At 72.9% G+C, this 52805-nt stretch carries 69 protein-coding genes, 1 other RNA gene and 1 pseudogene (1 of these 71 running past the window's edge); 50 read left to right on the top strand and 21 right to left on the bottom strand.

The features are described from left to right. From IE180_RS09835 to IE180_RS09820, 4 genes are all read right to left on the bottom strand, one after another. Positions 1-281: the 5' portion of a transposase family protein gene (locus IE180_RS09835; protein ID WP_190156834.1), read on the bottom strand. Its footprint begins 634 nt before the window's first position; 281 of the gene's 915 nt are visible here — the first part of the coding sequence; its start codon is at positions 279-281; its stop codon lies beyond the left edge, outside the window. A gap of 68 nt (positions 282-349) precedes the next feature. After that, positions 350-1360 carry an LLM class F420-dependent oxidoreductase gene (locus tag IE180_RS09830; RefSeq protein ID WP_190156441.1) on the bottom strand — a complete coding sequence of 337 codons (1011 nt, stop codon included), beginning with the start codon at positions 1358-1360 and terminating at the stop codon, positions 350-352. 112 nt (positions 1361-1472) lie between these two features. Beyond that, positions 1473-2330: a DUF5336 domain-containing protein gene (locus tag IE180_RS09825; protein ID WP_190156440.1), complete on the bottom strand. Its 858-nt coding sequence runs from the start codon at positions 2328-2330 to the stop codon at positions 1473-1475. A gap of 97 nt (positions 2331-2427) precedes the next feature. After that, positions 2428-3354, bottom strand: coding sequence for an N-acetylmuramoyl-L-alanine amidase (locus tag IE180_RS09820; protein ID WP_190156439.1), 927 nt, complete (start codon positions 3352-3354; stop codon positions 2428-2430). 709 nt (positions 3355-4063) lie between these two features. Here IE180_RS09820 and IE180_RS09815 point away from each other — a divergent pair. Further along, positions 4064-5659, top strand: a complete 1596-nt coding sequence (locus IE180_RS09815; RefSeq protein WP_229860404.1) for a hypothetical protein — start codon at positions 4064-4066, stop codon at positions 5657-5659. A 46-nt stretch (positions 5660-5705) separates the two neighbouring features. Here IE180_RS09815 and IE180_RS09810 read toward each other — a convergent pair whose 3' ends face one another. Beyond that, positions 5706-6338, bottom strand: a complete 633-nt coding sequence (locus IE180_RS09810) for a class I SAM-dependent methyltransferase (protein WP_190156438.1) — start codon at positions 6336-6338, stop codon at positions 5706-5708. Positions 6339-6384: 46 nt separating this feature from the next. Next, on the bottom strand, positions 6385-6546 hold the full coding sequence (locus tag IE180_RS36315) for an ATP-binding protein (RefSeq protein WP_308434395.1): 162 nt from the start codon (positions 6544-6546) through the stop codon (positions 6385-6387). Positions 6547-6640: 94 nt separating this feature from the next. Here IE180_RS36315 and IE180_RS36310 point away from each other — a divergent pair. The 5 genes and pseudogenes from IE180_RS36310 (at position 6641) to IE180_RS09785 (ending at position 8103) form a co-directional block, all read left to right on the top strand. Next, a pseudogene (locus IE180_RS36310) lies at positions 6641-7069 on the top strand (DUF5753 domain-containing protein). Beyond that, on the top strand, positions 7029-7238 hold the full coding sequence (locus tag IE180_RS09800) for a DUF397 domain-containing protein (RefSeq protein ID WP_190156437.1): 210 nt from the start codon (positions 7029-7031) through the stop codon (positions 7236-7238). Before IE180_RS36310 ends, IE180_RS09800 begins: the two are co-directional and overlap by 41 nt. A gap of 20 nt (positions 7239-7258) precedes the next feature. Next, positions 7259-7675, top strand: a complete 417-nt coding sequence (locus IE180_RS09795; RefSeq protein WP_190156436.1) for a hypothetical protein — start codon at positions 7259-7261, stop codon at positions 7673-7675. A 21-nt stretch (positions 7676-7696) separates the two neighbouring features. Beyond that, positions 7697-7840 carry a hypothetical protein gene (locus IE180_RS09790; protein WP_190156435.1) on the top strand — a complete coding sequence of 48 codons (144 nt, stop codon included), beginning with the start codon at positions 7697-7699 and terminating at the stop codon, positions 7838-7840. Between the two features lie 11 nt (positions 7841-7851). Continuing rightward, entirely contained in the window at positions 7852-8103 is a 252-nt protein-coding gene (locus tag IE180_RS09785) for a hypothetical protein (RefSeq protein ID WP_190156434.1), read from the top strand. Positions 8104-8107: 4 nt separating this feature from the next. Here IE180_RS09785 and IE180_RS09780 read toward each other — a convergent pair whose 3' ends face one another. The 3 genes from IE180_RS09780 to IE180_RS09770 all read right to left on the bottom strand — a co-directional run bounded on the left by IE180_RS09780 (position 8108) and on the right by IE180_RS09770 (position 9830). Then, entirely contained in the window at positions 8108-8512 is a 405-nt protein-coding gene (locus IE180_RS09780; RefSeq protein ID WP_190156832.1) for a DUF4259 domain-containing protein, read from the bottom strand. Between the two features lie 26 nt (positions 8513-8538). Continuing rightward, positions 8539-9087: a hypothetical protein gene (locus IE180_RS09775; protein WP_190156433.1), complete on the bottom strand. Its 549-nt coding sequence runs from the start codon at positions 9085-9087 to the stop codon at positions 8539-8541. 158 nt (positions 9088-9245) lie between these two features. Next, on the bottom strand, positions 9246-9830 hold the full coding sequence (locus IE180_RS09770) for a hypothetical protein (protein WP_190156432.1): 585 nt from the start codon (positions 9828-9830) through the stop codon (positions 9246-9248). Positions 9831-10271: 441 nt separating this feature from the next. Between IE180_RS09770 and IE180_RS09765 the strand changes: the two genes are divergently transcribed. The 3 genes from IE180_RS09765 (at position 10272) to IE180_RS09755 (ending at position 15138) form a co-directional block, all read left to right on the top strand. Then, positions 10272-12434, top strand: coding sequence for an acyl-CoA dehydrogenase family protein (locus tag IE180_RS09765; protein WP_190156831.1), 2163 nt, complete (start codon positions 10272-10274; stop codon positions 12432-12434). An 11-nt stretch (positions 12435-12445) separates the two neighbouring features. Further along, on the top strand, positions 12446-13642 hold the full coding sequence (locus tag IE180_RS09760) for a lipid-transfer protein (protein WP_190156431.1): 1197 nt from the start codon (positions 12446-12448) through the stop codon (positions 13640-13642). Between the two features lie 62 nt (positions 13643-13704). Continuing rightward, on the top strand, positions 13705-15138 hold the full coding sequence (locus IE180_RS09755) for an MFS transporter (RefSeq protein WP_190156430.1): 1434 nt from the start codon (positions 13705-13707) through the stop codon (positions 15136-15138). 31 nt (positions 15139-15169) lie between these two features. Here IE180_RS09755 and IE180_RS09750 read toward each other — a convergent pair whose 3' ends face one another. From IE180_RS09750 to IE180_RS09735, 4 genes are read right to left on the bottom strand one after another with little or no spacing between them, the layout of a single operon-like run. Next, on the bottom strand, positions 15170-15775 hold the full coding sequence (locus tag IE180_RS09750) for a response regulator transcription factor (protein WP_093876367.1): 606 nt from the start codon (positions 15773-15775) through the stop codon (positions 15170-15172). Beyond that, positions 15772-16932 (bottom strand): sensor histidine kinase, encoded by a 1161-nt coding sequence (locus IE180_RS09745; RefSeq protein ID WP_190156429.1) that lies wholly within the window; start codon positions 16930-16932, stop codon positions 15772-15774. Before IE180_RS09745 ends, IE180_RS09750 begins: the two co-directional genes overlap by 4 nt. 9 nt (positions 16933-16941) lie before the next feature. Next, complete coding sequence (locus IE180_RS09740; protein ID WP_373302712.1) at positions 16942-17664, bottom strand: ABC transporter permease; 723 nt, start codon at positions 17662-17664, stop codon at positions 16942-16944. Next, positions 17661-18569 (bottom strand): ABC transporter ATP-binding protein, encoded by a 909-nt coding sequence (locus IE180_RS09735; RefSeq protein WP_190156428.1) that lies wholly within the window; start codon positions 18567-18569, stop codon positions 17661-17663. The genes IE180_RS09740 and IE180_RS09735 overlap by 4 nt, the downstream gene beginning before the upstream one ends. 274 nt (positions 18570-18843) lie before the next feature. Between IE180_RS09735 and chsH3 the strand changes: the two genes are divergently transcribed. From chsH3 to IE180_RS09720, 3 genes are read left to right on the top strand one after another with little or no spacing between them, the layout of a single operon-like run. After that, positions 18844-19698: an enoyl-CoA hydratase ChsH3 gene (chsH3, locus tag IE180_RS09730; RefSeq protein WP_190156427.1), complete on the top strand. Its 855-nt coding sequence runs from the start codon at positions 18844-18846 to the stop codon at positions 19696-19698. A 37-nt stretch (positions 19699-19735) separates the two neighbouring features. Beyond that, the gene (locus IE180_RS09725) at positions 19736-20812 is read left to right on the top strand and encodes a Zn-dependent alcohol dehydrogenase (protein ID WP_190156426.1); all 1077 of its coding nucleotides are present in this window, start codon (positions 19736-19738) and stop codon (positions 20810-20812) included. 13 nt (positions 20813-20825) lie between these two features. After that, the gene (locus tag IE180_RS09720; RefSeq protein ID WP_190156425.1) at positions 20826-21770 is read left to right on the top strand and encodes a 3-oxoacyl-ACP reductase; all 945 of its coding nucleotides are present in this window, start codon (positions 20826-20828) and stop codon (positions 21768-21770) included. A 152-nt stretch (positions 21771-21922) separates the two neighbouring features. On the opposite strand, the gene IE180_RS37140 is transcribed toward IE180_RS09720, so the two are convergent. Further along, positions 21923-22057 carry a hypothetical protein gene (locus tag IE180_RS37140; RefSeq protein ID WP_268255444.1) on the bottom strand — a complete coding sequence of 45 codons (135 nt, stop codon included), beginning with the start codon at positions 22055-22057 and terminating at the stop codon, positions 21923-21925. 47 nt (positions 22058-22104) lie between these two features. After that, positions 22105-23250, bottom strand: a complete 1146-nt coding sequence (locus IE180_RS09715) for a hypothetical protein (protein WP_190156424.1) — start codon at positions 23248-23250, stop codon at positions 22105-22107. 230 nt (positions 23251-23480) lie between these two features. On the opposite strand from IE180_RS09715, the gene IE180_RS09710 reads away from it, so the two are divergent. From IE180_RS09710 to IE180_RS09690, 5 genes are all read left to right on the top strand, one after another. Continuing rightward, positions 23481-24515 (top strand): ABC transporter substrate-binding protein, encoded by a 1035-nt coding sequence (locus IE180_RS09710; protein WP_190156423.1) that lies wholly within the window; start codon positions 23481-23483, stop codon positions 24513-24515. Between the two features lie 150 nt (positions 24516-24665). Next, on the top strand, positions 24666-25484 hold the full coding sequence (locus IE180_RS09705) for a Nif3-like dinuclear metal center hexameric protein (protein ID WP_190156422.1): 819 nt from the start codon (positions 24666-24668) through the stop codon (positions 25482-25484). Next, on the top strand, positions 25481-26224 hold the full coding sequence (locus IE180_RS09700; protein ID WP_190156829.1) for a zinc ribbon domain-containing protein: 744 nt from the start codon (positions 25481-25483) through the stop codon (positions 26222-26224). Before IE180_RS09705 ends, IE180_RS09700 begins: the two co-directional genes overlap by 4 nt. Then, positions 26224-27795 (top strand): bifunctional RNase H/acid phosphatase, encoded by a 1572-nt coding sequence (locus IE180_RS09695; RefSeq protein ID WP_190156421.1) that lies wholly within the window; start codon positions 26224-26226, stop codon positions 27793-27795. Before IE180_RS09700 ends, IE180_RS09695 begins: the two co-directional genes overlap by 1 nt. 49 nt (positions 27796-27844) lie before the next feature. Then, positions 27845-28660, top strand: a complete 816-nt coding sequence (locus IE180_RS09690) for a GNAT family N-acetyltransferase (RefSeq protein WP_190156420.1) — start codon at positions 27845-27847, stop codon at positions 28658-28660. On the opposite strand, the gene eda is transcribed toward IE180_RS09690, so the two are convergent. Both eda and yaaA read right to left on the bottom strand, forming a co-directional pair. Next, the gene (gene eda, locus IE180_RS09685) at positions 28650-29297 is read right to left on the bottom strand and encodes a bifunctional 4-hydroxy-2-oxoglutarate aldolase/2-dehydro-3-deoxy-phosphogluconate aldolase (RefSeq protein ID WP_190156419.1); all 648 of its coding nucleotides are present in this window, start codon (positions 29295-29297) and stop codon (positions 28650-28652) included. The two genes, IE180_RS09690 and eda, sit on opposite strands and share 11 nt — an antisense overlap. Before the next feature lie 65 nt (positions 29298-29362). Then, a complete protein-coding gene (gene yaaA, locus IE180_RS09680) occupies positions 29363-30130 on the bottom strand; it encodes a peroxide stress protein YaaA (RefSeq protein WP_190156418.1) in 768 nt (255 codons plus the stop codon). Between the two features lie 159 nt (positions 30131-30289). On the opposite strand from yaaA, the gene IE180_RS09675 reads away from it, so the two are divergent. Continuing rightward, positions 30290-31732, top strand: coding sequence for an RNB domain-containing ribonuclease (locus IE180_RS09675; protein ID WP_190156417.1), 1443 nt, complete (start codon positions 30290-30292; stop codon positions 31730-31732). Here the strand turns inward: IE180_RS09675 and IE180_RS09670 are convergent. Together IE180_RS09670 and IE180_RS09665 are read right to left on the bottom strand one after the other, a co-directional pair. After that, a complete protein-coding gene (locus tag IE180_RS09670) occupies positions 31677-32699 on the bottom strand; it encodes a hypothetical protein (RefSeq protein ID WP_308434391.1) in 1023 nt (340 codons plus the stop codon). The two genes, IE180_RS09675 and IE180_RS09670, sit on opposite strands and share 56 nt — an antisense overlap. Continuing rightward, on the bottom strand, positions 32668-33465 hold the full coding sequence (locus IE180_RS09665; RefSeq protein ID WP_190156416.1) for a MerR family transcriptional regulator: 798 nt from the start codon (positions 33463-33465) through the stop codon (positions 32668-32670). The genes IE180_RS09670 and IE180_RS09665 overlap by 32 nt, the downstream gene beginning before the upstream one ends. A gap of 118 nt (positions 33466-33583) precedes the next feature. Between IE180_RS09665 and rnpB the strand changes: the two genes are divergently transcribed. Then, positions 33584-33982: RNase P RNA component class A (rnpB, locus tag IE180_RS09660), an RNA gene on the top strand. Between the two features lie 24 nt (positions 33983-34006). Here rnpB and IE180_RS09655 read toward each other — a convergent pair. Together IE180_RS09655 and IE180_RS09650 are read right to left on the bottom strand one after the other, a co-directional pair. Then, positions 34007-35353, bottom strand: coding sequence for a tyrosine-type recombinase/integrase (locus tag IE180_RS09655; RefSeq protein WP_190156415.1), 1347 nt, complete (start codon positions 35351-35353; stop codon positions 34007-34009). Between the two features lie 376 nt (positions 35354-35729). Next, positions 35730-36218: a hypothetical protein gene (locus tag IE180_RS09650; protein ID WP_190156414.1), complete on the bottom strand. Its 489-nt coding sequence runs from the start codon at positions 36216-36218 to the stop codon at positions 35730-35732. A gap of 525 nt (positions 36219-36743) precedes the next feature. Here IE180_RS09650 and IE180_RS09645 point away from each other — a divergent pair. The 31 genes from IE180_RS09645 to IE180_RS09495 all read left to right on the top strand — a co-directional run bounded on the left by IE180_RS09645 (position 36744) and on the right by IE180_RS09495 (position 52436). Beyond that, positions 36744-37061 (top strand): hypothetical protein, encoded by a 318-nt coding sequence (locus IE180_RS09645; protein WP_190156413.1) that lies wholly within the window; start codon positions 36744-36746, stop codon positions 37059-37061. Between the two features lie 89 nt (positions 37062-37150). Then, a complete protein-coding gene (locus IE180_RS09640) occupies positions 37151-37408 on the top strand; it encodes a hypothetical protein (RefSeq protein WP_190156412.1) in 258 nt (85 codons plus the stop codon). Then, entirely contained in the window at positions 37405-37656 is a 252-nt protein-coding gene (locus IE180_RS09635) for a hypothetical protein (protein ID WP_190156411.1), read from the top strand. Before IE180_RS09640 ends, IE180_RS09635 begins: the two co-directional genes overlap by 4 nt. Then, on the top strand, positions 37653-37850 hold the full coding sequence (locus IE180_RS09630) for a hypothetical protein (protein WP_190156410.1): 198 nt from the start codon (positions 37653-37655) through the stop codon (positions 37848-37850). Before IE180_RS09635 ends, IE180_RS09630 begins: the two co-directional genes overlap by 4 nt. Further along, positions 37847-38497: a hypothetical protein gene (locus IE180_RS09625; RefSeq protein WP_190156409.1), complete on the top strand. Its 651-nt coding sequence runs from the start codon at positions 37847-37849 to the stop codon at positions 38495-38497. Before IE180_RS09630 ends, IE180_RS09625 begins: the two co-directional genes overlap by 4 nt. Then, positions 38494-38901: a hypothetical protein gene (locus IE180_RS09620; protein WP_190156408.1), complete on the top strand. Its 408-nt coding sequence runs from the start codon at positions 38494-38496 to the stop codon at positions 38899-38901. Before IE180_RS09625 ends, IE180_RS09620 begins: the two co-directional genes overlap by 4 nt. Before the next feature lie 85 nt (positions 38902-38986). Continuing rightward, positions 38987-39265, top strand: a complete 279-nt coding sequence (locus IE180_RS09615) for a hypothetical protein (protein WP_190156407.1) — start codon at positions 38987-38989, stop codon at positions 39263-39265. Beyond that, the gene (locus IE180_RS09610) at positions 39262-39447 is read left to right on the top strand and encodes a hypothetical protein (RefSeq protein WP_190156406.1); all 186 of its coding nucleotides are present in this window, start codon (positions 39262-39264) and stop codon (positions 39445-39447) included. The genes IE180_RS09615 and IE180_RS09610 overlap by 4 nt, the downstream gene beginning before the upstream one ends. A gap of 117 nt (positions 39448-39564) precedes the next feature. Further along, positions 39565-39885 (top strand): hypothetical protein, encoded by a 321-nt coding sequence (locus IE180_RS09605; RefSeq protein WP_190156405.1) that lies wholly within the window; start codon positions 39565-39567, stop codon positions 39883-39885. A gap of 107 nt (positions 39886-39992) precedes the next feature. Beyond that, the gene (locus IE180_RS09600) at positions 39993-40706 is read left to right on the top strand and encodes a 3'-5' exonuclease (protein WP_190156404.1); all 714 of its coding nucleotides are present in this window, start codon (positions 39993-39995) and stop codon (positions 40704-40706) included. After that, a complete protein-coding gene (locus IE180_RS09595) occupies positions 40703-41542 on the top strand; it encodes a PD-(D/E)XK nuclease-like domain-containing protein (protein ID WP_190156403.1) in 840 nt (279 codons plus the stop codon). Before IE180_RS09600 ends, IE180_RS09595 begins: the two co-directional genes overlap by 4 nt. Further along, positions 41539-42312 (top strand): ATP-binding protein, encoded by a 774-nt coding sequence (locus IE180_RS09590; protein WP_190156402.1) that lies wholly within the window; start codon positions 41539-41541, stop codon positions 42310-42312. Before IE180_RS09595 ends, IE180_RS09590 begins: the two co-directional genes overlap by 4 nt. 82 nt (positions 42313-42394) lie before the next feature. Next, positions 42395-42769, top strand: coding sequence for a hypothetical protein (locus IE180_RS09585; RefSeq protein WP_190156401.1), 375 nt, complete (start codon positions 42395-42397; stop codon positions 42767-42769). After that, positions 42766-42939, top strand: coding sequence for a hypothetical protein (locus tag IE180_RS09580; protein ID WP_190156400.1), 174 nt, complete (start codon positions 42766-42768; stop codon positions 42937-42939). Before IE180_RS09585 ends, IE180_RS09580 begins: the two co-directional genes overlap by 4 nt. Then, complete coding sequence (locus tag IE180_RS09575; protein WP_190156399.1) at positions 42936-43733, top strand: hypothetical protein; 798 nt, start codon at positions 42936-42938, stop codon at positions 43731-43733. Before IE180_RS09580 ends, IE180_RS09575 begins: the two co-directional genes overlap by 4 nt. Further along, positions 43733-45430: a DNA cytosine methyltransferase gene (locus IE180_RS09570; RefSeq protein WP_190156398.1), complete on the top strand. Its 1698-nt coding sequence runs from the start codon at positions 43733-43735 to the stop codon at positions 45428-45430. Before IE180_RS09575 ends, IE180_RS09570 begins: the two co-directional genes overlap by 1 nt. 35 nt (positions 45431-45465) lie before the next feature. After that, entirely contained in the window at positions 45466-46326 is an 861-nt protein-coding gene (locus IE180_RS09565) for a hypothetical protein (protein ID WP_190156397.1), read from the top strand. 2 nt (positions 46327-46328) lie between these two features. Further along, positions 46329-47048 carry an ATP-binding protein gene (locus tag IE180_RS09560; RefSeq protein WP_190156396.1) on the top strand — a complete coding sequence of 240 codons (720 nt, stop codon included), beginning with the start codon at positions 46329-46331 and terminating at the stop codon, positions 47046-47048. After that, positions 47045-47368 (top strand): hypothetical protein, encoded by a 324-nt coding sequence (locus tag IE180_RS09555; RefSeq protein ID WP_190156395.1) that lies wholly within the window; start codon positions 47045-47047, stop codon positions 47366-47368. The genes IE180_RS09560 and IE180_RS09555 overlap by 4 nt, the downstream gene beginning before the upstream one ends. Before the next feature lie 11 nt (positions 47369-47379). Then, on the top strand, positions 47380-47688 hold the full coding sequence (locus IE180_RS09550) for a zinc finger domain-containing protein (RefSeq protein ID WP_190156394.1): 309 nt from the start codon (positions 47380-47382) through the stop codon (positions 47686-47688). Next, positions 47685-47933: a helix-turn-helix domain-containing protein gene (locus IE180_RS09545; RefSeq protein WP_190156393.1), complete on the top strand. Its 249-nt coding sequence runs from the start codon at positions 47685-47687 to the stop codon at positions 47931-47933. Before IE180_RS09550 ends, IE180_RS09545 begins: the two co-directional genes overlap by 4 nt. A 48-nt stretch (positions 47934-47981) precedes the next feature. Further along, a complete protein-coding gene (locus tag IE180_RS09540) occupies positions 47982-48278 on the top strand; it encodes a hypothetical protein (protein ID WP_190156392.1) in 297 nt (98 codons plus the stop codon). A gap of 80 nt (positions 48279-48358) precedes the next feature. Then, entirely contained in the window at positions 48359-48640 is a 282-nt protein-coding gene (locus IE180_RS09535) for a hypothetical protein (protein WP_190156391.1), read from the top strand. Between the two features lie 77 nt (positions 48641-48717). Beyond that, positions 48718-49689, top strand: coding sequence for a hypothetical protein (locus IE180_RS09530; RefSeq protein WP_190156390.1), 972 nt, complete (start codon positions 48718-48720; stop codon positions 49687-49689). After that, positions 49686-49940 (top strand): hypothetical protein, encoded by a 255-nt coding sequence (locus IE180_RS09525; protein ID WP_190156389.1) that lies wholly within the window; start codon positions 49686-49688, stop codon positions 49938-49940. The genes IE180_RS09530 and IE180_RS09525 overlap by 4 nt, the downstream gene beginning before the upstream one ends. Further along, the gene (locus IE180_RS09520; protein WP_190156388.1) at positions 49937-50140 is read left to right on the top strand and encodes a hypothetical protein; all 204 of its coding nucleotides are present in this window, start codon (positions 49937-49939) and stop codon (positions 50138-50140) included. Before IE180_RS09525 ends, IE180_RS09520 begins: the two co-directional genes overlap by 4 nt. Positions 50141-50249: 109 nt before the next feature. Beyond that, a complete protein-coding gene (locus IE180_RS09515; RefSeq protein ID WP_190156387.1) occupies positions 50250-50576 on the top strand; it encodes a hypothetical protein in 327 nt (108 codons plus the stop codon). After that, positions 50573-51070 (top strand): hypothetical protein, encoded by a 498-nt coding sequence (locus IE180_RS09510; RefSeq protein ID WP_190156386.1) that lies wholly within the window; start codon positions 50573-50575, stop codon positions 51068-51070. Before IE180_RS09515 ends, IE180_RS09510 begins: the two co-directional genes overlap by 4 nt. Before the next feature lie 72 nt (positions 51071-51142). Further along, positions 51143-51325: a hypothetical protein gene (locus IE180_RS09505; protein WP_190156385.1), complete on the top strand. Its 183-nt coding sequence runs from the start codon at positions 51143-51145 to the stop codon at positions 51323-51325. Beyond that, on the top strand, positions 51325-51657 hold the full coding sequence (locus tag IE180_RS09500; RefSeq protein ID WP_190156384.1) for a helix-turn-helix domain-containing protein: 333 nt from the start codon (positions 51325-51327) through the stop codon (positions 51655-51657). The genes IE180_RS09505 and IE180_RS09500 overlap by 1 nt, the downstream gene beginning before the upstream one ends. Before the next feature lie 161 nt (positions 51658-51818). Then, positions 51819-52436: a hypothetical protein gene (locus tag IE180_RS09495; protein WP_190156383.1), complete on the top strand. Its 618-nt coding sequence runs from the start codon at positions 51819-51821 to the stop codon at positions 52434-52436. Positions 52437-52805: the final 369 nt, after the last annotated feature.

Genomic DNA, 52805 nt, shown 5'->3' with positions numbered 1-52805 from the left:
CGGGTGACGGTGGAGCGGTCGACACCGGACAGCAGGGCGAGGACGGAGTGCGGGAGATCGTGCCGCAGATGGATCGGCGTGACGACCAGCCGGTCGACGAACACCAGCCGATGCCGGGTACCGGTCCCCGCCCCGCGTTTCCTGGCCTCGCCGCGTGCTTTGTGACGGCGACCCTCCACGGCAGCCTGCCACGGGTCGGCCAACTCCTCCATCGGGCAAGCCGGATGCTGCCAGGAGATCCCTGTGAACAGCTGATGCGCGAGGACGTGCCGGTCGACCATGGTCACCACAGGCTGGATCGCCCCGCCCCCGCCCGGCCGCCCCTCCACCGCAATCGCACACCAGCTCGTCAGGCGTTGAGCTCCGCGAGCAGGCGGAGCGTGGCGGGGTCCGGTGAGGTGACCAGCAGGTCCGTCACCGGGCCCCGCCGCCACGTCTCCAGGCGCCCGGCGATCCGCCTCCGGGGCCCGACGAGCGAGATCTCGTCCGCGAAGGCGTCCGGTACGGCGAGCACGGCCTCCTCGCGCCGGCCCGCCGCGAACAGCTCCTGGATGCGGCGCGCCTCCTTCTCGTACCCCATGCGTCCCATCAGGTCGGCGTGGAAGTTGCGGGCCGCGTGCCCCATGCCGCCGATGTAGAAGCCGAGCATGGCCTTGACCGGGAGGAGCCCTTCCGTCACGTCCTCGCAGAGCCGCGCCCGGACCATGGGCGCGACGAGGAAGCCCTCGGGAAGCGTCGCCGGCAGGGCGTACACCTCGGCCCAGCGGTCGGGCGTCCAGTAGAGGGGCAGCCAGCCGTCGGCGATCGCGAGGGTCTGCGCGATGTTCTTGGGGCCCTCCGCGCCGAGCAGGACGGGGACGTCGGCGCGCAGGGGATGGGTGATCGGCTTGAGGGCCTTGCCGAGGCCGGTGCCGTCCGGGCCGTTGTACGGGTGGGAGTGGTGGCGTCCGTCGAGCCGGACGGGGGCCTCGCGGCGCAGCACCTGGCGGACCACGTCCACGTACTCGCGGGTCGCGGTCAGCGGGGAGCGGGGGAAGGGGCGCCCGTACCAGCCCTCGACGACCTGCGGCCCGGACAGGCCGAGCCCGAGCAGCACGCGGCCGCCGGAGAGGTGGTCGAGCGTGAGCGCGTGCATCGCGGTGGTGGTGGGCGCGCGGGCGGCCATCTGCGCGACGGCGGTGCCCAGTCCGATGCGGCTGGTGTGGGCGGCGATCCAGGTCAGCGCGGTGAAGGCGTCGGAGCCCCAGGCCTCGGCGGTCCACACGGAGTCGTAGCCGAGCCGTTCGGCCTCGCGGGCCAGGTCGAGGCGGTCGGGGGAGGGGCCGCGGCCCCAGTAGCCGAGGGCGAGTCCGAGTCGCATGCCCCACATCCCTTCTGACGGAACGTCAGGTGTGGTGCGGGACTGTACGGCAACGGCCCTCCGACCGGAAGGGATTCCGGTCGGAGGGCCGTGTGCGGGCCGTGTGGGGGCGCTAGCCGCGCTGGATGCCGGTCGTGTCCTGGAGGACGCCGCGGCGGCCGTCCTGCGTCTGGGCCACCAGGGCCGGACCGCGCTGCTCGACCGCCAGGTACCAGGTGCCCGGGGCCAGCTCGGCGATCGGCGCCTGCGAGCCGTCCTCCGCGTACAGCGGACGCGCGACCGGGACCGCGAACCAGAACGGCGCGAAGTCCGAGGCCGGCTGCGCGGCCGGAGCGGCCGCCTGCGGCTCGGGCTGCTGCGCGGCCTGCGGCTGCGGGGCGACGGCCTGCGCGCCGAACGGCTGACCCGCACCCTGCGAGGGGTCCTGCGGACCGCCGTACTGCGGCTGCTGCGCACCCGGGTAGCCGTAGCCGCCGGGGACGCCCGGCTGACCCGGCTGGCCGTGCTGCATGCCGTACGGCGAGGGGGTCTGCGGCGCGGGCGCGCTGACGAGCGGGGCCTTGAAGGCGGGGACCAGCGGACCGGCGACGGCGGCGCCTGCCAGGACCAGGGCGGCGATCAGGCCGAGGATCAGGCCCGCGCCGGAGTTCTCCGACTCGAAGATCCACATGAGCAGGGTCCAGGCGGACGCGACGGTGAACGCGGCGCCGACCTGGCCGAGCTCCAGGCCGACCACCTTGCGCGGCTGCGGCAGGGAGCGGGAGACGACGACGAGGGCGGCGCCGGCGATGCCGAGGAAGAAGGAGCCCCAGCCGAGCTGCGAGATCTCCCACGAGTTCGTGGTGGGGACCTTGTCGCAGATGTCGGCGCTGGCGGTGCAGCCGGCGACGTCGAGGAACGAGGCGATGAACAGCAGCACCGCTGCACCGATCAGCACGCCGTCGCCTCGGGTGAGGGAGCGGATATTCACGTAAGAGTCCTTCGTCGGTCGTCGCGTCGGGGGTGGCGCTCAGGTTCATGACAGGGGGCGGCCCCATCGTACGGAGCGAATCTATCGTCTGCCGGTACTACCCCTGGAGGTAGGTGGCGATGCCGTCCGCCAGTCCCTGGGCCGTCTTCTGCCGCCACGTCGCCGACGTGAACAGCTTCGCGTCCTTCGGGTCACGCATATTGCCGCATTCGACGAAGACCTTGGGGACGGTCGAGAGATTCAGGCCGCCCAGGTCGTCCCGTACGTCCAACCCCGTACCGGAACCGATGTAGTTGGCGGGCGAGGTCCCGGTGGCGCGTGCGAAGCGCTCCACGATCCGCTCGCCGAGGGTGCGGGAGGGGGCGACGATCTTCGCGGTGTCGGCGGAGCCCGCCCGCACCTTCGCGGGAAGGATCACGTGGAAGCCGCGGTTGCCCGAGGCCGAGCCGTCGCCGTGGACGGAGACGACGGCGTCGGCGTGGGCGGCGTTGCCGATCCTGGCCCGCTCGTCGATGCAGGGGCCCCAGGGGCGGTCGCCGTCGTGCGTGAGGATCACCTTGGCGCCGCGCGCGGTGAGGAGGTCCCGCAGCCGGTGGGAGACGTCGAGGGTGAAGGAGGCCTCGGTGTAACCGCCGTCGGTGGAGGTGCCGGTGGTGTCGCACTCCTTCCGAACCGTCCCGATGTCCACCTTCTTGTTGATTTCTGCGGAATGGCGGAAATTGCCGGAGTTGTGGCCGGGATCGATGACGACGGTCCTCCCGGCGAGCGAACGGCTCGCCGGGGAGGCGGGAAGCGGCGAGCGGGTGGGCCGGGGGGCGGAGGACGGGGCGAACGGCGGGCGGGACTGCGCCCCGCTCTCGCCCTGGGTCGCCCGGGTCCCTTGAGCTCCCTGGGTTCCCTGGGCCTTCCCGCTCGGCGGCGAGGCCTGGGAGGCGGCGCACCCGGCGAGCGCGGCGCAGCAGCCCGCGGCGGCGAGGGCGAGGGCGAGGGCACGGCGGGCGGTGTTCCGGTGGTCGTACGGCACCCCGCGACTTTAGGCCCTGTGCGGGGCGAAACGCCGCAGGGGTGCGTAGCAGGTTGGTCACCGTCGTCACGGAACGGTGGACGCGTGTGGGCGAACCGTGAAGGGTAGGGGGAACGAGGCGGCGGTGGGGTGCTGCCGCGCACCGGACCCGCGAGGGGGAACCGTGGTGGGGGAAGAACCGAACGACGCACGTCCCGAACCGAACGACAGACCTGCGGGCGGCGACTGGTTGATCAAGGGGAGCGGGAAGGCTCCGGGGGCGGCCTCCGACGGCCCTCCGGGAGCGCCGCCCGGGACGGCTTCCGCCGGCTCTTCGGAGGCGCCTTCCGATGCTCCTTCGAGCGCGCCGGCCGGAGCGCCTTCCGATGCTCCTTCGGGCGCACCTGCCGGGAAGCCTTCCGATGCTCCTTCGGGCGCACCACCCTGGGCCGCTCCGGCCCCGGCGGCCCCGGTGGCCCCGGCCGCCCCGACTCCGGCGGCTCCGGTTCCGGCTTCTGCTCCGGCGCCGGCGGCGTCCGGCGCCCCGGCCTCCCACGATGCTCCGGCATCCCCCGGCGCCGCCCCCGGCACGGGGGCGCCCACGCTCGCCTTCGGGGCGCCGGCCGGTGCCGCGTCCGGGGCCCCGGGGCGGGCCGAGGGCGCGGACGCCGTTCCGCCCGCCTCCCCGCCCGGCCCCGCGACCGCGCCCGGCTGGGCGGGGGCCGGAACCGTGCCGCCGCCCCCCGGCGCCCCGCCCGGCTTCGGACCGCCGTCGGGGTACGGGCCGCCCGGATACGGGCCGCCCCCGGGGCACGGCCCCGCGCAGCCGCCCGGCGACGCGAACCCCGCCCAGGCCGCCATGGTCGGCCTGCTCAACCTCTCCTGCCTCGGCCTCGGTTACGTCCTGCTGCGGAACTGGATCGGTGCCGCGCTCTGCTGGCTCGCCACCGCCGCCCTGCTCGTGGCCGCGCTCCCCGCCGACGTCGACGGCGTGCCCACGGGCCTCCTCGCCGGCTACGGCGCCTTCCTGCTCGCCGTCGCCGCCGACGGCGCCCGGCGCGGGCTGCGCGCCACGCTCCGGATCGGCGCCTCCTTCCGGCGCCTGGCGCTGCCGCTCGCGCTCGTGCTGCTCGCCGTGCCCGCCGGCGGTTCCCTCGCCTACGGCGCGGCCCGCGACGAGGCGAAGGAGCAGGCGCTGCTCGAACGGCTCTCGGCGGCCGACGCCCTGGTGAAGGAGGCCGACGGGCTCCCCTTCGACAAGGCCGAGCCGACACTCCGCAAGGCGCTCGACACCTATGCGGACCTCGGCACGAAGCACGCGGGCTCGCGGGCCGGGAAGCTCGTCCCCGACCGCCTCGACGCGTACTACAAGACGCTCTCCGCCCCGTACGGGAAGAAGCAGTACTGCGCGGCCGTCCCGCCGCTCACGCACCTGCGGGAGCTCCCCTCCACCGTGGACAAGGGGCTGCTCGGCTCCCGGCCCGCCAAGACCGACGAGCCGCTGGCCGAGTCGCTCTACCAGTGCGGCACGGCGGCGCTCGGCGTGCAGACGGCGAACCCGCCGGCGAGCGAGAGCCTCAACGCGCTCCTCGACACCTTCCCGGAGTCCGCCCAGGCGACCCGCGTCGAACCGGCCGTCCGGGAGGCGATCAGGACGCGGACGACCGCCCTCGCCGGCACCGAGCCCTGCGACGCCACCGACCAGCTGCGCGCCCTGGCCTCCTCCCTCGACAACATGCCCGCCCCGTCCCTCAAGGGCGCGTCGAAGGAGGCGGCGGACGCCGTCCAGCAGGGCGACTTCGCCTGCGGGACCGACCACTTCAAGGACAAGGAGTTCAGCGAGGCGGCCACGGCCATGACGGACTACGCCAAGGCGTACCCGGACAGCCCGAAGGCCGCCCACGCCCGCTCGATCGCCATCGCCGCCGAGATCGCCGAGGAGGAGCCGGAGGCCGGCAGGAGCCTGCCGCCGGCCGACGTCCCCGGCGGCGCCCGGATGGTCATGGTGGTCAGCAACGACGGCCCCGGCGAGGTCGAGCTGCTCTACACGGGCCCGATGACCGGCAGGGTCACCCTCAAGGCGTGCGGGACCTGCAAGAAGTACCAGACCCCGCTGTACGTGAACGCCCCGAAGATCAAGGCCTGCACGGGACCGTCCTCGAAGTACCCGAAGGCGACCCTGCTGCTGCCCGCCGGCGACTACCACTTCCTCCAGAAGCGGGCGGCCACCGGCACCTCGACCGCCGGGGACACCAAGTCGAGCAAGACGAAGATCGAAGAGGGCTACAGCTACACGAACTGCCTGTACGTGACCTCGCTGTTCTGAGGTCCGGGACGAGGCGCGGGACGATCCCCGGGACGAGGCCCGGGGATCAAGCCAGGCGCCGCAGCACCCGCAGCGAGTCGGTGACCGAGACCTCCTCGAAGTCACCCGACTCCAGGGCGCGGAGGTAGATCCGGTACGGCGCCTGGCCGCCGTCCTCCGGGTTCGGGAAGACGTCGTGGATGACGAGCAGGCCCCCGGGGGCGACCTTGGGGGCCCAGCCCTCGTAGTCGTTCGTGGCGTGCTCGTCGGTGTGCCCGCCGTCGACGAAGACGAAGCCGAGCTGCCCGCCCCACACCTTCGCGACCTGCGGCGACCGCCCGACGACGGCGATCACGTGCTCTTCGAGCCCCGCCCTGCGCAGGGTCCGGCGGAAGGTCGGCAGGGTGTCCATGACCCCCACCTCCGGGTCGACGACGCTCGCGTCGTGGTACTCCCAGCCCGGCTGCTGCTCCTCGCTGCCCCGGTGGTGGTCCACGGTCACCACGACCGTCCCCGCCTGCCGGGCCACGTCGGCGAGCAGGATCGTGGACCGCCCGCAGTACGTCCCGACCTCCAGGAGCGGCAGCCCGAGCTTCGCGGCCCCGGCGGCGGCCTCGTACAGCGCCAGCCCCTCCCCGACGGGCATGAAGCCCTTCGCGGCCTCGAAGGCGGCAAGGATCTCGGGCGAGGGCTCGGACATGGTCACTCCTACTGGCGGGTACGCGTCTACGGGCGCCCATGGTGCCCTATGCGTCGCACGCGAACCACACCGTCTTCCCGCCGGCCCGCTCCTCGACCCCCCACCGGTCCGTCACGGCCTCCACCAGCACGAGCCCCCGCCCGCCCTCGTCCAGCGGCCCGGCCGCCTTCGCGCGGACCGCGCCCGGCACGCCGTCCGCGACCTCCACCCGCGGCCCGTCCGGCCCCCGCGGCACCGGCACGGAACACCGCCGGCTGAGAGAGGGAGCCGGGAGTGGCCCCGACGGGCTGGTCGCCGCACGCATGGAGCGTCGACGGATCTTGGATCGCGAGAACCCGCCGCTGCTCCGGGTCGTCACGAGCGAGGCGGTGCTGCGCCGGGAAACCGGTGGGTGAGAGGTGGTGCGAGACCAACTGCCCCATCTGCCGGGGATGCGGGAGCGCGAGTGGGTGAAGGCCCAGATCCTCCCGTTCGAGGTCGGCGCGCACGGGGGACAGACGGGCTCCTTCCCTCTCCTCCGCTTCGGGGACGATCCGGATCCCGTCTGCACCGAGGACTTCATCCAGGGGCATGTGACCGTGGATTCAGCCGCGTTCAGGCGGGCGTCGCTCCGTTACGCTCACCTCCGAGCGGCCGCTCTCCCGGTGGAGGACTCGTCCGCGCTGATCATCCGCGTCATGGAGGAACACCATGGAGACGAACCAGAACCTGGCGGGAGCGCGCTGGCGTAAGTCCTCGTACAGCGGCGACAACGGCGGTGAGCGCATCGAGATCGCCGGCCTCACCGCCCACATCGCGATCCGCGACTCCAAGAACCCCGAAGGCCCCGCCTTCCTCGCCGCCCCCGCCGCCTTCACGGCCTTCGTGAGCGCCGCCGTCGAGGGGCGCATCGGCGGCTGACCGTGGCGACCCTCATAGGGATGGTGATCCTCGCCCTCGTCCTGCCGACGTGGGCGGGGATCACGTACGCGGGGCTCGTACGGGCCCGGCGGGAGAACGCCGCACTGCCCCCGCCGCCCCGACCCCGCCGTACCCCTGCGAAGAAAGCCGCGTGGATCGCCGGGCTCGCCTTCCTCGCGGGCGGGGCCCTGCACGTCTACGGGCTCTCGTACCTGCCCGTCCTCCAGCCGGAGGACGCGTGCTGGTTCAACGCGGGGCACATGGCGGTGCCCGACTCCAGCAGCGCGCTGCCCGTGAGCCTGGTGTGCGCGGGCGAGGAGGTCGTCCCGTGGTGGGTCAACCCCGGACTGCTCGTCCTCGCGGTCACCGCCGTCGCCTCGACCGTCACGAGCGTCGTCCTCGCCGTGAGACGCCGGGCGGGCGACACGGCTCACTGACTGGCCCAGGGGGAGAAGCACGTGAACGGTCCGAGGACCGATCTGCCGCCCAAGGCCTCGCGCGAACCCCTCGCGGAGTGGAACGACCTCGCCGACAGGGTCTGCCGCGAGCCGGCCCCGGCCGCCCTCCCGTTCACAGAGGTGAGCTCGACGGTGGCCCGCTGAACAGGTCCGGCGTGGACGTCCACGCCGATCCGACCGACGACGGGGGAGTCGGGGCGCGCGTGGGCGTGGCGCCGATCCTCGAGGGCGTCGTCACGACTGCCGGCCCCGACCCGGGCTTCCGTTCTCTCCTTCGGCTGCTCACCGCGTACGACATCCCCGTGAGCGGCGCTCCACGGACGCCTCACCAGGCGCTCGCCGAACGTCTCGGCCGCAGCCAGGACCACCTGGAGGACCGGCTGCCGGACCCGGGCGAACAGGACTGACGGGTCAGGCCCCCGCGAGCACCGCCCGCAGTCTCCGCACCCCCGCCTTCCACTCCTCCCCGTCCGACTCCTCCCAGAGCTCCAGGAGTTCGGACGGTTCGGTGAGGACCCGGTCCAGGGCCTCGACGGCCGCCGGACGCAGCTCCGCCGGGAGTTCGGGCAGGGGCTTCTTCGGGCCGTACGAGGTGGTGACCGGGTCGCCGCCGGGGCACTGGGCCGCGACCAGGGCCGCCGACGCGACGGCCTCCACCGCCAGGTCCGCGTCGAGGTACTCCCCGCCCGTGCCGGTCACCTCGCGGAAGGCCGCGAGCAGCACCTCGGCCCGCTTCTCCTCCGGGGCCTCGTCCACCCGGTACGAGAAGTCCGCGGCGGTGTCGTTGTCGAAGGGGCCGATGTCCCACGTACCCATGGCGTGTGCTCGCTCTCTGCCGTCGCTCATCTGTCCCGACAGCGTGGCAGGTGCCACTGACAGTGCTCCTCGCCCGGCGGTCCGGGCTCGTCCGGGCCGCCGGAACGGGCGTGGCGGACGCCTCGGTGCACAGGGCGAGGAGTCTCGTGGACGGGGACGGGCTCCGGTTCGGTGAGGGCGCGGGCCCACCAGGCGTGCAGGAACTCCTCCACCGCCGCGGCCTGGGGCGCGGGCCACTCCCGCCGGCGGCCGCGGGCGAAGGAGGCCCCCACCTCGCCCCTGCAGGACACGGGCTCCGCCAGGCCGTCGACCAGCGCCCGGGCGAACTGCGGCAGGATGCGGCGCAGCACCGCGCCGTGATCGCTCCAGTCGGGTGCGGTCCAGGTGCGGTGCAGCAGGTCGGGGTCGAGCTCGACGTCCGGGGCCTTCAGCCGCGCGAGCTCTTCTTCGCCGCCCCGGTGGCAGGCGCACTGGACCTCGTCCTCGCGGGCGGTCATGCCGCGGAGGACGACGGCCAGGTGGTCCAGGGCGTGGTCGAGTCGGAGTCGTGCGGGGGAGTCGTCGGCGTTCTTCATGGCAGGCACGGCCTCGCGGGGACTCCGGGCGGCTTCCGCCGGCCGAAGATCCCGACTCTGACCGAGCGTTGCCGTCGACGGTCCTGCCGGCCCCGATAGCCCCGACGGCCCCGCCGGTCGTTCAGGTCTCCGACGGGCGTGGCGGGCGCCGCTGACGGTCAGTCGTCGGCGATGCCGAGGTCGATGCGCATCGCCACCCGCATCGCCGTCACGGCGGGCCAGACCTCCTCGTGGAGTTCCGGTTCCACGGCTGCCAGTTCGGCCGCGTGCGTGGAGGGGGCCGCCGCGTACTTCCTGAGCTTTCCGTAGGCCTCGTTCAGGCGGTGCTTCGCCTGGCCGGACGCCCGCGCCACCGCGTTCGGGACGATCATCTGGGCCTCCGCGTAGCTGTCCCGGTAGGCCGCTCTGGCCGCCTCCAGGTTCTCCAGGGAGGTGACGACGTCCTCGCCGCGTCGTATCGCGTGGACGTGGTTGGTCATCGCCGTCACGTACTGCCGCGAGGCGGTGTTCAGCGTGATGTAGCAGGTCCGCCGGCGCTCCAGGCTCTCGCTCTGCCGCTGCCGTTCCAGCTCCGCCAGGCGCAGTGCCTCCGCGTGGTCGCGCTCCTCGCGCCGCTGCTCGGCGGCGGCCCGGAGCTCCATGCGCTTCGTGCGGTCCGCGCGGTTCTGCGTCAGCAGTGCGGCTCCCAGCGTTCCCGCCACGCCGACCACCGCGATCAGCAGTGCCGTCAGGCTTCCGCCCATGATGTCCCCCTGTATGTCCGGCACAGTCTCTCAGTGCGGGGGCGTCCGGGTCCGGGGCCTTCGAGGTTCTCGATCATGCGCTCCAGGGCGCGGACGGCGGTCCCGTACTCCTCCGGTGTGATGCCCTCGGCGGACCGCGTGCGGAACGCGGCCACGTGCGTCGCGACCTCGGCCGGGCGCCGGACGCTATCGGGGGTGGGGGCGAGTCGGCCCGGGTCCGGGCGGGACGTCCGGCCGTCGGCGAGGGCGGTGTCGAGCGCGGTGGTGAGGGTGGTGACGTCGGCGTCGGCCGAGGGGGTCGACAGGACCTCGGTGTCGGTGATCCCGTCGTCCCCGCCGTCCTCGACGACGTTCAGGGCCTGCCGGGCGACGGGCCGGATCGAGTTTCTGACCTTCCGTCAGAATGAAACGTGTTCTAGTCTGCCGCGCATGGGCATCAGCATGGGCATCGCCATTACGCACGAACAGCGGGAGCTCGCCCGGTCCGTCCGGGGCTGGCTCACCCGCGCCGCGCCCCCCGAGGAGGTCCGCAAGCACCTGGACGTCCCCGACACCGCCACCGGACGCCCCTCCTACTGGGACGCCGCCGCCGAACAGGGCCTCCTCGGACCGCACCTCCCCGAGGAGCACGGCGGCGGGGGCGGCGGCCTCGGGGACCTCGCCGTCGTCGTGGAGGAGGCGGCGCGGGCCCTGCTGCCCGGGCCCTACCTGCCCTGCGTACTGGCCGCCGAGCTCCTCCACCGGTGCGGGCGGCACGAGGCGGCGGGCACGCTCGCGCGGGGGGAGCGGATCGGGGCCGTCGCCCTCGGCGGCACCGGCACCCTCACCGCCGTCCGCACCGCGAGCGGCTACCTCCTCGACGGCACCGCGCCCCCCGTCCTCGGCGGCGCCCAGGCCGGCCTGGTCCTCCTCCGCGCCGCCACCGCCGACGGCTCCGTCTGGCTCGCCGCCGACACCGACGGCCTCGCCGTCCGGCCCCACGAGAGCGCCGACCCGACCCGGCCCACCGCCGAGATCACCGCCCGCGCCGCCCACGTGCCCGCCGCGCGGGCCCTGGACCTCGACACCGCCCTCGTCCAGGACCTCGCCGCCGTCCTCTTCGCCGCCGACGCCTGCGGCACTGCCGCCCGCGCCGTCGAGACCGCCGCCGAACACGCCCGCACCCGGGAACAGTTCGGCCGTCCCATCGGGCGGTTCCAGGGCGTCAAACACCTCTGCGCCGACATGCTCGTCCGGCTCGAACAGGCCCGCGCCCTCACCTGGGACGCCGCCCGCGCCGGCCACGACGGTGCCCGCTCCCTCACCTCCGCCCTCGCCGCCGCCACCGCCCTCGACACCGCGTACACCTGCGCCAAGGACTGCATCCAGATCCTCGGCGGCACCGGCTTCACCTGGGAGCACGACGCCCACCTGCTGCTCCGCCGTGCCCTCGTGGCCCGCCAGCTCCTCGGCACCGGCGACCACCACCGGCTCGCCGCCCTCCGGCACGCCGCCGCCGGCGTCCGGCGCGGCCTCCGCCTCGACCTGCCGCCCGAGGCCGACGCGTACCGCCGCGCGGCCCGAGAGGCCGTCGCCCCCGCCGTCGGACTCGACCCGGCCGCCGCCCGGCGTGCCCTCGCCCCCACCGGCTACGCGGCCCCGCACCTCCCGGAGCCGTACGGGCTGGGCGCGGGCCCCCTCCAACAGCTCGCCGTGCAGCGGGAGCTGGACGAGGCGGGGATCACCGTCGCCGGACTCGGCATCGCCACCTGGGTGGTGCCGTCCCTGCTCGCCCACGGCACCCCGGAGCAGCAGGCCGAGCACCTCGGCCCGACCCTGCGCGGCGAACGCCTCTGGTGCCAGCTCTTCTCCGAGCCCGGCGCCGGCTCCGACCTCGCCTCCCTCCGCACCCGCGCGGAGCGGACGGAGGACGGGCGCTGGCGGATCAACGGGCAGAAGGTGTGGACGAGCGCCGCCCAGTGGGCCCACCACGGCATCCTGCTCGCCCGCACCGACCCCACCGCCCCCAAGCACCAGGGACTCACCTACTTCCTCGTCGACATGCGGAACACCCCCGGGATCGACGTCCGGCCGCTCAAGGAGATCACCGGCGACTCCCTCTTCAACGAGGTCTGGTTCGACGACGCGATCCTCCCCGCCGACGCCGTCGTCGGCGAGGTGGACGACGGCTGGCGGGTCGCCCGCAACACCCTCGGCAACGAGCGCGTCCACATGGCCGACCAGGTCGCCTTCGACACCGGCCTCGAAGCGCTCATCGCCCGGGCCGGTACGGCCGACAGCTCCGTACGCGTACGGATCGGCGCCCTGCTCGCCGAGGCGCACGCGCTCGCGTGCATCGGCCTGCGCACCACCCTGCTCCAGGTGTCCGGACTCGAACCCGGCGCGGGCGCCAGCGTCCGCAAACTCGTCCAGACCCTCCACCAGCAGAAGCTCGCCGAACTCACCCTCGAACTCCTCGGCCCCGAGGGCGCCGTGCGCGAGGGCCCCGGCGAACGGGCCGTCCACGGACTGCTCATGTCCCGCTGTCTCACCATCGCGGGCGGCACCACCCAGGTACAGCTCAACGTCGTCGCCGAGCGCCTGCTCGGCCTGCCGAGGGACTGAGGGGAAGCACGATGGTCACGAAGGCGTACGTCGTCGGTGTCGGAATGACGAAGTTCGAGAAGCCGGAGACCCGGGACTGGCAGTACTGGGACATGGCCCGCGAGGCGGGCACCGCGGCCCTCGCCGACGCGGGCGTCCCCTACGCGCGCGTGGAACAGGCCGCCGTCGGCTACTGCTTCCAGCCCTCCACCGCCGGCCAGCGCGCCGTCTACGAGCTCGGGCTCACCGGCATCCCCGTCCACAACCTCAACAACAACTGCGCCACCGGCTCCACCGCCCTCATGGTCGCCCGGCAGTTCGTCGAGGGCGGCATCGCCGACTGCGTCCTCGCCCTCGGCTTCGAGAAGATGAGCCGGGGCTCGCTGGGGGGCGGGGCGGGGGCCGGGGACTTCTCGGCCTCGCCCGTCGCCCGGCACTACGGCATCATGGCCGCCGCCCACGGCTTCGAGGCGTCCCCGCCCACCGCCCAGATCTTCGGCAACGCCGCCCGGGAGCACATGGAGCGGTACGGGACGACCGAGGTGCAGCTCGCGGCCGTCGGCGCCAAGAACCACCGGCACTCGGCGAACAACCCCAACGCCCAGTTCCAGGACGTCCACACGGTCGACGAGATCCTCGCCGCGAAGACCGTCCACCGGCCCCTCACCAAGCTCCAGTGCTCGCCCACCTCCGACGGCGCGGCCGCCGCCGTCGTCGTGTCGGAACGATTCGTCGCCGAACACGGCCTCCAGGACCGGGCGGTGGAGATCGCCGGCCAGGCGATGACCACCGACACCGAGGAGTCCTTCGCCTCCGGCTCCTGCATCGACGCCGTCGGCCGCCCCCTGTCCCGGGCCGCCGCCCGCCTCGCGTACGAGCGCTCGGGCCTCGGCATCGAGGACGTGGACGTCGTCGAACTCCACGACTGCTTCTCCGTCAACGAGCTGCTGACGTACGAGGCGCTCGGCATGTGCGAGGAGGGCGCCTCCGGCGAACTCGTCGAGTCCGGCGCCACCACCTACGGCGGGCGCTGGGTCGTGAACCCCTCCGGCGGCCTCATCTCCAAGGGCCACCCGCTCGGCGCCACCGGCCTCGCCCAGACCGCCGAACTGGTCTGGCAGCTGCGCGGCGGGGCGGGCGCCCGGCAGGTGGCGGGGGCGCGGGTCGGCCTCGCCCACAACATCGGCCTGGGCGGGGCGGCGGTGGTGACGCTGCTGCGGAAGGCGTAGGTCCGAGGGCCCGGGCGCGACCTACGAGGGACGTATGTACGGGGCAGAAGCGGTCTGCGACCATGACATCCATGCCGCAGACCGACTCCGTCACCACGCCCACGTCCTCCGCCGCCCCTCCCTCCCCCCGCGCCTGGACGGTCGTCCTGGTCGCCTGCGCGGGACAGTTCCTCGTCGTCCTCGACGTCTCCGTCGTGAACGTGGCGCTGCCGTCGATGCGGTCCGACCTCGGGCTCTCGGCGGCAGGACTGCAGTGGGTGATCAGCGCGTACGCGATCGCCTTCGCCGGGTTCATGCTGCTCGGAGGCCGGGCCGCCGACCTCTACGGGCGCAAGGCGATGTTCCTGCTCGGGCTCGGGCTCTTCACCGCCGCCTCGGTCGTCGGCGGCCTCGCCCAGGAGGGCTGGCAGCTCGTCGCGGGCCGCGCCGCCCAGGGCCTCGGCGCGGCCCTCCTCTCCCCGGCCACCCTGACCCTGGTCACCGGCGCCGTCCCGGCCGGCTCCGCCAGGACCCGGGCCATCGCCACCTGGACGGCGGTGGGCGCGGCCGGCGGCGCGGCGGGCGGCTTCGTCGGCGGGCTCCTCGTCGACCTGCTCTCCTGGCGCTGGGTCCTCCTGGTCAACGTCCCCGTGGGCGTCCTCGTCCTGGCGGGCGCGCTGCTCCGGCTCCGCGAGGGCCGCACCGGCACCGGCCGCCGCCTCGACCTGCCGGGCGCCGTCCTCGTCACCGCGGGCCTCGCCACCCTCGCGTACGGCATCGTCCAGACCGAGGCGGCCGGCTGGACCGACCCGGCGACCCTGCTGACGCTCCTCGGCGGCCTCGCGCTCCTCGCGCTCTTCGTGGCCGTCGAGGCCCGCACGGCGGCCCCGCTGATGCCGTTGAAGCTCTTCCGCACGCGGGCGGTGTCGGCGGCCAACGTGGGGATCCTGCTGTGCGGTTCGAGCTCCTTCGGCATGTGGTTCTTCATGACGACGTACGCGCAGGGCGTCCTCGGCTACACCCCGCTCCGGGCCGGTCTCGCGCTCGTCCCCAGCTCCCTCGCCGTCGTCCTGGGCTCGAAGCTGGCCCCGCGCCTGATGCCGGCCGTCGGTGCCCGGAACCTCGCGGTGACCGGTGCGCTCGTCGGGGCCGCCGGCTTCGCCTGGCAGTCGACGATGACCGTCGACGGCAGCTTCCTGACGACGGTCCTCGGGCCCGGCATCCTGATGATGGGCGGCATCGGCCTGGCGACCACCCCGCTGGCCGCCCTCGCCACGTCCAGCGCCGCCCCGGGCGACGCGGGCCTCGTCTCCGGCCTCGTCAACACCTCCCGCACGATGGGCGGCGCCCTCGGCATCGCCGCCCTGACGACGCTCGCGACCGCCGTCACGGGCCCGGCCGCCACCCCGGCCGGCCTCACCGCCGGTTACGCGGCGGCCTTCCGCGTCTCGACGGCCGTCCTCGTCGGCGCGGCCCTGCTGATGCTGGTGTGGCTGCCGAGGCGTACGAAGGGTTAGAGCCGGCCCTGCCGAAGCGGAACCCCAGGGCTCACAACCACCCCTGCCGCCGCGCCGCCCGCACCGCCTCCATCCGGTTCCGCGTGCCCGTCTTGCCGATCGCGGAGGACAGGTAGTTCCGTACCGTCGACTCCGAGAGGTGCAGGGACGCGGCGATGTCCGCGATCGTCGCGCCGTCCACCGAGGCCGCCAGGGCGTCCCGCTCGCGGCCCGTCAGCGGGTTCGGGCCCGCGCTGAGGGCCGCCGCCGCGAGGGCCGGGTCGATCACCGTCTCGCCCCGCAGCACCTGGCGGACCGCCTCGGCCAGGTCCTCCACGGGGCCGTCCTTCACGAGGAAGCCCGCCGCGCCCGCCTCCATCGCCCGCCGCAGGTAGCCGGGGCGGCCGAAGGTGGTGAGGATCAGGACCTTGCAGTCCGGGACCTCGTCCCGCAGGTCCGCCGCCGCGTCCAGGCCCGAACGTCCCGGAAGCTCGATGTCGAGCAGGGCCACGTCCGGGCGCGCGACGAGCGCCGCGTCGACGATCTCGTCCCCCCGTCCGACCTGCGCGACGACCTCGATGTCGTGCTCCATCCCGAGCAGCAGGGCCAGCGCCCCGCGCATCATGCCCTGGTCCTCGGCGAGCAGCAGTCTGATCATTCCGTGGGCTCCCCCTCGTGCGGTGCGGGGGTCTCCACGGGGAGCTCCGCGGTGACCCGGAACCCGCCCCGCGGGGCCGGTCCCGAGTCAAGGGTGCCGCCTGCCGCGGCGACCCGCTCGCGCAGGCCGCGCAGTCCGCTGCCCGGGACGGCGTCGGAGGGGCCGTGGCCGTTGTCGGTGACGGTGAGGCGGATGCGGTCGGCGGTGCCGGTGAGGCCGATCTCGCAGCGGGTGGCGCCGCTGTGCCGGATCGCGTTGGTCGCCGACTCCCGCACCACCCAGCTCAGCAGGGCCTCCGTCTGGGGCTCCAGGAGCGGGCCCGAGCGGCGTACGACCGGTTCGATGCCGGCCGAGGAGAGCGCGTCGCGCGCCCGGTCCAGCTCGGTGGCGAGGCTGCCCTCGCGGTAGCCGGTGACCGCCTCGCGGATCTCGGTGAGCGCCTGACGGCCCACCGACTCGATGTCCGCGACCTGGGCCAGGGCCGCGTCGAGGTCGCGCGGGGCGAGCCGCCGGACGACCTCCGACTTCACCACGATCACCGAGAGGGTGTGTCCGAGCAGGTCGTGCAGGTCGCGCGAGAACCGCAGCCGTTCCTTCTCGACGGCCGTCCTGGCCAGCTCCTCCCGGGTCGCCCGCAGCTCCCGGACCGTCTCGTCGAGGGCGAGGATCGCCGCCGTCACCATGATCGAGATGAAGGTGCCGTACACGATGCCGACGGAGCCCCAGTCGTCCTTCCAGAACGTCACCGCCCCGGCCGCGACGACCAGCGGGAACGCGATCAGGGGCAGCCGCCTGCCCCGCCGGACCACCGCGCCGACCGTGAGGCCCAGGAGCGGGAGGAGGAGCAGCCAGTCCCCGCCGTAGCCGATGGCGAGCCCGAAGGTGAGCGCGCCGAGGGCGGAGAGGAGCCACCAGGTCAGCGGGGCCTCGCGGCGGCCGCGGTCGAAGGCCCGGAAGACGATCGCGATGTAGAGGGTGTTGAAGGCGAGCAGTCCGAGGCCGCCGATCCACGGGTTGGGCGCGTCCCCGCCGAGGAGGTGGGAGAGCGCGCCGAGGCCCATGAGCAGCCAGGGGAGGAGGCTCAGTCCGCTCGGTCCCCGGTCCGCCAGGTACTTCTTCCGTGCCGTCACGGCCCGCCCCCACACGCTGTCGGTCATGCCCACTCCCTACGACGTCCTCGCCGAACGACGGTACGAGACCGCCGCGTACGTCCCGAACAGGGCCGCCCAGACCGCGATGACCGCCAGTGCCGCCGCGCCCGGGGCGTGGCCGCCGGCGACCGAGACGCCGAGTTCGGCGAAGCGGTTGGTCGGGGTGTACGCGGAGAGGGACCGCAGCCAGTCGGGGAAGAGGCTCACCGGGAACCACAGGCCGCCGAGGACCGCGAGGCCCAGGTTGCAGGCGATGTTCGCGACCCCGGTCGTCTGCGCGGTGAACCGGTAGCCGTTGCCGATGCCGAGGAGGGTGAAGGGGAGCGAGCCGAGCCAGAGGGCGAGCGCGACCACGGCCCACTCCCAGGCCGCCAGGTGGACGCCGTTGACGAGGCCGCCGGCGAGGAGGACCCCGACGATCGACGGCAGCACCACCACCGAGCCGGTGAGGGCGCGGCCGGTGACGACCTGACGCGGGCTCATCGGGGTGATCCGCAGCTGCCGTAGCCAGCCGGACCCCTTGTCCTCGGCGACGCCCGTGCCGATCGACAGGGCGGCGCCGAGCGCCCCGTACGCCGCCATGCCGATCATGGAGGCGGTCTTCCACTCCTCCTCGTTCTGGCCGCCGAGGTTGGTGAAGAGGAGGTACATCATCACCGGGACGGCGACGGCGCCGAGGGCGAAGCCGGTGTCGCGCAGGGTGCGGCGGACTTCGAGGCGTACGTACTCGGTGATCATCGGGTCGTCTCCAGGGGCCGGGCGTGCGCGGTGAGGGCGAGGAAGGCGTCGTTGAGGGACACGGGGGCGACTTCGAGGCCCCGGATCGCGTTCCGTCCGGCGAGCGCGCGGACGGTCGCGTCGGAGTCTTCGGTGTGGAGCCGGGCGCGGTCGCCGCGGATCTCCACGGAGGTCACGCCGGGAAGCAGGTCCAGGCCCTCGCTGGGGCCACCGGCCAGGTCGAAGGCGACGAGGCTGCCGCCGGCCGCGCGCCTGAGCTCCTCGCCGGTGCCGTCGGCGAGGACGCGGCCGGAGTCGATGACGACGATCCGGTCGGCGTGGGCGTCGGCCTCCTCCAGGTAGTGGGTGGAGAAGAGGACGGTGTTGCCGCGCCGGGCGTAGCCGCGCATCGAGTCCCAGAAGGCCTCGCGGGCCTCGACGTCGAGGGCGGCGGTGGGCTCGTCGAGGACGATCAGTTCGGGGCTGCCGGCGAGGGCGACGGCGAAGCGGACGCGCTGGACCTGGCCGCCGGAGAGGCGGTCGACCCGGCGGTCGGCGAGGCCGGTGAGGCCGGCGAGCGCGAGGGCTTCGGCGACCGGCATGGGCTTCGGGTAGGTGCGGGCGACGAAGGTGACGAGCTCGCGGACGGTGACCCGGGGGACCGGGCGGCCGTCCTGGAGCATCGCGCCGGTCCGGCCGGCCGCGACGGCGCGGGCCGGCGCGTCGCCGAAGAGCCGCACCTCGCCGCCGTCGGGCTCGTCGAGGCCGAGGAGCAGGCCGATGGTGGTGGACTTGCCGGCGCCGTTGCGGCCGAGCAGGGCGACGGTCTCGCCGCGCCGGATGCTGAGGTCGATGCCGTCCACGGCGCGGACCGCTCCGAAGGACCGGGTGACTCCGGTGAAGGCGACCGCTGTCTCGTTCTTCATGGGGACGACGCTACGAATCGGGGGCCGTGGCCCGGCAGGCGTGGATGTACGGACCTGGCCGTGACAAATGTCCCGGGTGCCGCGCCCCACAGGGTTTCTGACAATCCGTCAGGAGGGTTCACAACTCCTGTCGGCTCGGCTATACAGGGGGTCCACCGACCTAGAACGCGTTCTAGAACGGGCGCGTACGGGACGGTCCCCGCACGGCCTCGGTGCGGCCGACGGTGCGGACGGCCGCGCCGAGGCCTTCCACGGAACGAGGAGCAGCAGCCCGATGCCCATCGACCCCGTCAAGGCCGTCGCCGCCGAACCCCGCAGCGTCGAGATCTCCTGGGACCACAAGGACGTCCAGCTCTACCACCTGGGCCTCGGCGCGGGCGTCCCCGCGACCGACCCCGACGAGCTCCGCTACACCCTGGAGTCCCGGCTCCACGTCCTGCCCAGCTTCGCCACCGTCGCGGGCGCCGGCATGGGCGTCGTCGGCGGGCTCTCCGCCCCCGGCATCGACATCGACCTCGCCGCCGTCCTGCACGGCGGCCAGTCGATCACCCTCCACCGCCCCCTGCCCACCGGCGGCAGGGCCGTCTCCACCTCCCGCGTCGCCGCCGTGTACGACAAGGGCAAGGCCGCCGTCCTCGTCCTGCGCTCCGAGGCCGCCGACGAGGACGGCCCGCTCTGGACCAGCGACGCCTCGATCTTCGTCCGCGGCGAGGGCGGCTGGGGCGGCGACCGCGGCCCCTCCGAGCGCCTCCCGCTCCCGGACCGCGCGCCCGACGCCGACGTCGAGCGGCCGATCCGCGAGGAACAGGCCCTGCTCTACCGGCTCTCCGGGGACTGGAACCCGCTCCACGCCGACCCCGGGTTCGCCGCGCTCGCCGGCTTCGACCGGCCGATCCTGCACGGCCTCTGCTCGTACGGCATGACCCTCAAGGCGGTGGTGGACACGCTGCTCGGCGGAGACGTCACCCGCGTCCGCGCGTACCGCACGCGCTTCGCCGGGATCGTCTTCCCCGGCGAGACCCTGCGCATCCGGATGTGGGCCGGCGACGGCCGCGTCCAGGTGGCGGTGACGGCCGTGGAGCGCGACGACGCCCCGGTCCTCGCCGACACCCTCGTCGAACACGCCTGACCGCCCGATCGCCCGATCGCCCGAGGGGAGCCGCACCATGCGCGCAGCCGTACTGCACGAGATCGGCCAGGAAAAACTCGAGGTCCTCGACGACGTCGAGGCGGTGGGCTTCGGCCCCGGCAAGGTGCGGATCCGGGTGCGGGCCACCGGCCTGTGCCACTCCGACGTCTCCGCCATGAGCGGCGTCCTGCCGCAGCCCGCCCCCTTCGTCCCCGGCCACGAGGGCGCCGGCGAGGTCCTCGACGTCGGCGACGGCGTCACCGGGCTCGCCCGGGGGCAGCGGGTCCTGCTCTGCTGGCTGCCCGCCTGCGGCAGCTGTCCCTCCTGCAGGCGCGGCCAGACCCAGCTGTGCCTGGCCGGCTTCATGAACGCCGGCACGCCCAACTTCAGGCGCCCCGGCGGGGACGTCTTCGGCTTCGCCGGCACCGGCACCTTCACCGAGGAGGTCGTCGTCGACGCGGGCTGCGCCGTCCCGATCCCCGACGACGTCCCCTTCGACATCGCCGCCCTCATCGGCTGCGGCGTCACCACCGGCCTCGGGGCCGCCATCAACACCGCCGGGGTGGAGGCCGGGTCGTCGGTCGCCGTCATCGGCTGCGGCGGCGTCGGCATCTCCGCGATCCAGGGCGCCAGGCTCCAGGGCGCCGCCCAGATCGTCGCCGTCGACCCCGTCGAGTCCCGGCGCGAGGCCGCGCTGCGGTTCGGCGCCACCGAGGCGGTCGCCCCCGAGGCGCTCGCCGACGCCAAGCAGCGCATCACCGGCGGCGAGGGCTTCGACTACGTCTTCGAGGTCGTCGGCCGGTCCGCCACCGCCCGCACCGCGTACGAGACGACCCGCCGCGGCGGCACCCTCTGCGTCGTCGGCGCGGGCGCCCTCGACGACTTCCTCCAGCTCAACATGTTCGAGCTGTTCTTCGACGAGAAGCGGATCCTTCCCTCGATGTACGGGGGCGGGGACGTGCTCCGCTCGTACGAACGCGCCATCGCGCTCTGGCGGGCCGGCCGCATCGACCTGGAATCGCTGATCACCCACCGGGTGCCGCTGGCGGGCGTCAACGAGGCCCTGGAGCAGATGCGGACCGGCGCGGCCCTCCGCACCTGCATCGAGATCTGAGAGGACTCCGGTCATGTCACTGCCTCTTGAGGGGCTGAGCGCGATCGTCACCGGCGCCGGGCGCGGGCTCGGCCGCGCCGAGGCCCTGGAACTCGCCCGGCTCGGCGCCGCCGTCGTCGTCAACGACTACGGGCAGCCCGGCCGCGACGGCTCGGGCGAGGCCTCCGCCGCGCCCGCCGAGGAGGTCGCGGCGGAGATCCGCGCGGCGGGCGGCCGGGCGGTCGCCCACCTCGGAGACGTCTCCGACTTCGAGACGGCGCGGGCCCTGGTCGACCTGGCGGTGGCCGAGTTCGGGAAGCTGGACGTCCTGGTCAACAACGCGGGCATCCTGCGCGACCGGATGGTCTTCTCGATGAGCGAGGACGAGTGGGACTCGGTCGTACGCGTCCACCTCAAAGGCCACTTCAACACCACCCACTTCGCGGCGGTGCACTGGCGGGGCCGCGCCAAGGCGGGCGAGAGCGGCGTCCACGGCCGCATCGTCAACACCTCCTCGGAGGCCTTCCTCGCGGGCTCGGCCGGCCAGCCGAACTACGCGGCGGCCAAGGGCGGCATCGTGGGCCTGACCACCTCGTCGGCGCTCGCGCTCGCCCGGTACGGGGTCACGGTGAACGCGATCTGCCCCCGGGCCAGGACGCGGATGACCGAGGACGTCTTCGCCGGCTTCGCCGAGCCGACGGCCGAGGGCGAGCTCGACCCGCTGTCCCCGGACCACGTGGCCCCGCTCGTCGGCTATCTGGCGTCCCCGGCGGCGGCCGGGGTCAACGGACAGCTGCTGGTCGTGCACGGCGGGATGGTGGCGGTCGTGGACCGGCCGAGGGTCTCGGCCAAGTTCGACACGGCCAAGGGGGCGTTCACGTACGAGGAGCTGGACTCCCTCCTGACCCCGCACTACGCCTCCCGCCCGGCGGGCGAGACCTTCGCGGCGACGGAGGTGCTGGGCCTGAAGAAGGGCTGAGCCACGGGGGCGGGGGTGGGAAGGGCGAGCCACGGGGCGGCGGTGGGGAAAGGCGAGCCACGGGGTGGCGGTGGGGAAAGGCGAGCCACGGCGTGGCGGTGGGGAAAGGCGAAGGGCCCCGGGGGCGATCCCGGGGCCCTTCGTTTCTTCCCTCAGTGCGCGTGGGCGTCGCCCTCGCGGCGGTGCCGGCCGTGCGGCGAGGACGTGGAGTCCTCCACCGGGGACGCCTGACCGCGGTGCTTCCCGGAGCCGTGCGACTCCGTACCCTGCGTGCTTCCTTCGGACATGCTGGAACTCACCCCGTACGTCTTGCTCTTGCTGTGCGGCCGTGAGTCTAACGAGCCGGTCCGCGGTCCGTCAGAGGAGCCTGCTGCAAAGGCACCGGGCGGCACACCCGGGGCTCCTCGACGACCACCGGCTCGGGCTCGGGCTCCGGCTCCGGCGGCATCTCCAGGCCCGCGAGCCCGCACGGCACCTCGGCCGTCGCGTACGGAAGCCGCAGCACGCCCTCGGCCGTCCACAGGCCCGCCCCGGCCAGCCAGCCCTGGGGCGCGGCCAGTTGGGCCATCCGGCGGGAGGAGGGCTGCCAGACGCCCACCCAGCTGCCGGCCGCCGCGTCGATCCGCAGCGCCACCGCGCAGCTCTCCGGCATCAGCACCTGCCCCGGCTGCACCGCGAACGGCGTCACGGCCGCGTCGTCGAGCCGCAGGCACTCGGGGAACCGCACCGGCAGCAGGCTGCCGAGCACGCCCCAGCCGAGCCGGTCGTGCCCCGGCGCGTCGGAGCGGATCAGGAGCAGTCCGCTGTCGGGATCGGCGAGCAGCAGCCGGTCGTCGCTCTCCTCGGTGATCTGGAGCAGCGGCGTCACCTCCCCGCCCCGCTCCAGGTCGACGGCGACCGCCTTCACCGGCCCGTCGTCGAGCCGTCGGTCCAGCGCGAGCATCCGGCCCGTGCGGTCGAGCCACACCCCGCCCGTGCAGCGGCCCTTGACCTCCGCCACCCGCTCCGGGCCGAAGGCCCCGCCCGCCACCAGCCACAGCGTCGTCGTGTCGGGGCCGACGCACATCGCGTACGCGCAGATGCCGTCCGGCGAGGGCGGGAGCAGCACCAGCCGCTCGGATCCGGGCGCCTCCACCGAGCCGAGACGGAGCTCGCCGGTGGCCGGGCCGGTGGGGTACAGCAGCGAGAAGGTGTTCCGCCGGCCGTCGACGCGGCGGGCGACGAGGACCCGGCCGTCCGCGAGGGGCAGCAGCCGGGTGCCCGGCTCCTCCGGCTGGTCGAGGGGGAGCGGCACGGCGTACGGCTCGGGGCCGTCGAGGGTCCACCTCTCCACGTACAGGGCGTCGCCCTCGCCCGCGAGCCTGGCCGCGTACGCGCCGTTGGCCGTGATCGTGAACCCCGTCGGCCATCCGGCGCCCCCGCCCTGCTTCCCGGCGCGGTCGTCGTCCTCGGCCGTGGTCTCGATGGCACACGCTGTCATCGACTGGTCACCTCCAGCGACGAAGCTAGTTTTCGCACTCCCAGCCGAACAGCACGAGCCCGCCCACTTCACACATAAGGGTGGCCGTCCGGCGGTTCGGCTGAGGGGGAGGGGGTGGTTGTGCTGGAGTGGCCCATGGTGAGTAAGGTAAGGCGAACCTAAGTGGAGGTTGCGCCTCCGTTGGGTCGTGCCCGTGTCCCCGCCAGGATGACCCGTACAGGAGCCTCCTCATGTCCCTCCGCCGCCGCGGCACCGCCGCCGCCGTCGCCCTCGCCGCCGCGCTCTCGCTCGCGGCCTGCGGAAGCGGCGACGGGTCCTCCGCCCCCGCCGGGAAGGAGGACACGGCCAAGAAGAAGGACGTCGCCACCGGCGGCAAGGACTTCGGCGACGCCGCGGCCAGGACCGCGGCCATGGGCACCGACGCGAAGCCCGGCCAGTTCCCCCGCACCCTCACCCACGCCCTCGGGAAGACCGAGATCGAGGCCGCCCCCGAGCGGGTCGTCGTCCTCGACGTCGGCGAGCTCGACAACGTCGTCTCCCTCGGCGTCAAGCCCGTCGGCTACGCCCCCTCCGAAGGCGACGACGGCATCCCCGGCTACCTCGCGAAGGACGCCGGCACCCCGAAGTCCGTCGGCACCATCAACAACCTCAACCTGGAGGCCATCGCCAACCTCCAGCCCGACCTCATCCTCGGCAGCCAGCTGCGCGCCGCCGACAAGTACGACGAGCTGTCGAAGATCGCGCCCACCGTGTTCTCCGTCCGCCCGGGCTTCACCTGGAAGGAGAACTACCTCCTCAACGCCGCCGCCCTCGACAGGACCGCCGAGGCGAAGGCGAAGCTCGCCGCGTACGAGACCAAGGCCGAGCAGCTGGGTGCGGACATCGGCCCCGACAAGCCGACCGTCTCCATGGTCCGCTACCTCCCCGGCAAGATCCGCCTCTACGCCGAGGCCTCCTTCATCGGCACGATCCTGGAGGACGTCGGCCTGCCCCGGCCCGAGAACCAGCAGATCGACGAGCTCGCGGCCGAGATCAGCCCCGAGAGGATCGACGAGGCCGACGCCGACTGGATCTTCACCGGCGTCTACGGCGACGCCGAGGCCACCAAGAAGGACACCGCCCAGGCCAACCCGCTCTGGAAGAACCTCCAGGCCGTCAAGGCCGGCCGGGCCAAGGACGTCCCGGACGAGACCTGGTACCTCGGCCTCGGCGTCACGGCCGCGAACAGCGTCCTCGACGACCTGCGCGCCGACCTCGTGAAGTAGGCGACGGGGCCCGGCACCGAACCGGCGCCGGGGGCCTCCTCGGCCCGAAACCACCGCGACCGACGATCGAGGAACCCCGACGGCGGCCCGCCGCCTCCGCGAGAGCGGCGCCGGTTCAGGCGCAAAGAGGAGACAGGTAGCCTTTCCCTCGTGCCCCGTCTGTCTGAAGTCATCGCCGAGCTCGACGCCCTCTGGCCACCGGAGCGAGCCGAGTCGTGGGACGCCGTCGGCACCGTCTGCGGCGACCCCGACGCCGAGGTCACCCGCGTCCTCTTCGCCGTCGACCCCGTCCAGGAGATCGCCGACGAGGCCGTCGCCCTCGGCGCCGACCTGATCGTCACCCACCACCCGCTCTACCTGCGCGGTACGACGACGGTCGCGGCCGGCCACTTCAAGGGCCGCGTCGTCCACACCCTGATCAAGCAGGACATCGCCCTCCACGTCGCGCACACCAACGCCGACACCGCCGACCCCGGCGTCTCCGACGCCCTCGCCGGCGCGCTCGACCTCCGGGTCACCGGGCCCCTCGTCCCCGAGAACAACCTCGGCCGGATCTGCGAGCTCGACCGCCCCGAGACCCTCGCCGACTTCGCCGCCCGCGCGGCGAAGCGGCTGCCCGCCACCGCCCAGGGCGTCCGGGTCGCCGGCGACCCCGCCATGACCGTGCGCCGCGTCGCCGTCAGCGGCGGCTCCGGGGACAGTCTCTTCGACGCCGTACGAGCCGCGGGCGTCGACGCCTTCCTCACCGCCGACCTGCGCCACCACCCGGTCTCCGAGGCCACCCAGCACTCTCCGCTGGGCCTGGTCGACGCCGCCCACTGGGCCACCGAATGGCCCTGGTGCGAGCAGGCCGCCGCGCAGCTCGACGAGATTTCCGACCGCCACGGCTGGGACCTCCGCGTCCACGTCTCGAAGACGGTCACCGACCCCTGGTCCTCCCACCACACCTCCCCTGGAGCCCCCAACTGAACGCCGCGCCCGCCGACCAGATCCGCCTCCTCGACGTCCAGGCCCTGGACGTCCGCCTCCAGCAGCTCGCCCACAAGCGCCGCTCGCTGCCCGAGCACGCCGAGATCGAGGCGCTGACCAAGGACCTCACCCAGCTGCGCGACCTGCTCGTCGCCGCGCAGACCGAGGAGAGCGACTGCGGCCGCGAGCAGACCAAGGCCGAGCAGGACGTCGACCAGGTCCGCCAGCGCGCCGCCCGCGACCAGCAGCGGCTCGACTCCGGCGCCGTCTCCTCCCCGAAGGACCTGGAGAACCTCCAGCGCGAGATCGTCTCCCTCGCCAAGCGCCAGGGCGACCTGGAGGAGATCGTCCTCGAGGTCATGGAGCGCCGCGAGGCCGTCCAGGAGCGCCTCGCCGAGCTGACCGAGCGGGTCTCCGCCGTGCAGGCCAAGGTGGACGACGCCACCGCGCGCCGCGACGCCGCGCAGGCCGAGCTGGACGCCGAGGCGACCTCCGTCGCCAAGGAGCGCGAGCTCGTCGCGGGCTCCGTCCCGGCCGACCTGATCAAGCTGTACGAGAAGCTGCGCGAGCAGCAGGGCGGCGTCGGCGCGGCCCGCCTGTACCAGCGCAAGTGCGAGGGCTGCCACATCGAGCTCAACATCACCGAGCTCAACGAGGTCCGCGCCGCCGCGGCCGACACGGTCGTCCGGTGCGAGAACTGCCGCCGGATCCTCGTCCGCACCTCGGAGTCCGGCCTGTAATGCGCGAACTCGTGGTCGAGGCGGACGGCGGCTCCCGGGGCAACCCGGGGCCCGCCGGCTACGGCGCGGTCGTCCTCGACCCGGCGACGGGGGAGACCCTCGCGGAGGCCGCCGAGTACATCGGCGTGGCCACGAACAACGTCGCCGAGTACAAGGGCCTCGTGGCGGGCCTGAAGGCGGCCCGGGAACTCTTCCCGGACGCCCTCGTCCACGTCCGCATGGACTCCAAGCTGGTCGTCGAGCAGATGTCCGGCCGCTGGAAGATCAAGCACCCGGACATGAAGCCGCTCGCGGCCGAGGCCGGACGGGTCTTCCCGCCCGGCCGGGTCCGCTACGAGTGGATCCCGCGCGAGCGGAACAAGCACGCGGACCGGCTCGCGAACGAGGCGATGGACGCGGGCAAGCGGGGCCTCCGGTGGGAGCCCTCGGCCTCCACGGCGGGCCTGGACGCCACGGCCGCCCGCAACGCCGCGGCCCCGCCCCCCTCGGGCCCGCCCGGCGACGCGACGGCGGGCGCGGCGCGGGCGCGCGCGGCGCTGGTCTCCGGCGCCGGACCGGTGGCCGCTCCGGGCACGAGCGGTACGGGCACGGGATCGGGCGCCTGGCCGACCGCCGTGTCGCGCCCGACGGCCCCGTCCACCGCCCCGGACGACACCCTGTTCGACGTCCCGTCCACCGCCCCGGACGACGTCCCGTCAACCGCCCCGTCCGCCGCCGAGGAGGCCGTCGCGGCCTCGGTGGCCTCCGGTGACTTCGAGGCCGAGGCGGGAGCCCTGGCCCCGGTGGGCCGCACGGCCCGTGCCGAGGCCCCGGGCGCGGGGACCACCGGGTCCGGAGCGCCCGCGGCCGGTCCCCCGGGAACCGCCGCGGCCGGCACCACGCCGGCGCCGGCGGCCACCGTCCACGCTCCCGCCGCCCCCCGCCAGGGCTGGACCGGGCCGGACATGGGGGCGCCCGCGACGTTCGTGCTGTTGCGGCACGGGGAGACCGCGCTCACGCCCGAGAAGCGCTTCTCGGGGAGCGGGGGGAGCGACCCCGAGCTGTCGGCGGCCGGGCTGCGACAGGCCGAGGCCGTCGCCGAGGCGCTCGCCGCGCGCGGCACCGTCCAGGAGATCGTCAGCTCGCCGCTCGCCCGCTGCCGCCGGACCGCCGGTGTCGTCGCCACCCGGCTCGGCCTGGACGTGCGGATCGAGCAGGGCCTGCGGGAGACCGACTTCGGCGCCTGGGAGGGCCTGACGTTCGGCGAGGTCCGCGAGCGGTACCCGGAGGACCTCGACGCCTGGCTGGCCTCGCCGAAGGCCGCGCCGACCGGCGGGGGCGAGAGCTTCGCGACCGTCGCCCGGCGCGTCGCCGCGACCCGGGACCGGCTGACCGCCGCGTACGCGGGCCGCACGGTCCTCCTGGTCACCCACGTCACGCCGATCAAGACCCTGGTCCGGCTCGCGCTCGGCGCCCCGCCGGAGTCGCTGTTCCGGATGGAGCTGTCGGCCGCCTCGATCTCGGCCGTGGCCTACTACGCCGACGGCAACGCCTCCGTACGGCTCCTCAACGACACCTCGCACCTGAGGTAGCCGCAAAACCGCTGGCGCCTGCGCCCGGCCCCGGACCACCATCATCCGTATGACCTGGTCCTTCACCGACAGCGCCGCGGTCTTCCGGGCCGCCGCCGCCGAGCACCTCGCCGCCGACCCCGTCCGCAACACCGTCGTGCTCACGCTCATGGACAGGGCCGGGCGGCTCGGCTGGTGGGAGGAGGCGGACGGCACGGTCACCGGCGTCCTCGCGGTGGCGCCGGCCGGCGTGCCCGCCCTCGGGGTCATGACGGAGGCGGCCGCCCGCGCGCTCGCCCTCCCCGGGGGGCTGCCCGGGGAGCAACCGACGCAGGTGGGCGGCGAGACGGCCGCCGTCGAGGCGTACGCGGAGGCCACCGGCCGCCCCTGGACACCCACTGTCCGGCTGCGGCTCTTCCGGCTCGGCGAGCCGACCCCGCCGGACCCGGCCCCGGCCGGCAGGGCGCGCCTCGCCACCGGGGCCGATGTGCCGCTCGTCGCCGCCTGGACGGGTGAGTACGCGGTGGCCATCGGGGAGGAGCCCGCCGAGGACTACACCGGCTTCGTCACCGAACGGATCTCCGAGGGACGGCTGTGGCTCTGGGAGGGGCCCGACGGCCGCCCGGTCTCGATGGCCGCCGTCTCCCGCACGACCGAGGGCCAGGTCCGTCTCCACCTCGTCCACACCCCGCCCGCCGAGCGCGGCCGGGGGTACGCGGCCGGTGTCACCGAGGCGGCCGGCCGGGCCGCGCTCGACGCCGGGGCGTCGCAGGTCCTGCTCTTCACGGACCTGGCCAACCCCACCAGCAACGCCCTCTACCGGCGCCTCGGCTACCGGCCGGTGACCGACCACCTCCGCGTGGCGTTCACCGGGCTCACGCGCTGACCGGCTCCCGCAGCGCCGCCGCGCCGCGCGCGAGGGACTCCACGCGCCCCCAGTCGCGGGCGGCGAGCGCGGCGGGCGGCAGCATCCACGTGCCGCCGACGCAGCCGACGTTCGGCAGGGCCAGGTAGGCGGGGGCGGAGCCGGGGGAGATGCCGCCCGTGGGGCAGAAGCGGGCCCGGGGGAGCGGGCCCGCGAGGGACTTCAGGTACGGGACGCCGCCCGCCGCCTCGGCCGGGAAGAACTTCATGTCCTCGACCCCGCGTTCGACGAGGGCCACGACCTCCGAGGCCGTCGACACCCCCGGCAGGAACGGCACGCCGGAGTCCCGCATCGCGCCGAGCAGCCGCTCGGTCCATCCCGGGCTGACCAGGAACCGCGCCCCCGCGCCCACCGCGTCCGCGACCCCGGCCGCCGAGACGACGGTGCCCGCGCCGACCACCGCCCCGGGCACCTCGGCCGCGATCGCGCGGACGGCGTCGAGCGCGGCCGGGGTGCGCAGGGTGACCTCGATCAGCGGCAGCCCGCCGGCCACCAGGGCCCGGGCCAGGGGCACGGCGTCGGCGGCGTCCTCGATCACGACGACGGGGACGACGGGGACGTCACGGCCCCCCGGGGCAAGCCCGAACACGCTCGTCATGGGCGTCATCCTGCCCAGGACGAGCGACACCCGCAACGAGCGTTGCGGAGGACGCAACGCCGGTGCTAGTGGATCTCGTCCACGAGGACGTCGAGCGTCCCCGCCTTCCCGCCCTCCTCCACGACGTACCGCAGATCCCGCAGCGCCTCCACCAGCTCCGTCGGCGAGCCCGGCTCCGCGCCCGCCTCCAGGAGGCTCCGCACGATCCGGCCCTTCGTCGCCTTGTTGAAGTGGCTGACCACCTTCCGGGTCGGCGCGTGCAGCACCCGCACCGTCGCCGTCCGGGCCGCGACCTCCCCCTTCGGCTTCCACGCCGACGCGTACGCCGACGAACGCAGGTCCAGGACGAGACCGTCCCCGGCCGCCTCCGGCAGCACCGAGGCCATCGCCCCCCGCCAGTGCGCGCCGAGCGCCCCGAGACCGGGCAGCTTCACCCCCATCGAGCAGCGGTACGACGGGATCCGGTCCGTCACCCTCACCGCGCCCCACAGCCCCGAGAACACGAGCAGCGAGCTCCCCGCCCGCTCCCGGGCCGCCGCGTCCAGGGTCGCCAGCCCCAGCGCGTCGTACAGCACGCCCGTGTAGACCTCCCCGGCCGGGCGGGCGCCCGCCGTCCGCAGCTCCGCGTTCTTCGCGACCTCGCCGCGCAGCCCCTCGCTCAGGCCGAGCACCTCGCGCGCCTTCTCCTCGTCGGCGGCGCACAGCTCGACCAGCTCGTCCAGGACCGCCGCCCGCGCCTCCGCGAGCCCCGGCAGGGACAGCGATGCGGGCTTGAGCGGCGCCCCGCGCCCCGAGGAGGCCTTGCCTTCGGAGGGCGGCAACAGCACGAGCACGGTGGTTCTCCTTCGTCCGTACGGGGAGGGGGTGCGGCCCCGACGCTCCAGCGTACGAGGTCCCGGACCCCGCCCTCGCCCGCGTGATCCGGTCCCCGCCCCCGTACGGGTTTCCCCGTACGAGGTGCCGCGCCCCGCCCCAGCTCATACGCTCGGTCCATGCCCCGCCGCCACCTCCACGTGACCGGCGCAGCCGAGGCTCCGCTGCGGGCCGCCCTGCGCGCACTCCGTACCGAGCTCGCGATCCCCGAGGCCTTCCCGCCCGCCGTCCTCGCCGAGGCCGAAGCCGCCGCCAAGAACCCCCGGCTCCCCTCGTACGACGCCACCGACCTGCCGTTCTTCACGGTCGACCCGCCCGCCTCCACCGACCTCGACCAGGCCGTGCACCTGGCCCGCCGGGCCGACGGCGGCTACCGCGTGCACTACGCCATCGCCGACGTCGCCGCCTTCGTCACCCCCGGCGGCGCGATCGACGCCGAGGCCCACCGGCGCGTGCTCACCCTCTACTTCCCCGACGGCAAGGTCCCCCTCCACCCCGCCGTCCTCTCCGAGGGCGCCGCCAGCCTGCTCCCCGGCGAACCCCGCCCCGCCCTGCTCTGGCGCGTCGACCTCGACGCCGAGGGGCGGAGGGTCGCGACCGACGTCCGCCGCGCCCTCGTCCGCAGCCGCGCCAAACTCGACTACGCGGGCGTGCAGCGGCGGATCGACGACGGGACCGCCGAGGAACCGCTCGCCCTCCTCCGCGACATCGGCCGGCTCCGCGAGGCCCTCGAAGCCGAACGCGGCGGCATCTCCCTCAACGTCCCCGAGCAGGAGATCGTCGAGCGGGACCACACCTACACCCTCGAATACCGGGCCCCGCTCCCCGCCGACGGCTGGAACGCCCAGATCTCCCTCCTCACCGGCATGGCCGCCGCCGACCTCATGACCGCCGCCGGCACCGGCATCCTGCGCACCCTCCCCACCGCCCCCGACGGCGCCGTCGCCCGGCTGCGCCGCTCCGCCCACGCCCTCGGCGTCGACTGGCCGCACCACGTCTCGTACGCGGACGTCGTCCGCTCCGCCGACCCCACGAACCCGCGGCACGCCGCCTTCCTCCAGGAGTGCACCACCCTGCTGCGCGGCGCCGGCTACACCGTCTTCACCGACGGCCACGTCCCCACCCCGGCCGTGCACGCCGCCGTCGCCGACGAGTACACCCACGTCACCGCCCCGCTGCGCCGCCTCGTCGACCGGTACGCGGGCGAGCTGTGCGTGGCGGCCGTCGCCGGGGACGAACCGCCCGAGTGGGTACGGACCGCGCTGCCCGCGCTGCCCGGGGAGATGGCCACCGGCGCCCGCCGCGCCAACGCCGTCGAACGCGAGAGCGTCGACATCGTCGAGGCGGCCCTCCTGAAGGAACGGATCGGCGAGGTCTTCGACGCGTACGTCATCGACGTGAAGGAACGCGAACCGGCCGTCGGCACCGTCCACCTGGAGGACCCGGCGGTCGTCGCCAGGATCGAGGGCGGCGGGACGGGGCTCCCCCTGGGGGAGTGGCTGCGCGTCAGGCTGGCGGAAGCGGACCCGGGGACGGCGAAGGTCCTGTTCGCGCCCGCGTGAGCGCCTCGTACAGGGCCTCCGGGTCGTCGGCGTGCAGACGGACCAGCCGTACGGGACGGGGCGCGCCGAGCAGCCGGGGCGCGTCGACCGGCCCGGTCAGCTCGATCGTGACGGAGGTCCGGGAGCCGACGGCGAGGTTCAGCTCGCCCTCGGCCCTCTCGTGCGAGAAGCGCGGTTCGCGGCGGACGGCCGCGATCCGGTCGAGCGGGACGGCCACGTCGAGGTGCGCGCCCTGCCGCAGCCTCAGGACGTCCCCGGCGAGCGTGTGCGGCCGGGTCACGGAGGCGGCGTGCAGCCCCAGGACGAACAGCACGGCGTAGACGTCCAGGACGAGGAAGACCGCGTGGACGAAGGGCCACTCGGCCAGCAGGTACGACATGCCGACCGTCTCGACCACGCACACGAACGCGAAGCCGTACATCAGTGCCGCCTGGTCCCGGCCGTGCGGGAACACCCCGTCCGCGCCCGCCACCCCGTGCGGCCGCCGCGCGACCCAGCGCCCCAGGCTCGCCAGCAGGCGGAGCTCGTGCCCCAGGAGTCGCAGCGCGGGCCCGGGCACCAGCTCGGCCACGACGGCCCGCCGGGAGAGCCCCCGCCTCCGCAGCCGCGCCCAGGCCACCGCCTCGGCGGCCGACAGCCCCAGGACGAGGGCCTCCCCGACGAGCAGCACGGCCCCGGGCATCCGTACGCCTCCCAGAAGACAGAGGACGAGCACGAGCTCGGCGGGCAGCACGGCGTACGCGACCCCGCGCAGCAACCGCAGCCCCCGCCCGCGCGCCGGCGCGCCCACAGCGCCACCGGCCACCCGCTCGGCCCCCGGCTCCGCCACGGTCTCCGGCTCCGCCACGGTCTCCGGCTCCGCCACGGTCCCCGGCCCCGTCACGGTCCCCGGCTCCACCACGGCCCCCGGCCCCGTCACCGGGCCACCCGCCCCGTCAGGCCCCCGCAGCATCCGTGCGTCCGTCATCGACCCGCCCCCCTCCTCCCCCTGGAACGGCGTCTCTCCCGTCCCGTCGCTCCCGCACCAGCTCGATCGCACGCCGCAGCGCCGCCCACTGGGCCGGCGCCAGGTCCGCGAAGAAGGCGCCCGCGAGGCCGTCGGAGAACTCCTCCGGCAGCCCCGCGACCATCCCGTCCGGCAGGACGGCGGCCAGGGCGCGGGCGGCCTCCTCCACCCGGGGATCACCGGGCGCCGCGTCGACGAGGGCGTACAACTCCCGCGCGCTGCCCGCCACCCCGTGCATCAGCTCCATCAGCCGGGCCCGCTCCGCGTCGGGGACGACGGTGTCCAACAGGGCCAGGATCTCCCGGTCCTTCGCCGCCGTCGGGGACCCGGGCAGCTCGCCCACGTCCGCCAGCAGCGCCGCCAGCTCCGGCGACACGGGCCCCTCGGCGGGCAGGCGCCCCGCCCGGGCCTCGGCGAGGAGCGGGGCGAGGCGCTCCCGGCGCTCGCGGATCACCGCCTCCTGCCGGGCCAGGTCGTCCGCCAGCTCCTCCAGCACCTCCACGAGCTCCCTCCCCTCGTCGCCCGCGAGCACGTCCCGCACCTCGTCGAGCCCGAGCCCCAGCTCGGTCAGCCGCCGGATCCGGGCGAGCAGCACGGCGTCCCGCACCCCGTACTCCCGGTACCCGTTGGCCCGTCGCCCCGGCTCGGGCAGCAGCCCCGACTGGTGGTAGTGCCGCACGGCCCGGGGGGTGACCCCGACGAGCGCGGCGATCTCGCCGATCCGCATGCGCCCAGTAGAAACCCTGACGCGGCGACAAGGTCAAGCGGTCGCCCGGGGCCGTTCCCCGATCGGAGGGACGGCCGAATTCCTCCCCGTCGGCAGGTAGCATGGTCGGCACGGCAGACGAGCCGGGCGGACGGCCGCGTGGAGATCCCCGGATCTCCCCGAGGAACGTCCGGGCTCCACAGAGCAGGGTGGTGGCTAACGGCCACCCGGGGTGACCCGCGGGACAGTGCCACAGAAAACAGACCGCCGGGGACCTCGGTCCTCGGTAAGGGTGAAACGGTGGTGTAAGAGACCACCAGCGCCTGAGGTGACTCAGGCGGCTAGGTAAACCCCACCCGGAGCAAGGTCAAGAGGGGACACCCCGGTGTCCCTGCGCGGATGTTCGAGGGCTGCTCGCCCGAGTCCGCGGGTAGACCGCACGAGGCCGGCGGCAACGCCGGTCCTAGATGGATGGCCGTCGCCCCGACGACCGCGAGGTCCCGGGGCACAGAACCCGGCGTACAGCCCGACTCGTCTGCCCCCTAAGCCCCTGACCAGGGGCTTAGCTCATTTCTGGGCCCGATTCCGGCTCGCTGGGGAGAATCTGGGGAGAATCACTGGCCGGGGAGGCCATCCAGGACCCGAGCGCCGCCAGCGCGCGCTTACCGGACTTCGGCATGAAGTGCACGTAGGTCCGCAGCGTGAACGCCGGATCGCTGTGCCCCAGCCACGACGCCAGCTGCGTGATGGTCTCGCCCTCCGCCAGGACGATGCTGGCGAACGTGTGCCGGGTGACATGGAAGCCGTCCTCGCGCGGCATGGCCCACGTCACCCGCCGCCACGGCTGCTTGCCCTTCCCCTGGACGTACTCGACCTCCGGGGCCGGGATCACGCCAGCCGCAGCAAGAGCCGGCTTCCACAACCGGTCGTCGAAGTACGAGCGGTTCATCGCGCCGCCGCTCACACCGGACGTCCTGGCGGTCGTGACGAGCAGCCGCACCGTGCGAGTCGGGCGCTTGTCCCAGTCCAGGTTCGGCCGGTCGGGATCGACCCAGGGCAGCGTCACCTCGACGGGCGGGTGGGCCGCCGCGTACTCCTTCACCGCACGGGCCAGCTCCGGCGGACACGGCGCGGTCCGGACCTTGTTCCCCTTCGGTGGCGCGAAGGCCAGCTTGCCGCCCACCCGGACCACCTGCCGGGTCACCGCGATCTCGTCGTCGTCCTCGATGTCGTCCAGCGAGAACCCGAAGCACTCGCCCTGCCGCAGGCCGGCGCCCACCGCCAGGTCCAGCAGAATCTGGTAGCGCTCCGGCAGCTCGGTTCTCACCGCGGCGACCGTCTCCCTCGGCCAGGCCTTCGCCTTCAACGGGGGAGCGGACGGCGGGGAGAGATCCTCGTCCCTGAACGGGTTCTCCGGGATCCGCTTCGCCTTGTGCGCCGCCTGCATGATCGACGAGAAGTGGCGCCACGTGGTGCGCACCGTGTTGACGTCGATGTCCTGCTCCACCCTGGTGAGCCACGCCCGGATTTCGTCGTGCCCGATCCGGTTCAGGGACAGGTGCCCGCAGTGGGGAAGGATGTGCCGGAAGACGCGCGGCTGCATCGACTGCTTCGTGCCGGGCGCCTTCCGCAGGTTCGGCCACCAGTGCTTGCGGACGTACTCGTCGAGGAGCATGTTGCCGTCGCGCGGGTCGTAGAACGTGCCCCGCGTCGCGTCGGTCGCCGACGCCTTCAGCCAGGCCTTCGCCTGGGCTTCCTTCTCGAACGACCGGTCGCGCACGCCGGGGATGCCGGCGACACGCCATCGCTTTCCCTGGCCATGCCGGGCTGTCTTGACGCGTGTCGACCGGCCTGTGACTGGGTCCGCCGGACCCTTCTTAAACCAGCGGTCCTCGATGTACCCGGGCATGGGGGACTCCTTCCAGTTGCGGCGAGTCGAATCGGACGACTTCGCCCCGCCAGAGCTGGAACCACTGTCCACCAGCCACGATCATGCTGGCGGCGGAGTTGAGTGCGGCCACCCCCTCGGGCACGAAAAGGCCGCGGGCGAGTTCGTATCGAACCCACCCTCGCCCTTCGAGTACGCGTACCGGGGCGTCTTCCGGGAGGTCTTGGAGTTCGTAGCTGACGGAGAGCACAGACCTACCCCCGTAGGGCCAGGCAGGGTGTGGGGGTCCCCTGGGGCGTATGGGTGAACAGGCAACATATCGCCACGACGCCTGGTCTTCAACGGTCTGTTGTGGATCCGTTTCGATCCGTATCCGGCGACCCCCGTCCCGAGGTGATCAGCCCTCGTCGCGCTTGGCGCGCTCGTCCGCTTCGATCATTGCCTGCCAGCGGCGGCGCTCGGAGCGCCCCATGCCGGCGAGGTGGGCGACGATGACGCGGATGTCGTCGTCGTAGCCGGCGAGTTCGGTTGCTTCGTAGTCGAGGTATTGGATGGCTGCGGCTCGCTGCACTACGGCCAGGGGCTTTTGCAGGCCTGCCGCCAGGGCCCTGAGCCGGTCGGGGGTGGGTGCGGTGGTGACCGCATTGGTGGCCATCTTCTGGAAGTACGGCTTGGAGAGTTCGTAGCCGGCCGCCGAGGCCCGGTCGGACATCTCCTGGTAGGAGACGCCTCGGCCGTCGTCGTTGACGCTGCGGACCATCTGGGACAGCACGTCGCGGTCCATGTCCCTGGCCAGGCTGTCGGGGATGTCGTGCGAGGGGGTGGTGCGGTTCTGCCCGGGGGCTGACGCCTCCATGCCGCTTTCTCCTCGGATCTCGTTCACCACGGGTGTCTCTCGTCCGGACCGTCCTGATCCAGCAAATCGCAGGTCAGGCCGTACAACCTTCTCGCTTCGAAGACGAAGCGTCTACAGGTTGATGCTACAGCGGCGCCCTCTTGGCGAAAACTTCACATTCAGCCGTTCGGATCGGTAGACGACACGTCTCCGGTGTGCTTCTATGTTCACACCGAGAGCCGAACTGTTCCGATCGGGAGACGGTGAGAGTGCGTTATGAACTCCGCAGCAAGCAGACCCTCCGGTGGGTCATGGACCACCCTGGACGGGGAGTCCCCTTCTCGACCCGCACTCTCGCCACCGAGATCGGTCGCCACCACTCGCTCATAGGTCACCTGCTGACCGGTGAGCGCCGGCATGTCGAAGCCGACGCCGCGCAGGCCATAGCGGAGGCCGTAGGGGTAGCCCTGCTGGTCCTCTTCGCGCCCCCTGCGTCTCCGAATCAGAACGGCCCGACTCCGGAGAAGTAGCAACCCCCGCCAGGGGTCGACCGGCCCCCAACCAGAGAGGCATCCAGTGTCCGAGAAGGCAAAGCTCAGCATCCCGGCCCCGCCCGAGGGATACGTCTGGGCCCAGGACTACCGCGCCGCCGACGGCCGGATCGTTCCCGGCATCGCCAGTCGGCTCGGGATCACCTACCACACGTACCGGAAGTGGCGGATGCGCGGAGAAACCCCGCCCACCGTCCTCATCGGCAAGCGGCTGGCGGCCCGCATCGAGTGGGTCGAGCAGTTCAACGCCAAGCGGGAGAAGGAGGCGCTCGACGCCTTCAACGCCACCGTCCAGGACATCGAGTACTCCATGCGCCCGGCCGAGAGTCGCCTCGCCGCCTAGAGCGGTATGCGGGCCGCCGCCGGAGGTCGTAGCCCGACGGTCGGCCCTAGATCCACCCCTCAACCATCAGTCATTGAAAGGGGCTTCCCATGCGGAAATCCTACGTCGTCCTCATCGGCGACACCCCCACCCACACCGCTTCCTCCCTCGACTCCGCCCAGAACGCCGCGCTGACGGCTCACTTCCAGTACCTGCCGGCCGAGAACTACGACACCCGGTGGGACGAGTACCAGCCCGGCGAGGTCTGGCGGCTGATGTCGCGGCACAAGGACCGCAAGGGGCGCCACTCCTGGACCGGCCGCGCCGTCCACGCCGTCGAGGTGATCGAGGAGGGCAGTTTCCGATGATCGCCCTCCGCCTCACCCCCGTCCCGATCCCGTACCGGGTCGCCGAGATGGTGCTCGACACCATGCCGGAGTCTGTGTGCCAGGCCGCGATCGACGCGGAGAACGCGCTCCGCGAGATCGGCCGCCTCCGCCCGCTCGCCTCCGACGAGGACCGGCAGGACCACGAGGGCGCCCTCGCCGAGCTGGCCCGCGCCAACAAGACGCTCGCCGCCCACCACCCGGCGTTCGTCGAGCGAGGTGCAGCGTGAGCGCCGCCGACCTCGAGCGCCTGGACGTGCCGCTGCCCGAGCTGCTGGCGGCTCTCCGCCCCGGCTGCCTCGCCGAGCAGGCCCACCAGCTGGACACCTTCGACGCCGCCTTCGCCCGCCTCGCCTGCGAGCACGGCGACCGCTGCTCCACCGAACTCGACTACCCCGGCTGGACCCCTGGGAGGGCCTCGTGAAGAACGAGTACGCCGAGTCCGCCGCTTACTTCAAGCGGGCGACCGCCGGCCACCAGGTGACCGTCCTGCACGAGGACGGGCTCTACCGCCACCTCCGCTTCCAGACTCCCGGGAACGGCAGCTCCTACGGCTACGACCTGATCACCTGGCCGTACAACCTCGTCATCCGCGGTGGCTGGACGTTCACGTTCAGCATCGACGCCACCGAGGACATGCTCGACCTGTTCCGCCGGACCTCCTTCCCCGGCAAGATCAACCCCGGCTACTGGCAGGAGAAGGTCACCGCCGGCCGCGACCAGATCGAATCGTTCTCCGAGGAGCTCCTCAAGAAGGAGATCGAGGACACGGTCCAACAGTGGGAGCAGGACTCCCCGGCGACCGGGCTGCGGGAGGCCGTCCAGGAGCACTTCTTCGGGGAATGGCCCGAGTACAACCTGGAGTACCGCGAGGAAGCCAACCGGGCGCTGTACGACTTCTCGTTCACACCGAAGAACGCCAAGCCCGGCGACTCTCCCTACGTCTTCGACGACTGGTCCGAGTGGCGCCTGACCGAGTTCTCGCCCGGCTTCCTGTGGTCCTGCCACGCCATCCGGCACGGCATCGAGCTGTACGACGCAGCCCGCAAGACCGAGGCGGTGGCCTCGTGACCCGCCCCAACACCCCGGACCGGATCAACCAGGACGGCTCCAAGACCATCACCACGAAGCGGGCCTGCAACGGCTGCGGCCAGCTGCTGGGCGACATCAACAACGCCGAGATGAGTGCCGCTATCGGAGGCCGCCCCCTGCCGGACGTCCGCCGCGAGTGCCCGTCTTGCGGACCGACGGCCCCGGCGCCGGCGTGCGTGCCGACCACGGTCGTGGCTGGCGACATGCTCTGCCTCGACTACGAGTGCGACCACGACGCGGCCGACGGCGAGTACTGCACCGAGGTCCGCGAGGAGCGAATCTGCGACACGCACTCCATCTCGGCAGCCAGCGAGACCGGATGGGACGAGATCACCCACGCCGAACCGTGGCCCTGCCGGTTCACCACGGCGGCCGTCTCGTGACCCGCGTCTGGCTGCAGCTCGCCGCCGGCGCCGCCGCATCCCTCGCCCTGCTGGCCCTCGGCCGCCACCTCTCCAAGGAGTCCGCGTGAAGCTCATGGTTCAGATAGGGGACGAGATCATCCCGCTCGCCCAGTGCTTCTGGATCCGCACCAGCCCCGACGGATGCGTCTGCAGCAGCAGCCACGGCGACACCGCCATCACTGCGGCCGACGCCCACAAGGACTTCACCCCGCGGCAGCGCGACCGGGACCGGGAGCTGAAGGCCGGCTGGACGATCCGACTCGTCACCCGCAAGCAGTGGGACGAGCAGGCGGCCCCCTGCATCAAGAGCACCTGCGAGCACCGGAAGCAGGCCGCAGCGTGACCGGCTACCTGCGCTGCCCGGCGCCCAACTGCGAGCACCACACGTACATCACCACCAGCAGCAGCGCGGCCGAGGAGATCACCGACCATCTCGTCGCCAGGCACGGATTCCCCGAGGTGTCCGCCAGCTACCAGGCGCAGATGCTCCTCCCCATCACCGGCCCGGCCTCCCGCGCCGCCTGAACTCGCCGGGCCCAGCAGTGACCCGACCTGCCGGCCCGGCGGCACAACCCCCAGCAGGACGCCCCGTCGAGGCGAATTCGACGGGGCGCACCCCAAGCATCCCAGAAAGGGACCGAAGTGACCGTCTCCCTCTGCCACCACAGCCACATCGTGCTCCCCCCGCACGGATCGATCTTCCATCCCAGCGACTGCACCCGATGCGGCATGACCTGGGACGCCATCCAGACCGAACTCCGCCGCCAGGAGGAGGCTCTGATCGCCGGGACCGCCCGCGATGGGAGCTGCCCGAACTGCTCGCGGCAGAAGCGTCTCTACCGGTTCCAGCCGTCCGACAAGCCGTGGACGCCGATCGGCTACGAGGAGCCCGTCAGCTTCCTCTGCGTCGACTGCTGGAACGACGCGGCCCAGGCGGACAACGACATGTTCCTCGTCCCCTAACCCACCCCAGACCGGCGCGTCGAGCCTCCCCCGGCTCCGCGCCAGCCAGGGCCCGCCCACCCCCGAAACGGGGCGGGCCCTGGTTCCTCACACCCTCAGGAGCCCCAGTGCCCAACCGCCCGATCGCCTTCATCGACACCGAGACCACCGGCCTCGACCCTCGTAGCCACGACGCCTGGGAGATCGCCGTCATCATGCGGCACCCCGGTCACCCCGACCTGGAAAACCTCTTCCAGCTCCGCACCAGCCTCGCGCTCGCCGACCCCAAGGCCCTGGAGATCGGCCGCTACAAGGAGCGGTTCGTCGTCCCCGACAGCGAGTTCGCCATCGAACTGCCCACCGCAACATGGGCCGCGACGGCCGTTCTCACCGAGGCCGACCTCATGCACAGCCTCGCGGCTCTCCTCGACGGCGCCACGCTCGTTGGATCGAACCCCGCCTTCGACGACCGGTTCCTGACCAAGCTGTTCAACGAGGCCGGCCTGCCGCCGCGCTGGCACTACCGCACCGTCGACATCGCGACCATGGCCGTCGGCCACCTGTACGGCCAGGCGTACACGCTCACCAAGCAGAACTGCGACGCCGAGTACTACGGCCGCGCCGACAGGCTCCTCGCCGACGGCTGGCGTTCCTACGAACTGTCCCGGCTCATGGGCGTCGAGCCGCCGAACAGCCTCGACGCGCACACGGCGCTCGGCGACGCCCGCTGGGCCCGCGACGTGTACGACGCCATTACCAAGGCCGACGCCTTCTACACCGCGACCGACGAGCAGCTCGTCGAGATGGTCCTCGGGCCCCGCTCCCAGGACGGCGCGGCGTGACCGCCGCCGGGGGCGAGGTCGAGCCCGGCCTGTACAACATCCCCGCCGAGCTGTATCACCAGGACCCCATCCCCGGCGGCAGCCTCTCCTCCACCGGCATCCGGCGCCTCACCGACTGCCCCGCCCGCTTCAAGCATTTTCTCGACCACCCCGAGCCCTACAAGCCCGCCTACGAGTTCGGCACGGCGTTCCACACCCAGATCCTCGGCGACGGGCCCGAGCTGATCGTCATCGATGCCGATCTCTGGAACACCAAGGAGATCAAGGCCGAGGTCGCCGCGATCCGCGCCGCCGGCAACGTGCCCTTGAAGCGCGAGGCCAAGCAGCGGATCGACGACATGGCCGAAGCCCTCGCCTCCCACCCGGAAGCCTCCGAGCTCCTCACCCCCGGTTCCGGAGTCGCCGAGATGTCGGCGTTCTGGCCCGACCCCCGCGGCGTGTGGCGCCGAGTCCGCTTCGACTGGCTGCGACCCGACGGCATCACCGACCTGAAGAGCACCACCTCGGTCCACCCGGAAGCCCTCAAGCACACGATCGAGAAGTGGGGCTACCACCAGCAAGACGCCTGGTACCGGGAGACCGCGATCGAACTCGGGATCATCCCGCCGGACGGCTTCTTCAAGTTCGTGTTCCAGGAGAAGCAGGCCCCGTACCTGGTGCAGGTCGTCGAGCTCGACTTCCCCGCCCGCGTCATCGGCTCCGAGCTCAACAACCGCGCCATCCGCACCTACCTGCACTGCATGGCCACCGGCGAGTGGCCCGCCTACAGCGACACCACCACGTACCTCTCGCTCCCCCCGTGGGCCGAGCGCAAGTACCTCGAGGAGAACTCGTGAGCCAGCTGCCCCCGCCCGTCCGCCGGGCCCAGCCCCAGCAGGAGCCCGCCGATACCACGGCGATCGCGTTCCGGCCCGCCAGTAAGAAGGGCCGCGGCGCCCGCATCTCCATCCAGGGTGTCGCCGGCTCCGGGAAGACCTGGACCAGCCTCAGCATCGCCCACGGTCTCGCCGCCGGGAAGAAGTTCGCGGTCGTCGACACCGAGCACGAGTCCGCCTCCCTGTACTACGGCATCAACGGCATCGGGTTCGACTCGTGCCCCATGGACCGGTACGACCCGCGGGACCTGATCAAGGCCCTCGAGCAGGCGGCGGCCGCCGGGTACGGCGTCATCGTCATCGACTCCCTCACCCACTTCTGGAAGGGCACCGACGGCACCCTCGCCCAGGTCGAGAAGGCGGCCGGCCGGTTCGGCGGGAACAGCTTCGCCGGCTGGAAAGACGGCACCCCGCTCCAGAACGACATGGTCGACGCTCTCCTGTCCTACCCGGGGCACGTCATCGCCACGATGCGGTCCCAGACCGAGTGGGTGCTGCAGGAGAACGCCCGCGGCCGCCGCGAGCCGGTGATGGTCGGCATGAAGGCGGAACAGCGCAAGGGCATCGAGTACGAGTTCGACGTCGTCGCCGAGATGAACGTCGAGAACCGGCTCCGCTTCCTGAAGTCCCGCTGCCCGGCCCTGCACCAGAAGGCCTTCGACAAGCCCGACGGCGCCCGCGACATCGCCGAACCCGTCCTCGCCTGGCTCCGCAGCACCCCCGCCCACTAGCTGGCCGCAAGTCCCGCGTAACAAATCGCGGCCACCCCCAAAGAACTAAGGCACCAGAACCCCGCGCCCGGAAGGACCCGCCATGACCCGCCGCCTCTCCCCGGCTGAGCGTCTCGCCTCCGCCGAGAAGGACCTGCTGCTCGAAGACATCGCCGACCAGTCGAGCTGGGACCGGTTCCTCGTCGAGCAGGCCGTCTTCCACTACGGCACCCGCCACGACGAGTGGTCGGCCAACGACATCCGCGACGTCCTGCCCGAGCTCGCCCACGGCTTCCTCGGCGCCGTCATCAACTCGCTGCGGTCCGCCCGAATCATCGAGCACACCGGCCGGGTCGTCCCCTCCACCCTCGACTCCACCCACGGCCACCGCCTCGCCCTGTGGCGCCTGAGCGTCAAGGGCCTGGTCATAGCCGAGCAGCGCCGTACCCGGGCCCAGCAGGCGAAGCCCGCGGCATGAGCTTCCGACGCTTCCGGCGCCGTCAGGAACGCACCTGCAGTCGAGAGCTCGCAGCCGTCCGGATCCTCGACGACCTCCGCCGATGGCGCGACGCCCACAACCGGCGCACCTGCCGGGCCATCTGGCAACTCCCCACCTACCAGCCCACCCGGAAGGAGACCGGACAGTGACCCGCAAGACCCCACCCCAGCACGGAGAGCGCCGCTGCTACCTCCGCGGCTGCCGGAAGCCCGAGTGCGAGGCGGCGAACTACCGGTACATGAGCCGACTTCGTCTCGACCACGTGCAGGGGCGCCCCCGGCGCACCACCCCGGACACGGCTGTGAAGCACCTGAACGCGCTCCTCGACCTCGGATGGACTCAGGCGCAGATCTCCCGCATCTCCGGCGTCAACCACCGGGTACTCGGCTCTCTCCTTCGCGGCACCTACCGCAGCACGAACTGCAGCGTTGAGAAGCGCGTGCTCGCCGTCGCCATCACGGCGCCGCCCGCCGACGACCGGGACACCGACTCGACCGGGACCATCCGGCGAGTCCGGGCTCTCATCGCCATCGGCTACTCCGGAGCTTCGATCGCCGCTGCCGTTGGAGTCCACCGGGACGCACTCAACGTGATCGCCCGTGGAGACCGCACTGCCGTCCGAGTCGCCACCGCTCAGTCCATCGCCCGGGTGTACCGCAAGCTCAGCGGTACTCCCGGCCCGTCCGAACGCGCCAGGGCCATGGCTGCCCGACGGGGCTGGCACAGCCCGATGGCTTGGGGTGACGACATCGACGACCCCTCCGCCGAGCCCGAGATCGACATCGTCGAGCCGGCTGGACGCAACGAGCTCGGCGCCTACCGCCGCCGCGAGATCGCCCACCTCGCCTCCTTCAACGTCCCCGAGCACGAGATCGCGGACCGCCTCGGCATGGCCCGCACTTACGTCCACGACCTCATCCGCGACATGGGAAAGGCTGCCTGATGCCCCGCCACGACAACGACGCGCTCACCGTCATGGACTGGTTCTGTGGAGCTGGCGGATCCAGCCAGGGCGTCCACGCTGTCCCCGGCGTCCGCGTCGAGCGCGCCGCAAACCACTGGAAGCTCGCCATCGAATCGCACGCCGCGAACTTCCCCACGACCAGCCACTACCAGGGCGACATCCGTAAGGCGCCCGTCTGGGACTGGCCCGTCACCGACATCTTCTGGGCCAGCCCCGAGTGCACCAACTGGTCTGTCGCCAAGGGCAAGAAGCGGGACTTCGTCGGCGCCATGCAGGGCAGCCTCCTCGACCTCCTCGCCGCCACCGACGAGGACGACGAGCCGTCCGCCGAGGAAGAGTCCCGCGCCCTCATGGAAGAGGTGCCGCTGTACCTGCGCGGGGTCATCGAGCGCGGAGGCCTCGTCAAGGCCGGCATCGTCGAGAACGTCACCGACGTCCGCGCCTGGGACCAGTGGGACCGGTGGATCGGCGAGATCCACAAGCTCGGGTACCGCACCCGGATCATCGCCCTCAACTCGATGCACGCCTCCCCGCGGTCCGTGCACGCCGCCCCGCAGTCCCGCGACCGCCTGTACGTCGGCTACTGGCACGAGTCCCTCGGCCGCACCCCCGACTGGGACAAGTGGCTCCGGCCCCGCGCCTGGTGCTCGACGTGCGACACGCACGTCCAGGCGATGCAGGTGTTCAAGGACCCGAAGCGCGACATGGGCCGCTACCGGCAGCAGTACGTGTACCGCTGCCCGAACGCCCGCTGCCGCAACCAGATCGTCGAGCCCGAAGCGCTCCCGGCAGCCGCCGCGATCGACTGGTCCATTCCCGGCCAGCGAATCGGCGACCGAGCCAAGCCCCTCGCCGACAAGACCATCGCCCGCATCGAGGCCGGGCTCAGGAAGTTCGCCCGGCCGGTACCGATGATGGTCCCCGCGGGAGGGACCTGGCGCGACGCGGCCGTGTCGGTCGCCGAGCCGATGCCAGCCCGCACCACCCGCGAGAACGACGCCCTGATGGTGCCGCCGCTGATGGTCCCTGTCGAAGGCAGGGACGGGAAGAACGCGGCCTCCGCCCACACCCCACTGCGCGCCATGACGACGCGGAACGAGACCGGGCTCGCCTGGCTGCCGTTCATCGCCGAGCTCCGCGGCGGCGGCAGTGTCGCCCGCCCGGTGTCCGAGTCCCTCGCCACGGTGACCGCTTCCGGCAACCACCACGGCCTCGTCGCTCCGGCGGCCATGGTGATGCGGAACAACGGCAGCAGGGGCGACGGCGGCGAGCACTGCACCACCCCGGCCGAACCGTTCCGGACCATGACCACGGCCGGCCACCAGTCGCTCCTCACCTGGGAGCACATGCTCGTCCCCTACTACGGCAACGGGACGCCCCGCGGGGTGAACGAGCCGATCGGCGCGCTCACCACCCGCGACCGGTACGCCCTCGTCAAGGGCGAGATCCAGGTCGATGACGTCCTCTTCCGGATGCTCGAACCCCATGAGATCGGCCGCGCCATGAGCTTCGGCGACGACTACATCGTCCTCGGCAACAAGCGCGACAAGGTCCGCCAGTACGGCAACGCCGTCACGCCGAACGCCGCCGAGATCCTCGTCTGCGCCCTCGTCGAAGCCGTCACTGGCGAACAGATCGAGCGGCATGCCGAGCCCAGCTTCGCGGCCGTCGCCTAGACCACCCACCCCTGTCTCGCGAGGAAGAGAAGCCGATGACCTTGGACGCCATGTACTGGGTGTGGAACCACTCCCGGTCAAAGGGTGCAGGCCGTCACGTGATGCTCGCCTGCGCCAACTGGATCACGACCGAAGACTGCACGGTCCGCGCGAGCACGACGGACCTCGTCCGCTTCTCCAACGCCGCGCGCTCTTCCGTCGTGGCTGCCGTCGACGCGCTGCTGAAAAGCGGCGAACTGCAGCTGCTCGAACCGCACCAAGGAACGCGCGCAGCGCTCTACCGGCTCCCCGGAGCTGTCGGCTACGTGCGACCCGAGGGCGGCTCTAGGGGTACGAAAACCGGACCCCTGGAGCCGTTCCAGGGATCCGGAAACCGGACCCCTGAGGGCGAGCAGGGGTCCGGAAACGAGACCCCTAGCAAATCCGCTAGTGGTCCGAAAAACGGACCCCAGGGGTCCGAAAACCGGACCCCTAGTGGTCCGGAAACCGGACCCCATAACCAATACCAGGGGAACCATGAAGAAGAAGAAGCTTCTTCTGCCGCCCCGGCTCGCGAGATCAGCAGCGAGGACAAGCTCGAGTTCGGCCGCTTCTGGGCGCTCTACCCGAAGAGCAAGGACTACGAGAAGACCCTCGAGCAGTGGACCGCTGCCGTCATGGCCGGCGTCGACCCCAAGCACATCACCGCAGCCGCCGTCGCCTACGGGCGCGAGAAGGCGGGCGAGGAATGGCGCTACATCAAGTTCTCCGCCAACTGGCTCAAGGCCCGCGGCTACGAGGACAAGTACGCACCCGAGCCGCCCGCGGGCAAGCCCCGCCTCCATGCCGTCGGCGGCAAGCAGCACCAGCCCTTCCAGGCCACCACCACGCCCGACGCCTACGCGAACGGATTCTGACCATGCTCGAACCGCAGCGCCTCGGCGGCGAGAACCTCATCGCCCGACTGCAGGCCCGCCTCGAAGCCCGCGGCCTGGCCGCTGTCGAACCCGGCCCCGTCGACAACGCCCCCACTCCCGACGAGCCCGGCCACCCCGAGTACCACCGCCGCCGCCGGGCCGACTGGGCCCTGCAGCGCTGGACCACCGCCACCCCCTTCCGCTACCAGAACGCCACCGCCACCCACCCGCAGGTCACCGCCTGGGCTGACCAGGTCGCCGCCGACCCCCGCAAGGCCGGCTTCCTGTTTCTCACCGGCTCGTTCGGCACCGGCAAAACCCATCAGGCCTACGGCGCCCTCCGACACATCGCCGAAGCCGGGCCCGAACGCTACGAGGTACTCGCCCTCACCGCCCCCGACATGTACGCCCTCATGCGGCCCGGCGGCAGCGAGCAGGGGCCCGAGTACGAGGTGAAGCGGCTCATGCGCATCCCGCTGCTGCTCATCGATGACCTCGGCACCGAGAAGATCAGCGAGTTCACCGAGGAAGCCACCTATCGGCTCCTGAACTACCGCTACAACGAGTGCCTTCCGCTGATCATCACCAGCAACCTCCCGGCCCGCGACGAGAACGGTCCCGACCTCAACGACCAGCTCGGCCAGCGGATCACCTCCCGCCTGTCGCAGATGACGACCGTCGTGCCCATGAACGGCTTCGACCGGCGGCGAGGCGCCGCATGAGTGACGACTTCAGCACCGAGGACATCGCGGCCATGCGCCGCGAGGGCGACCTGTCCAGCTTCCTCCGCGAACAACTCCGGGCTGGCCGAGCCCAACGCGCCCAGCCCTCCGTCCCGGCCCCCAGAAGGCCAACAGGGCGCCCGCCCGGCGCCTGGCCCACCGGGATAGCCCCCGCGACGCCCCCGACCGTCCAGTACCCCGCCAGCGCCTGGACCGCCGCCCTCGACGACTACCGCCGCTGGCTCATCACCGCCGACCACCCCGAACGCGAAGACCCCAACCAGACCTGCGGCTGCCCCAGCTGCCAAGCCCTCGCCTGAAAGGACCCGTCATGACCATCCGCCCCAACGCTCCGATGCCCGACAGCATCCGCCACTTCATGCGCGCCGGCCAGCACCCCGCCCGCTCCGTCGCCTGCCCCCACTGCGAAGCCGCCGCCCACCGCCCCTGCCGCGTCAAGTCCAGCGGCCGCACCCTCCCCGACATCCACCCCGCCCGCCGCACCGTCTGGGCCGAGACCACCGCCTGCTGCCCCCACTGCCAGGTCGCCCCCGGAACCCCCTGCCACACCGACGGCATCCCGCTCCCCGACCAGGTCCACGCCCGCCGCTACCTCGAAGCAGAGGAGATGGCCGCGTGAAGATCCGCACCGACATCGCCGACCTCGTGACCGCCGGCCACACAGACGCCTCCATCGCCCGCCGCCTCGGCTGCGGCCGCGGCACCGCCAACGAGACCCGGCGGGCCCTCGCCGCCCTCGACCGCCTGTACGCCGAGGAAGTCCCGACCGGCCAGGTCCGCGACTACCGGCCCGAGCGAATGCCGACCTCGCCCGCACAGCAGGCCGCCAACCGGGCCCGACTCCTCGAAGCCCTCGCCGCCTGAGCCGCCCTCGGCATCACCGACGACTACCACCCCGCCTAGGAGAACCCCGTGCCCGACCACGACGACCCGACCATCGCCCGCATGTACGACGCCATCGAATACGCCCGCTGGCAGAACCTCGCCGACGCCCTCAACGGGCTCACCGAATGGGGCGCCAACCCACTCCTCGGCCTCGAGGACCAGTTCGCCGAGCAGCTCGGCACCACCGGCATCACCGTCCTCGACCCGGCCGAGGACCACCACACCTACCGCCTCCGCTACCGGCCCCCGTTCGGCGAGGAGCGCGGGCGTGACGGCGGCCGCGGCTGGATCGTCGAGCGCCGCGACACGCCCCGTTCCGCCTGACATGCCGCAGGCCGCCCCGCATGCCGGAAACAAGCGGGGCGGCCCTCGGTCAGACCCTACCCACCGAAGGAGCAACACCCATGGCCGATCAGCCCGTCCGCAAGCTCACCGTCACCGAGCACGACCGCGCCTGGCACGCCATCGAAAGCGCCACCGGCGAACCCGACGCCGACCCCGGCACCGTCCTCGCCGCCGTCCTCCACGCCCTGCGCATCGAGGCGCCGACCGCCGAGGACGAGCAGGCCTACGTGCTCCGCAAGCGCGCCAGCCAGGCCCCGAGCAAGAGCTACGAGGAGCTGGAGGCCGAGTGCCTGGCCGCGATGGCCGACGCCGACATCGCGTCCCACCCCAGCCGGATCTGAACACGCCGTCCGCCTGATCCCCGCCGCTGTCTGCCGGGCCGCACGCCACGGCCCGGCCCACCCCAAGGAGCCACCGCATGACCGACCAGCCCGCCGACCAACTCGCGCTCCGTGATCGGGTCGCCGAGACTCTGGCCCGCTCCGACGGCTGGGAGTGGGCAGCAGCCAACTTCAGCAGCCTGTCGACGCCCACGACCGACCGCTACCGCAGGCAAGCCGTGGCCGTACTGGCCGTCCTTGCCGCCGCCGGGATCCGGGCCGCCGCCCGCCAGACCGGACAGCAGCCGGACAAGGCCCCGTGGCACGCCGACGGACGCCACGGACCCACCCCCGAGGAGGCCGAGCAGTTCATCCGGCACATGGCCACCGAGCACCCGGCCGCCGCGCACTCCTGCGGCAACTGCGACGGCATCGACCCGGGCACCTGCCTCGCCAACCCCGAGCGGACCGCCAGCGTGCCGGACCCGACCACCGCCGACGACCCGGTGCAGCTCCGCTGGGGCCTCGGCGACGTCCTCCACGGCGACGACGACACCGTCACCGTCTGCCTCTCCGGGCCGGACCGGGAGCCGTACTGGCTGGGGCTCGACGCCGACCGGGCCGCCGCGCTGCGCGACGACCTCGCCGGGCCCTACAAGGAAACCCGGTGCGCGCACTGCGGTCTGGAGATCGAAGACCGGGGGCACCCGTTCATTCAGGAGCACAGCAACTGGTACTCGATCTGGGTCCATGTCCCGGGCGGGTACAGCGTCTGCTTCCCGCAGCAGGGTGCCGCGAGCACCCGCGCCACCCCCGCCGCCGGGCTGGACGCCGCCCAGCCGGCCAACGACCAGGCCCGGCCCCCGCGCGAGCAGTGGCGCGTCGAGATCTACGACCCGCTGGCCAAGGAGTGGGCCCCCGGCGTCGCGTTCTCCGACCGCGACCGTGCCGCCGAACGCCTCGACGCCGTCCCGACCTACTCGCCCCGCTGGGGCACCGACACCCCGCCACAGCGCCGCCTCGTCCGCGAGACGACCACCTGGACCGTCGAGGAGGACGAGACCCGATGACCGACGACCTGACCCGCGGCTTCATCACCCGCCGCCTCGCCAGCGACCACGACGCCATCCTCCGAGACGCCCGCCACATCGCGGAAAGCTGGGACCTCTACGTGAAGGCCCTGGAACGGAGCCCCGACACCACCACCAGCAGCGAGCCCGTCCGACTCGCCGAGTACACCGCCCGCCTGATCCAGTCCACCGCCAGCCACGACGCAGCGCGCGAGATGGCGGCCGTCTTCCTGGAGGACGAGACCCGATGACCCACCCCGCTCACCCGCTCCGCGCCAAGCACGCCGACACCGACCCGGTCCACGCCGCCCGCCCCATCCGCGCCGGCGGCCACAACACCGCCTGCCTCATCTGGCTCGACCCCGAGGCCCCCCACCAGTGGCTCCCTGACGCCACCGCCGTCACCTGCTCCGCCTGCGAGCGGGCCCTCGCCCGGAAGGCCGGCCGATGACCCAGCCCGCGCCCGGCAGCGAGCCGGACACGACCGGCAACCCCTACGCCCACGCCGACGACCAGCACCCCGAGCGGCCCGTCACCGAGATCGAGACCGGGGAGTACCTGTGACCCAGCCCAGCCCCGCCGACGAACGCCTGGAGGCCGTTCGCAAAGCCCACGACAAGTTCGTCGAGCACGCCAAGAACTGCCCCGGGTGCGCCACCTCGCTGGAGATCGGGACGTGGCTGGCACATCGATGCCCGACTGGCAAGCGCATGAGCTGGGACTTCTACAACACCGCCTGGCCCTCGAAGCCGTCAGTTCAGAAGGACACACAGACTTCCTACTCGCAGCCCACCCTGTGGCCCGACAATCCGGCCGACCTCGGCGACGACCTTCAGCACGCCAACAGTCGGCCCGTCTACACCCTCGCCCCTGGGGAGTACCTGTGACCCAGCCCGAGCCCGCCCAGCCCCGGCACACGGCCGCCCTCCGTCGACGCGTCGCCGAAGCCCTCGCCGGACACGCCGGATCCAAGGCCTTCATCGCCAAGGGCCACGAATGGGAGCACGCCCGCAGCGCCTGGTACGCCCATGCCGACGCCGTCCTCGCCGAGCTGAAGCGCGAGCTGGACGCGTTCGCCGAGTACGAGAACACGATCAACTGGATGACGACGTGCCTGTCCTGCGCGCGGGTGCTCGACTCCTTGATCAGGGAGACCGAGCGTGCCGAATGGGCCGAGGCCGAGCTCGCCGAGAACGCCGGCATCCTCCAAGCCCTCCGCCGCCAGCGCGACCAAGCCGAAGCCGAACGGGACGCCCTGAAAGGCCACCTTCAGTACCTCCTCGACCGCGACAACCACGGCCACCTGTACATCCACCCCGACAGCCCCTGCGACCACTGCACCCGGCTCGCCGCCGCCCGTGCCGCCCTCGACCCCAGCTGACCGGCAGACCCCCGCACAACCCCCAGACACGGGCGCCCCACCCCCGGGGCGCCCCGCACCACAGGAGCCACCGTGACCACGATCCAAGAACCCCTTTGGCACGACGGCTGGGAACAGGAAGCCGACGCGAAGGCCGGAGCCCGCCGCCGGCGCCGCCGCTGGGCGAAAACCGTGCCCGCCGACCACGGCCGGCCCTGCACCAGACCGCAGATACCCACCCACCGGCCCGTCGTCAACGTCATCCGGAGCATCTGATGGTCCAACTCACCGAACGCGAGAGGGCAGTGGTACTCGCTGCGGCCGACGGCTCCTCGTACCGCGACCTCGCCTGTCAGTGGGGCATCGCAGAGATCACCGTGCGCGGCTACGGGCATCGCGCGATCCAAAAGCTCGGCGCCCGGAGCATCGCCCATGCCGTCTTCCTCGCCTGCCGGGCCGGGATCCTTGACGGCCGGCCCCGGCGCCACGGTGACCACGCCGGCTACGAAGCCCACCGCCGCCGCGGCGAAGACCCGAAGCAGTGCAAGCCCTGCTGGATCGGCGAACAAGCCCACAAGCAGGCCATGAAGAAGCGAGCCCGCACCTAGAGCTAGAGCAGAACAGGCCCGAGAAAGCCCCTGAAGGCCCCTCTCGCGCCCGAACTCCCGCCTGGTGCACTCCGGGAAGCCGGGTGTCGAGAGCGTCAGCGAGGCGCACGGCCCCGCCGATCGCCCAACTGCCCCGCCCGTACAGCCGCAAGGAGACCGCCGTGAACGACCTCGACACCTGCCTCCGCTGCCACCGCGACCTCCGCGACCACGAGACCGGCAGGTACCTGTGCAACCCGTGCGAGGACCGGACAGCCGTCCATCTCGGCGCCATCCCCGGCCTGTTCGCCCAACTCGACCAGCACCTCGCCCGCGGCAACAGCAACGGGCCGGCCGTCTCCGGCAGCAAGACCGCACCCGCCCCCGTCAACCTGTCCGTGCTCAACATGCAGACCGAACGCGGCCCCATCCTCGCCCCGCTGGAGACCTGGGTCCGTGATTGGGAAGAAGGCGGGTACGCCGAGGTCAACGAAGCCGGCACCGTCACCAACCGCCTGGCCCACGCCTGCCGGACCCTCCGGTTCAACCTCGCCCGTGCCGCGGCCCAGCATCCGGCCGTCGACGAAATGGCCGACGAAGTCGCCTCGATCTGGCGCACCCTCAGCCGCACCGTCACCGGCGAGCAGGCGCCCCGCCGGATCGCCGTCACCTGCCCCTGCCAGCAGACCCTCCGCATCACCCTCGACACCCGCGGCGAGACCTGCCCCGGCTGCCGGACCGAGTACGGGCACAGCGAGATCCTGCGGCTCCCGCTCGCCGACCGGAGGGCCGCGGCGTAACCGACCACCTACCCGACCGACCAAGACCCCCTACCGAGCCTCGGCAGGGGGTCTCGCGTACCCATCCACCGCCCCCGGTGCCTCGGGGGCTTAGTCATGAACGGAGTTACTCCATGCTCGCACTCATCCAAGACCTTCCGCCCGGCGCAGCACTCTTCGCCGTCATCGGGCTCCTCGCCTTCCTTGTCGCCTGCCGAGCCGTCGTAGCCTGCTGGCTCGGCCTTACCGCAATGCGAACCTCCGACCCGCGGGATCTCCCCAAAGTCCTTGCTGCAGTCCGAACTGTCGTGGATACCGCGTTCCGCCTGCGCCGCTAGGAGATGTCCGGCCGATCATGTGACTACTCCGCCGTCGTGTCGTTGATGTGGA

It is taken from the genome of Streptomyces litmocidini (genome assembly GCF_014649755.1).
GTDB classification, from domain to species: domain Bacteria; phylum Actinomycetota; class Actinomycetes; order Streptomycetales; family Streptomycetaceae; genus Streptomyces; species Streptomyces litmocidini.
Note: the sequence above shows the minus strand (reverse complement) of the source record. Positions and strands in the feature narration are given on the sequence as shown.

Bases quoted from the DNA above. Each gene is read 5' to 3' on its own strand.
- eda (WP_190156419.1), bottom strand. From the start codon at position 29,297: ATGACGAGCGTGTTCGGGCTTGCCCCGGGGGGCCGTGACGTCCCCGTC.
- IE180_RS37140 (WP_268255444.1), bottom strand. From the start codon at position 22,057: ATGTCCGAAGGAAGCACGCAGGGTACGGAGTCGCACGGCTCCGGGAAG.
- IE180_RS09690 (WP_190156420.1), top strand. From the start codon at position 27,845: ATGACCTGGTCCTTCACCGACAGCGCCGCGGTCTTCCGGGCCGCCGCC.
- IE180_RS09555 (WP_190156395.1), top strand. From the start codon at position 47,045: ATGAGTGACGACTTCAGCACCGAGGACATCGCGGCCATGCGCCGCGAG.
- IE180_RS09580 (WP_190156400.1), top strand. From the start codon at position 42,766: ATGAGCTTCCGACGCTTCCGGCGCCGTCAGGAACGCACCTGCAGTCGA.
- IE180_RS09710 (WP_190156423.1), top strand. From the start codon at position 23,481: ATGTCCCTCCGCCGCCGCGGCACCGCCGCCGCCGTCGCCCTCGCCGCC.
- IE180_RS09765 (WP_190156831.1), top strand. From the start codon at position 10,272: ATGGGCATCGCCATTACGCACGAACAGCGGGAGCTCGCCCGGTCCGTC.
- IE180_RS09665 (WP_190156416.1), bottom strand. From the start codon at position 33,465: ATGCGGATCGGCGAGATCGCCGCGCTCGTCGGGGTCACCCCCCGGGCC.
- IE180_RS09500 (WP_190156384.1), top strand. From the start codon at position 51,325: ATGGTCCAACTCACCGAACGCGAGAGGGCAGTGGTACTCGCTGCGGCC.
- IE180_RS09670 (WP_308434391.1), bottom strand. From the start codon at position 32,699: ATGACGGACGCACGGATGCTGCGGGGGCCTGACGGGGCGGGTGGCCCG.
- IE180_RS09565 (WP_190156397.1), top strand. From the start codon at position 45,466: ATGACCTTGGACGCCATGTACTGGGTGTGGAACCACTCCCGGTCAAAG.
- IE180_RS09800 (WP_190156437.1), top strand. From the start codon at position 7,029: ATGGAGACGAACCAGAACCTGGCGGGAGCGCGCTGGCGTAAGTCCTCG.
- IE180_RS09745 (WP_190156429.1), bottom strand. From the start codon at position 16,932: ATGACCGACAGCGTGTGGGGGCGGGCCGTGACGGCACGGAAGAAGTAC.
- IE180_RS09720 (WP_190156425.1), top strand. From the start codon at position 20,826: ATGTCACTGCCTCTTGAGGGGCTGAGCGCGATCGTCACCGGCGCCGGG.
- IE180_RS09530 (WP_190156390.1), top strand. From the start codon at position 48,718: ATGACCGACCAGCCCGCCGACCAACTCGCGCTCCGTGATCGGGTCGCC.
- chsH3 (WP_190156427.1), top strand. From the start codon at position 18,844: ATGCCCATCGACCCCGTCAAGGCCGTCGCCGCCGAACCCCGCAGCGTC.
- IE180_RS09585 (WP_190156401.1), top strand. From the start codon at position 42,395: ATGACCCGCCGCCTCTCCCCGGCTGAGCGTCTCGCCTCCGCCGAGAAG.
- IE180_RS09675 (WP_190156417.1), top strand. From the start codon at position 30,290: ATGCCCCGCCGCCACCTCCACGTGACCGGCGCAGCCGAGGCTCCGCTG.
- IE180_RS09655 (WP_190156415.1), bottom strand. From the start codon at position 35,353: ATGCCCGGGTACATCGAGGACCGCTGGTTTAAGAAGGGTCCGGCGGAC.
- IE180_RS09750 (WP_093876367.1), bottom strand. From the start codon at position 15,775: ATGATCAGACTGCTGCTCGCCGAGGACCAGGGCATGATGCGCGGGGCG.
- IE180_RS09560 (WP_190156396.1), top strand. From the start codon at position 46,329: ATGCTCGAACCGCAGCGCCTCGGCGGCGAGAACCTCATCGCCCGACTG.
- IE180_RS09830 (WP_190156441.1), bottom strand. From the start codon at position 1,360: ATGCGACTCGGACTCGCCCTCGGCTACTGGGGCCGCGGCCCCTCCCCC.
- IE180_RS09715 (WP_190156424.1), bottom strand. From the start codon at position 23,250: ATGACAGCGTGTGCCATCGAGACCACGGCCGAGGACGACGACCGCGCC.
- IE180_RS09795 (WP_190156436.1), top strand. From the start codon at position 7,259: ATGGTGATCCTCGCCCTCGTCCTGCCGACGTGGGCGGGGATCACGTAC.
- IE180_RS09635 (WP_190156411.1), top strand. From the start codon at position 37,405: ATGATCGCCCTCCGCCTCACCCCCGTCCCGATCCCGTACCGGGTCGCC.
- IE180_RS09535 (WP_190156391.1), top strand. From the start codon at position 48,359: ATGGCCGATCAGCCCGTCCGCAAGCTCACCGTCACCGAGCACGACCGC.
- IE180_RS09770 (WP_190156432.1), bottom strand. From the start codon at position 9,830: ATGGGCGGAAGCCTGACGGCACTGCTGATCGCGGTGGTCGGCGTGGCG.
- IE180_RS09550 (WP_190156394.1), top strand. From the start codon at position 47,380: ATGACCATCCGCCCCAACGCTCCGATGCCCGACAGCATCCGCCACTTC.
- IE180_RS09725 (WP_190156426.1), top strand. From the start codon at position 19,736: ATGCGCGCAGCCGTACTGCACGAGATCGGCCAGGAAAAACTCGAGGTC.
- IE180_RS09760 (WP_190156431.1), top strand. From the start codon at position 12,446: ATGGTCACGAAGGCGTACGTCGTCGGTGTCGGAATGACGAAGTTCGAG.
- IE180_RS09570 (WP_190156398.1), top strand. From the start codon at position 43,733: ATGCCCCGCCACGACAACGACGCGCTCACCGTCATGGACTGGTTCTGT.
- IE180_RS09775 (WP_190156433.1), bottom strand. From the start codon at position 9,087: ATGAAGAACGCCGACGACTCCCCCGCACGACTCCGACTCGACCACGCC.
- IE180_RS09735 (WP_190156428.1), bottom strand. From the start codon at position 18,569: ATGAAGAACGAGACAGCGGTCGCCTTCACCGGAGTCACCCGGTCCTTC.
- IE180_RS09640 (WP_190156412.1), top strand. From the start codon at position 37,151: ATGCGGAAATCCTACGTCGTCCTCATCGGCGACACCCCCACCCACACC.
- IE180_RS09810 (WP_190156438.1), bottom strand. From the start codon at position 6,338: ATGTCCGAGCCCTCGCCCGAGATCCTTGCCGCCTTCGAGGCCGCGAAG.
- IE180_RS09525 (WP_190156389.1), top strand. From the start codon at position 49,686: ATGACCGACGACCTGACCCGCGGCTTCATCACCCGCCGCCTCGCCAGC.
- IE180_RS09755 (WP_190156430.1), top strand. From the start codon at position 13,705: ATGACATCCATGCCGCAGACCGACTCCGTCACCACGCCCACGTCCTCC.
- IE180_RS09740 (WP_373302712.1), bottom strand. From the start codon at position 17,664: ATGATCACCGAGTACGTACGCCTCGAAGTCCGCCGCACCCTGCGCGAC.
- IE180_RS09695 (WP_190156421.1), top strand. From the start codon at position 26,224: ATGCGCGAACTCGTGGTCGAGGCGGACGGCGGCTCCCGGGGCAACCCG.
- IE180_RS09780 (WP_190156832.1), bottom strand. From the start codon at position 8,512: ATGGGTACGTGGGACATCGGCCCCTTCGACAACGACACCGCCGCGGAC.
- IE180_RS09520 (WP_190156388.1), top strand. From the start codon at position 49,937: ATGACCCACCCCGCTCACCCGCTCCGCGCCAAGCACGCCGACACCGAC.